Annotated in this window: 58 protein-coding genes and 1 tRNA gene (2 of these 59 running past the window's edge); 48 read left to right on the top strand and 11 right to left on the bottom strand. The window is 60.7% G+C overall.

From position 1 onward, the window contains the following. From ACTJKL_RS04785 to ACTJKL_RS04585, 41 genes are all read left to right on the top strand, one after another. Window positions 1-155 carry the 3' end of a hypothetical protein gene (locus ACTJKL_RS04785; protein WP_440852303.1) on the top strand. It extends 544 nt beyond the left edge of the window, so the window shows 155 of its 699 coding nt (coding positions 545-699); its start codon lies off the left edge, out of view; it ends in the stop codon at window positions 153-155. After that, window positions 152-631: a hypothetical protein gene (locus ACTJKL_RS04780; protein WP_440852302.1), complete on the top strand. Its 480-nt coding sequence runs from the start codon at window positions 152-154 to the stop codon at window positions 629-631. The genes ACTJKL_RS04785 and ACTJKL_RS04780 overlap by 4 nt, the downstream gene beginning before the upstream one ends. A 238-nt stretch (window positions 632-869) precedes the next feature. Further along, window positions 870-1,244, top strand: coding sequence for an HNH endonuclease (locus ACTJKL_RS04775; RefSeq protein ID WP_440852301.1), 375 nt, complete (start codon window positions 870-872; stop codon window positions 1,242-1,244). Further along, entirely contained in the window at window positions 1,237-1,443 is a 207-nt protein-coding gene (locus ACTJKL_RS04770) for a hypothetical protein (protein WP_440852300.1), read from the top strand. Before ACTJKL_RS04775 ends, ACTJKL_RS04770 begins: the two co-directional genes overlap by 8 nt. A 98-nt stretch (window positions 1,444-1,541) precedes the next feature. Further along, window positions 1,542-1,649 (top strand): hypothetical protein, encoded by a 108-nt coding sequence (locus tag ACTJKL_RS04765; RefSeq protein WP_440852299.1) that lies wholly within the window; start codon window positions 1,542-1,544, stop codon window positions 1,647-1,649. Between the two features lie 271 nt (window positions 1,650-1,920). After that, window positions 1,921-2,328: a hypothetical protein gene (locus ACTJKL_RS04760; RefSeq protein ID WP_440852298.1), complete on the top strand. Its 408-nt coding sequence runs from the start codon at window positions 1,921-1,923 to the stop codon at window positions 2,326-2,328. Between the two features lie 32 nt (window positions 2,329-2,360). Then, window positions 2,361-3,134, top strand: coding sequence for a hypothetical protein (locus ACTJKL_RS04755; RefSeq protein WP_440852297.1), 774 nt, complete (start codon window positions 2,361-2,363; stop codon window positions 3,132-3,134). Further along, entirely contained in the window at window positions 3,131-3,313 is a 183-nt protein-coding gene (locus ACTJKL_RS04750) for a hypothetical protein (RefSeq protein ID WP_440852296.1), read from the top strand. Before ACTJKL_RS04755 ends, ACTJKL_RS04750 begins: the two co-directional genes overlap by 4 nt. Then, complete coding sequence (locus ACTJKL_RS04745; protein WP_440852295.1) at window positions 3,310-3,687, top strand: hypothetical protein; 378 nt, start codon at window positions 3,310-3,312, stop codon at window positions 3,685-3,687. The genes ACTJKL_RS04750 and ACTJKL_RS04745 overlap by 4 nt, the downstream gene beginning before the upstream one ends. Further along, window positions 3,687-3,884 carry a hypothetical protein gene (locus ACTJKL_RS04740; protein WP_440852294.1) on the top strand — a complete coding sequence of 66 codons (198 nt, stop codon included), beginning with the start codon at window positions 3,687-3,689 and terminating at the stop codon, window positions 3,882-3,884. The genes ACTJKL_RS04745 and ACTJKL_RS04740 overlap by 1 nt, the downstream gene beginning before the upstream one ends. Continuing rightward, window positions 3,871-4,224, top strand: coding sequence for a RusA family crossover junction endodeoxyribonuclease (locus tag ACTJKL_RS04735; RefSeq protein ID WP_440852293.1), 354 nt, complete (start codon window positions 3,871-3,873; stop codon window positions 4,222-4,224). Before ACTJKL_RS04740 ends, ACTJKL_RS04735 begins: the two co-directional genes overlap by 14 nt. A 1-nt stretch (window position 4,225) precedes the next feature. Next, window positions 4,226-4,606, top strand: a complete 381-nt coding sequence (locus tag ACTJKL_RS04730) for an LvrA C-terminal domain-related protein (protein ID WP_440852292.1) — start codon at window positions 4,226-4,228, stop codon at window positions 4,604-4,606. Continuing rightward, window positions 4,603-4,869, top strand: coding sequence for a hypothetical protein (locus ACTJKL_RS04725; protein WP_440852291.1), 267 nt, complete (start codon window positions 4,603-4,605; stop codon window positions 4,867-4,869). The genes ACTJKL_RS04730 and ACTJKL_RS04725 overlap by 4 nt, the downstream gene beginning before the upstream one ends. A gap of 189 nt (window positions 4,870-5,058) precedes the next feature. Further along, window positions 5,059-5,583 carry a helix-turn-helix domain-containing protein gene (locus tag ACTJKL_RS04720; protein ID WP_440852290.1) on the top strand — a complete coding sequence of 175 codons (525 nt, stop codon included), beginning with the start codon at window positions 5,059-5,061 and terminating at the stop codon, window positions 5,581-5,583. A 5-nt stretch (window positions 5,584-5,588) separates the two neighbouring features. Continuing rightward, window positions 5,589-5,864 carry a hypothetical protein gene (locus ACTJKL_RS04715; protein ID WP_440852289.1) on the top strand — a complete coding sequence of 92 codons (276 nt, stop codon included), beginning with the start codon at window positions 5,589-5,591 and terminating at the stop codon, window positions 5,862-5,864. Further along, window positions 5,861-6,052: a hypothetical protein gene (locus tag ACTJKL_RS04710; RefSeq protein WP_440852288.1), complete on the top strand. Its 192-nt coding sequence runs from the start codon at window positions 5,861-5,863 to the stop codon at window positions 6,050-6,052. The genes ACTJKL_RS04715 and ACTJKL_RS04710 overlap by 4 nt, the downstream gene beginning before the upstream one ends. Further along, window positions 6,049-6,642 (top strand): hypothetical protein, encoded by a 594-nt coding sequence (locus tag ACTJKL_RS04705; RefSeq protein ID WP_440852287.1) that lies wholly within the window; start codon window positions 6,049-6,051, stop codon window positions 6,640-6,642. The genes ACTJKL_RS04710 and ACTJKL_RS04705 overlap by 4 nt, the downstream gene beginning before the upstream one ends. Window positions 6,643-6,739: 97 nt before the next feature. Next, window positions 6,740-6,907 (top strand): DUF4177 domain-containing protein, encoded by a 168-nt coding sequence (locus ACTJKL_RS04700; protein WP_440852286.1) that lies wholly within the window; start codon window positions 6,740-6,742, stop codon window positions 6,905-6,907. Window positions 6,908-7,167: 260 nt separating this feature from the next. Further along, window positions 7,168-7,524, top strand: coding sequence for a helix-turn-helix domain-containing protein (locus ACTJKL_RS04695; RefSeq protein WP_318850178.1), 357 nt, complete (start codon window positions 7,168-7,170; stop codon window positions 7,522-7,524). Beyond that, a complete protein-coding gene (locus ACTJKL_RS04690; protein WP_440852285.1) occupies window positions 7,521-8,924 on the top strand; it encodes a phage terminase large subunit in 1,404 nt (467 codons plus the stop codon). The genes ACTJKL_RS04695 and ACTJKL_RS04690 overlap by 4 nt, the downstream gene beginning before the upstream one ends. Continuing rightward, a complete protein-coding gene (locus ACTJKL_RS04685) occupies window positions 8,921-9,415 on the top strand; it encodes a hypothetical protein (protein WP_440852284.1) in 495 nt (164 codons plus the stop codon). Before ACTJKL_RS04690 ends, ACTJKL_RS04685 begins: the two co-directional genes overlap by 4 nt. 175 nt (window positions 9,416-9,590) lie before the next feature. Next, window positions 9,591-11,192 (top strand): portal protein, encoded by a 1,602-nt coding sequence (locus ACTJKL_RS04680; protein ID WP_440852283.1) that lies wholly within the window; start codon window positions 9,591-9,593, stop codon window positions 11,190-11,192. Then, window positions 11,185-11,451 (top strand): Bbp19 family protein, encoded by a 267-nt coding sequence (locus tag ACTJKL_RS04675; protein WP_440852282.1) that lies wholly within the window; start codon window positions 11,185-11,187, stop codon window positions 11,449-11,451. The genes ACTJKL_RS04680 and ACTJKL_RS04675 overlap by 8 nt, the downstream gene beginning before the upstream one ends. Continuing rightward, a complete protein-coding gene (locus ACTJKL_RS04670; protein ID WP_440852281.1) occupies window positions 11,448-12,347 on the top strand; it encodes a hypothetical protein in 900 nt (299 codons plus the stop codon). Before ACTJKL_RS04675 ends, ACTJKL_RS04670 begins: the two co-directional genes overlap by 4 nt. Window positions 12,348-12,490: 143 nt before the next feature. Then, window positions 12,491-13,402 (top strand): phage capsid protein, encoded by a 912-nt coding sequence (locus tag ACTJKL_RS04665; protein WP_088202170.1) that lies wholly within the window; start codon window positions 12,491-12,493, stop codon window positions 13,400-13,402. A gap of 12 nt (window positions 13,403-13,414) precedes the next feature. Then, window positions 13,415-13,843, top strand: coding sequence for a hypothetical protein (locus ACTJKL_RS04660; protein ID WP_440852280.1), 429 nt, complete (start codon window positions 13,415-13,417; stop codon window positions 13,841-13,843). 52 nt (window positions 13,844-13,895) lie between these two features. After that, on the top strand, window positions 13,896-14,684 hold the full coding sequence (locus tag ACTJKL_RS04655) for a hypothetical protein (protein ID WP_440852279.1): 789 nt from the start codon (window positions 13,896-13,898) through the stop codon (window positions 14,682-14,684). Window positions 14,685-14,729: 45 nt separating this feature from the next. Next, entirely contained in the window at window positions 14,730-17,156 is a 2,427-nt protein-coding gene (locus ACTJKL_RS04650) for a phage tail protein (RefSeq protein WP_440852278.1), read from the top strand. Then, window positions 17,156-17,692, top strand: a complete 537-nt coding sequence (locus ACTJKL_RS04645) for a hypothetical protein (protein WP_440852277.1) — start codon at window positions 17,156-17,158, stop codon at window positions 17,690-17,692. The genes ACTJKL_RS04650 and ACTJKL_RS04645 overlap by 1 nt, the downstream gene beginning before the upstream one ends. Further along, window positions 17,692-20,268: a lysozyme family protein gene (locus tag ACTJKL_RS04640; RefSeq protein ID WP_440852276.1), complete on the top strand. Its 2,577-nt coding sequence runs from the start codon at window positions 17,692-17,694 to the stop codon at window positions 20,266-20,268. Before ACTJKL_RS04645 ends, ACTJKL_RS04640 begins: the two co-directional genes overlap by 1 nt. Then, window positions 20,268-23,300 carry a hypothetical protein gene (locus ACTJKL_RS04635; protein ID WP_440852275.1) on the top strand — a complete coding sequence of 1,011 codons (3,033 nt, stop codon included), beginning with the start codon at window positions 20,268-20,270 and terminating at the stop codon, window positions 23,298-23,300. Before ACTJKL_RS04640 ends, ACTJKL_RS04635 begins: the two co-directional genes overlap by 1 nt. 1 nt (window position 23,301) lies before the next feature. Continuing rightward, on the top strand, window positions 23,302-23,508 hold the full coding sequence (locus ACTJKL_RS04630; RefSeq protein ID WP_440852274.1) for a hypothetical protein: 207 nt from the start codon (window positions 23,302-23,304) through the stop codon (window positions 23,506-23,508). Between the two features lie 81 nt (window positions 23,509-23,589). Further along, window positions 23,590-25,926: a hypothetical protein gene (locus ACTJKL_RS04625; protein WP_440852273.1), complete on the top strand. Its 2,337-nt coding sequence runs from the start codon at window positions 23,590-23,592 to the stop codon at window positions 25,924-25,926. A gap of 119 nt (window positions 25,927-26,045) precedes the next feature. Then, on the top strand, window positions 26,046-27,038 hold the full coding sequence (locus ACTJKL_RS04620; protein WP_440852272.1) for a hypothetical protein: 993 nt from the start codon (window positions 26,046-26,048) through the stop codon (window positions 27,036-27,038). Between the two features lie 88 nt (window positions 27,039-27,126). Beyond that, entirely contained in the window at window positions 27,127-28,161 is a 1,035-nt protein-coding gene (locus ACTJKL_RS04615; protein WP_440852271.1) for a hypothetical protein, read from the top strand. A gap of 1 nt (window position 28,162) precedes the next feature. Then, entirely contained in the window at window positions 28,163-28,327 is a 165-nt protein-coding gene (locus ACTJKL_RS04610) for a hypothetical protein (RefSeq protein ID WP_157738183.1), read from the top strand. Between the two features lie 49 nt (window positions 28,328-28,376). Next, a complete protein-coding gene (locus ACTJKL_RS04605) occupies window positions 28,377-28,991 on the top strand; it encodes a glycoside hydrolase family 108 protein (protein WP_440852270.1) in 615 nt (204 codons plus the stop codon). Continuing rightward, entirely contained in the window at window positions 28,988-29,197 is a 210-nt protein-coding gene (locus ACTJKL_RS04600) for a Pam3-gp28 family putative phage holin (RefSeq protein WP_440852269.1), read from the top strand. The genes ACTJKL_RS04605 and ACTJKL_RS04600 overlap by 4 nt, the downstream gene beginning before the upstream one ends. Further along, on the top strand, window positions 29,197-29,442 hold the full coding sequence (locus tag ACTJKL_RS04595) for a hypothetical protein (RefSeq protein WP_440852268.1): 246 nt from the start codon (window positions 29,197-29,199) through the stop codon (window positions 29,440-29,442). Before ACTJKL_RS04600 ends, ACTJKL_RS04595 begins: the two co-directional genes overlap by 1 nt. Window positions 29,443-29,576: 134 nt before the next feature. Beyond that, on the top strand, window positions 29,577-30,242 hold the full coding sequence (locus ACTJKL_RS04590) for a S1C family serine protease (protein WP_440852267.1): 666 nt from the start codon (window positions 29,577-29,579) through the stop codon (window positions 30,240-30,242). After that, window positions 30,239-30,577: a hypothetical protein gene (locus ACTJKL_RS04585; protein ID WP_440852266.1), complete on the top strand. Its 339-nt coding sequence runs from the start codon at window positions 30,239-30,241 to the stop codon at window positions 30,575-30,577. Before ACTJKL_RS04590 ends, ACTJKL_RS04585 begins: the two co-directional genes overlap by 4 nt. Before the next feature lie 93 nt (window positions 30,578-30,670). On the opposite strand, the gene ACTJKL_RS04580 is transcribed toward ACTJKL_RS04585, so the two are convergent. Both ACTJKL_RS04580 and cpdR1 read right to left on the bottom strand, forming a co-directional pair. Then, window positions 30,671-30,745: transfer RNA gene (locus ACTJKL_RS04580), tRNA-Val, on the bottom strand. A 281-nt stretch (window positions 30,746-31,026) separates the two neighbouring features. Further along, complete coding sequence (cpdR1, locus tag ACTJKL_RS04575; protein ID WP_003531148.1) at window positions 31,027-31,389, bottom strand: response regulator CpdR1; 363 nt, start codon at window positions 31,387-31,389, stop codon at window positions 31,027-31,029. A gap of 190 nt (window positions 31,390-31,579) precedes the next feature. Between cpdR1 and ACTJKL_RS04570 the strand changes: the two genes are divergently transcribed. Together ACTJKL_RS04570 and hisN are read left to right on the top strand one after the other, a co-directional pair. Further along, window positions 31,580-32,461 carry an N-formylglutamate amidohydrolase gene (locus ACTJKL_RS04570; RefSeq protein ID WP_020487499.1) on the top strand — a complete coding sequence of 294 codons (882 nt, stop codon included), beginning with the start codon at window positions 31,580-31,582 and terminating at the stop codon, window positions 32,459-32,461. A gap of 299 nt (window positions 32,462-32,760) precedes the next feature. Beyond that, window positions 32,761-33,540, top strand: a complete 780-nt coding sequence (gene hisN / locus ACTJKL_RS04565) for a histidinol-phosphatase (RefSeq protein WP_100672918.1) — start codon at window positions 32,761-32,763, stop codon at window positions 33,538-33,540. Here the strand turns inward: hisN and ACTJKL_RS04560 are convergent. Then, window positions 33,537-34,520, bottom strand: coding sequence for an alpha/beta fold hydrolase (locus ACTJKL_RS04560; protein ID WP_338277140.1), 984 nt, complete (start codon window positions 34,518-34,520; stop codon window positions 33,537-33,539). The genes hisN and ACTJKL_RS04560 overlap by 4 nt on opposite strands. Window positions 34,521-34,894: 374 nt before the next feature. Here ACTJKL_RS04560 and ACTJKL_RS04555 point away from each other — a divergent pair, with 374 nt between their 5' ends. Continuing rightward, entirely contained in the window at window positions 34,895-35,356 is a 462-nt protein-coding gene (locus ACTJKL_RS04555; protein WP_003531141.1) for an Hsp20 family protein, read from the top strand. A gap of 125 nt (window positions 35,357-35,481) precedes the next feature. Here ACTJKL_RS04555 and ACTJKL_RS04550 read toward each other — a convergent pair whose 3' ends face one another. Genes ACTJKL_RS04550 through ACTJKL_RS04530 form a run of 5 tightly spaced genes read right to left on the bottom strand, consistent with a single transcriptional unit; the run spans window position 35,482 to window position 41,443 of the window. Then, window positions 35,482-36,996, bottom strand: coding sequence for an ABC transporter substrate-binding protein (locus tag ACTJKL_RS04550; RefSeq protein ID WP_440852265.1), 1,515 nt, complete (start codon window positions 36,994-36,996; stop codon window positions 35,482-35,484). A 15-nt stretch (window positions 36,997-37,011) separates the two neighbouring features. Continuing rightward, a complete protein-coding gene (locus tag ACTJKL_RS04545; protein WP_100672921.1) occupies window positions 37,012-38,718 on the bottom strand; it encodes a dipeptide ABC transporter ATP-binding protein in 1,707 nt (568 codons plus the stop codon). After that, on the bottom strand, window positions 38,715-39,566 hold the full coding sequence (locus tag ACTJKL_RS04540; RefSeq protein ID WP_100672922.1) for an ABC transporter permease: 852 nt from the start codon (window positions 39,564-39,566) through the stop codon (window positions 38,715-38,717). The genes ACTJKL_RS04545 and ACTJKL_RS04540 overlap by 4 nt, the downstream gene beginning before the upstream one ends. Then, window positions 39,563-40,501, bottom strand: coding sequence for an ABC transporter permease (locus ACTJKL_RS04535; RefSeq protein WP_100672923.1), 939 nt, complete (start codon window positions 40,499-40,501; stop codon window positions 39,563-39,565). The genes ACTJKL_RS04540 and ACTJKL_RS04535 overlap by 4 nt, the downstream gene beginning before the upstream one ends. Window positions 40,502-40,552: 51 nt before the next feature. Beyond that, window positions 40,553-41,443, bottom strand: coding sequence for a proline iminopeptidase-family hydrolase (locus ACTJKL_RS04530; protein WP_100672924.1), 891 nt, complete (start codon window positions 41,441-41,443; stop codon window positions 40,553-40,555). A 125-nt stretch (window positions 41,444-41,568) separates the two neighbouring features. On the opposite strand from ACTJKL_RS04530, the gene ACTJKL_RS04525 reads away from it, so the two are divergent. Further along, entirely contained in the window at window positions 41,569-42,351 is a 783-nt protein-coding gene (locus ACTJKL_RS04525) for a helix-turn-helix transcriptional regulator (RefSeq protein WP_018096762.1), read from the top strand. A gap of 53 nt (window positions 42,352-42,404) precedes the next feature. After that, window positions 42,405-43,328, top strand: coding sequence for a proline iminopeptidase-family hydrolase (locus ACTJKL_RS04520; protein ID WP_440852264.1), 924 nt, complete (start codon window positions 42,405-42,407; stop codon window positions 43,326-43,328). 30 nt (window positions 43,329-43,358) lie between these two features. Here the strand turns inward: ACTJKL_RS04520 and ACTJKL_RS04515 are convergent, their stop codons facing one another. Next, entirely contained in the window at window positions 43,359-44,354 is a 996-nt protein-coding gene (locus tag ACTJKL_RS04515) for a bile acid:sodium symporter family protein (protein WP_379937969.1), read from the bottom strand. 222 nt (window positions 44,355-44,576) lie between these two features. After that, window positions 44,577-45,623, bottom strand: coding sequence for a threonine aldolase family protein (locus ACTJKL_RS04510; protein WP_324762336.1), 1,047 nt, complete (start codon window positions 45,621-45,623; stop codon window positions 44,577-44,579). A 578-nt stretch (window positions 45,624-46,201) separates the two neighbouring features. On the opposite strand from ACTJKL_RS04510, the gene gltB reads away from it, so the two are divergent. Both gltB and ACTJKL_RS04500 read left to right on the top strand, forming a co-directional pair. Further along, window positions 46,202-50,926 carry a glutamate synthase large subunit gene (gltB, locus tag ACTJKL_RS04505; RefSeq protein ID WP_324762335.1) on the top strand — a complete coding sequence of 1,575 codons (4,725 nt, stop codon included), beginning with the start codon at window positions 46,202-46,204 and terminating at the stop codon, window positions 50,924-50,926. A gap of 97 nt (window positions 50,927-51,023) precedes the next feature. Further along, window positions 51,024-52,481 (top strand): glutamate synthase subunit beta, encoded by a 1,458-nt coding sequence (locus ACTJKL_RS04500; protein ID WP_100672927.1) that lies wholly within the window; start codon window positions 51,024-51,026, stop codon window positions 52,479-52,481. A 74-nt stretch (window positions 52,482-52,555) separates the two neighbouring features. Here ACTJKL_RS04500 and ACTJKL_RS04495 read toward each other — a convergent pair whose 3' ends face one another. After that, window positions 52,556-53,318 carry the 3' portion of an SGNH/GDSL hydrolase family protein gene (locus ACTJKL_RS04495; RefSeq protein WP_100672928.1) on the bottom strand. It continues 500 nt past the right edge of the window, so only the last 763 of its 1,263 coding nucleotides appear in the window; its start codon lies beyond the right edge, outside the window; the stop codon is at window positions 52,556-52,558.

The raw sequence follows: 53,318 nt of genomic DNA, 5'->3' as shown, positions 1-53,318 counted from the left end.
AAGATGCTCGTGATCGAAAGAAGGCGGAAGAGGGAAGGTTCAACCGGTTTTGTCAGGAGCGAGACGTTTTCCTCGTCAGCGCCAAAGACTGGCGCGCTCGGGGTTCCGGACTTGCCGACGACGGGGCTCACAGGAACCTCCGGAGGTCGATATGAGGCTGTTCGTAGATACCGAGTTCAACGGGTTCGGCGGCGAACTCATGTCCATGGCCATCGTCTCCGAGTTTGGCGACGAGTGGTACGAAGTTCTGCCCTTGCCCGATGTAGTAGTGCCGTGGGTTAAAGACAACGTGGTCCCGGTACTGAACGCAGAGCCAGTCAGCGGAGAGGCCTTCCGAGAGAGCTTCCTCGCCTTCATGAGCCGGTTCAGAAACCCGACCATCGTCGCGGACTGGTACACCGACATCGTGCACTTCTTCGCCATGTTCGGCGGCAAGGACCACAATGAGAGCGTCGGATATGCCTGCAAGGCAGAGCTGGTCCTGATCGACCGGTACGACAGCCTCATTCCACACAACGCACTCCACGACGCGCGCGCCATTCGCGACGCGTATCGCTGCCTTCACGGTGTGATTGATCGTGACCACTCCGAATTCGAGCGCCTCTGCGGCAAGGAGGCACGGAATGGATGACATGTTCATTTTATGCTCCGTAGAGGGGTGCGGTAAGAACGCGCATCCTTGCGCCAGCGGGTGCAGAGGTTTCTGCAGTTCTCACTATCAACGCCTTCGCAAACACGGCGACCCTCTCGGAGGCGGTACGCCTGTCGGGTCTCTGCTGAGGTTCGTGCATGAGGTGGCAGTTCCATTCTCCGGAGATGATTGCCTCCTCTGGCCCTACAACAGGGGAAGCCACGGCAGAGGGCAGGTAATGGTCGACCGTAAGCCGATCACACCCCATCGCCTTGTCTGCAAGTTGGTTAAGGGCGAGCCGCCGACTGACAGGCACGAGGCCGCGCACTCCTGCGGTAACGGCCATCTCGGCTGCGTGAACCCGAACCATCTCGAATGGAAGACCCGCTCCGAGAACCAGTTGGACAGGGTTGCTCACGGCACCAGTCTCCGAGGTGAGAGGCACTTGCAAGCAAAACTCACCGAGCGCGAAGCGCGCGAGATCTGGCGCCTCAAGGGGGTGAAACGTCAGACCGAAATCGCGGCTGAATTCGGGGTCACCCGGTACGCGATCTACTGCATTCACAATCAGCGCTCTTGGGCCTGGATCCATGAAGGAGCACAAAATGGGTGAGCAAATCATTCTCGACCTCCCTGCATTTCTTGGCTGGTCATTCCTGGTTCTCGTAAACGGCATGTTCCTCGGCTGCGGCACTTACGCGTTCTGCTGCGAGGTATGGAAGCAGGCAGGTTTCGCGCCCGTCGATCACGAAAAGGCGCAGACCAAGGCAGATGAGCTTTGGGCGCCGGTTAGCGTGAGGGCTGGCAAGTGAGTGAGTGGCAGCCGATAGATACGGCGCCGCGCGATTGGACGGATGTAATCCTGTTCGACCCAGAGTGTGATCCGCCCGTATTCCAAGGATACTACTCGATGGCCGATGGCGGTTCTGATTGCTGGATGGAGAACATGGGCCATCTGTCCGAGCAGGTTTTCCCCACGCATTGGATGCCCCTCCCGGCTCCTCCGAAACAAGAATAGTCGCCGCTCCTCCTCCCCGGTGACTATAGCGAGTCCCCGTCCGTTCCCCTCCCACGTCGATGGGGACTCGCAACCTTAATTCTCGGGAGCTTCACCTGCAGGCGCATCACTACAGCCTGGGAAGCTTCTCCGAGCGAAATGAACGGAACCGCGGCGTCTTCCTGGTTGGCGCCTGAAACGCCCGCCGGTTCCTCAGTGTGAAGTGTGAACGTCCTGTGCATTCGGTTTGTCTCCTTCAACGAGGAGAACAATCGCACAGGGAAGCGACAAGATGCTTGGAACCGACGACACAAGCTTGGGATCTCGTCCCAAGGCTCAGAAGGTCAACAAAGGTAAGTCAATGAGTGACGTTTTTGTAGCACAAGGCTTGTTGAGGGATGCTTTCCCGCTCCGCCGCTACGGCAAGCTCGACAACGTTTTCTTCGAGGCGTGCAAGTTCGTTCAGCGCCTCGTGAACAAGGATTTTACCCAGAGGCGGGCTAGGTCTATCTGGGAAGGCACGGCGCGAAGGATTGACGCCGAGGAAATGGACGCACTGCGGCTTGCAGTAATCGAGGAGACCAAGCGTGAACAACGAGAACTACGTGCCCGTCTGGCTACGCTGGATGCGCAAATTGCCTCTTTCGATGCGGCTAAGGCTGAGACGTCGGTGGCAGCGCGTCGCAGGAGAGCGTCTTGACTGGGCCGAGTACATCGCTCCGGAATTGAAGGATGAAGGAGAAAACGGTGGCTGAACCGAGAACGCTTTGCTGGGTCTCGCAGGGAGCTGCCAGCATCATCGCCGCTAGGATCGAGCTTCGGAATAATCCAGACGCCCTCCTTGTCCGCTGCGAGACGAACAACGAGGACGAGGACAACCACCGCTTTGAAGCCGATTGCGTCCGTTGGCTGAATGCGCCTGTCGTCCTGTTACGCTCAGACGAATACGAGACGGTTGTCGACGTTTGGGAAGATCGCAAATTCATGTCGAGCACGAAAGGCGCGCCGTGCACTACCGAAATGAAGATAGGCCCTAGGCTGGCGTTCCAACGCCCGACAGACATCCACGTCTTCGGGTACACGGCCGACAGGCTCGATATCGAGCGCTTCGCCCGTCTGAAGGCGAACTACCCAGAGCTTCGCGTTAAAGCGCCTTTGATTGAGGCGGGCATCACAAAGGCATCTGCTCTCGGTATGCTGATCCGAGCTGGCATTGAGCCGCCGCGCACCTACGCCATGGGCTTCCCGAATGCCAATTGCTTGCAGACGGGGTGCGTCAAGGCCACGTCTCCGGATTACTGGTCTCTGTTCCGCCTTCGGTTCCCTGATCGCTTCGCGGCGATGGTCGAGCGGTCACGCCGCATAGGTGCGCGCCTCGCTCGCATCAATGACGAGCGGATCTTCATAGACGAAATCCCGGCTGATTGGCCGGTCACGAACCCGATAGCCCCGGCTTGTGACTTCCTATGCGCACTAGCGGAGATGGACATGGAGGACGCAGCGTGACCTTGGAGCAAGCCGCCGACGCCGTGCGGGCGTACATCAAAGAGAAGGGCTATGAGGGCGGGCGCTACCGTTCCGAATGGTTGGACATCGTTGATGAAGCAATGGCCGAACTCCGCAGCGAATTGGCGAGTGGCCCAGTCGTGTTCGGCAACCCACCACTTTGGAGCAGCGAAGAATGAAAATCTACGTAGCAGCACATTGCCGCTGGGCGGCCCATTACGTCGCCTTAGTCCTCGGTTACTCCGGCCACGAAATCACAAGCGGGTGGATATACACCGATTTCAAGCCCACCGATCAGCACGACGAGAGCGAGCGCGCCGGTATCGCTCAGGATGATTTTGACGACGTTGCTCGCAGTGACGCCCTCGTTCTTGTCGCCGGTCCGGATCGGTATCCAGGCGGGAAGTTCGTGGAGACGGGGATCGCGCTCGGTATGGGTAAGCGCGTCGTCGTCATCGGCCGCCGGGAGAACATGCTGATATGGCTTCCCGCAATTCGGCAGGTGGACGACCCCCACGCCGCGGCTGACCTGCTTAATCAAGAGGCCGCCTAATGCCCCTCCGTGTTCCCGAGAAAATCAGTTTCCTCGACGCCGAAATCACCGGTCTCCGCACCCGCATAGGCACGACAGGCAACGCCGTCCAGCGGGAGAAGATGGAGATGCTGTCCGACATACGCTCGGACTATGCGAAATCGCTTGAGGCTGTGATGCGGCGCGAACTCGAAGAGGGACGGAATGACGCGAATTGAATTGCCCTTTCCCGTTCCGCTTCACGCCTGCTTCACGAACGTGCCAGGCCGTGGCCGTGTACCCACCGGCCGCTACAAAGCATGGCAGAACGAAGCCCTATGGATGATCAAGGCGCAGAGAGTGCAGCCGATCAAGGGAGAGGTAAGCATTTCGGTCGGCCTCGTGGCGCCAGACAAGCGCGCTCGGGATGCCGGCAACTGTGACAAGGCCGTTTGCGATGTGCTCGTGAAGGCCGGGATTATCGAAGACGACAGCAACAAATACGTGCGGCGGCTTTCCTATGAGTGGCGTGCAGATGGCCCGCCGTGCGCAGTTCTGATCCAGCGGTATGAGGGATGAGATGACGAAGGAAGAACAATTCGAGGCATTCTGGCGCGGCTATCCCCGCCGAGTAGCCAAGGGCGCTGCCCGCAAGGCCTTCGACAAGGCTATCAAGAAAACCACTCTCGAAAGCATGCTCAAGGCGATAACCGAATACGTCGCCAAGAAGCCCGAGAAGATCGACTTCAAGCACCCGGCTACCTGGCTGAACGGCGAATGCTGGGATGACGAGTGGGAGCCCGCACAGGCTCGCGTACAGCGTCCGACGTATGGCGCGAACTACGGCAGGGCCGAGATCGTATCCCCTCCAGAGCCCATCTCCCCAGAGGAAGCAGAACGCCGCCGCCAGATGGTAGCGAAGCTGAGGGCTGAGGGCGTGATCGGGAGGACGGTGCAATGAATCTGACATGGAACCAAAAGAGAGCAATCGAGCGACTTGTTGAAAGAGGGTTTCAGGGAACCGTACGCGAGATAGCGGAGGGGCCTAATCCATCAGGGAAATACCTGTGCGGCTCGGCCGCGCGTTCCGCTCTTGAATCACTCGTTAAGCTCAAAGGGCTGGCCGTCGTCACTAGGTTTAACCCGAAGGTCTATTTGCTGACCGAGGCGGGGAGGGAGGCTTATTCGGAGATAGTCATGGCTTCTCTGGATAAAGCGCAATGAAGGACTGGCGCGAAATCCAACGCGAAAGAGCCCGCAGAGAACGACGCGCACTCCTCGCAGAAGCAGTGACATTCGAGCGGTTCGCCGAGATGGCAAAGCAGAAGCGGCTCCCTGTTGGCTCTGTCTGGCATTGGAGCACCGGAGAGATTTACGGGCCTATCGGGTCCGCTGAGAATAAGGAGACGAGAAATGCAAGCGCAGCCTGAACTAATGAGACAGCACGAAGCCTACCAATCTGTGCGGGCGCGGCTGCTGAACCCGAAGACCACGGTCAGGCGCGCCGACCTAGAGAAGGAGCGAGACGCTGTTTCGGTTCTGCGAGAGAAGGTCGCCAAGCTCATGTCCGATGTCGCCGAACGTGACAGGCGCATTCGCGAGCTTGAGCTTGATGTTTCGGACAGGGACGCACGGATCATAGCTCAGGCTGAAATGCTCGCTACATTGGATGAAAGCGGGATGTTCGTCGCCCCAAAACGGCCGGTCGCCGTCATCGTCGCGGAGGTGCTGAAGGATTTCCCCGGCGTCACCTGGGACGAAATCGTTGGTATCCGGCGCACGAGAGACCTCATCAAGCCTCGGCATCTCTGCATGGTCGCCGTCTATGAGGAGCGCAGAGACCTTTCAACGCCCGTTATCGGGAAGATCTTCAAGCGCGATCATACGGTGATTTTGCACGCGGTCGACAAGATGGGCGCACGAAGGAGTGCAGCATGAGCACGATGGTAGAGCGCGTGGCGCGGGCGATAGGCGTTGCCGATTTGAACGCCTCCGCGAAATCAATGCCGAATGTCCCAATGGAGACAATGGCAGAATATGCCAAGCATGCGGCAGATGAAGGACATTACGAAGCAATGGCCCGCGCAGCCATAGAGGCGATGAAGCCGACATCGAACGCGATGGATGTCGCGGGTGTCATATATCTTCGAGAAAACCATTCGGACGCGTCTGGGTGTTTCGAGGAAATGATCCAAGCAGCGCTTAAGGAGGCTGAATGAGCGCGCCCTTCCACAAGGAGTCCGAGCGCATAACGGTGCGCTGCTACACGGACGGCTGGCCCTACAGAACCCAGATCATCGTAGGCTCTGTAGACGCCTGCCTTCACGGCATCGAGGAAATCAGCGATCTCCACTACATGCTCGGCAGACTTCTAGAGCACGTCAAAAGCGAACAGGAGCGTAAATGACATCAAAGGCCTCAAAGCTCCGCATCAAGCGCGCAACCAGGGCAGGGAGGCCCCGAAAGGAAAACGTCGATCGCTATCCGGGAGGACAGATCAAGCATTCCGAAACAGAGAAAGAGGTGAAAGCCGTGGCTATCGAGGCACTGAAACGGGTTCACGGCGTTGACTATCACGCAAGCGGGTATTCCGGGTACACGCTGGGCCGCCTCTTCATGGACGGTAAGATCAACAAGCAGCAGCTAGAGGCCGGCGACTATTACGCCGAGCAGATGGCGAGATATTACAGCGCGGTTGGCGTACCGTTCCCGTCCGCTCGGGCTCAGGATCTGTTCAGTATATCTGGTTTCGGGGGCGAAACGACCGCTGAGCAGGCAAGACGCGCCCGCGCCGCTTCGAACAAGATGATGGATCTGGAAGGCGTGTTGCTTCGCTGTCAGGACGGCCCGCGAGTAAAATCAACCGTCTTCAACGTCTGTGTAATGGACTACGAGGGCATGCGTACTATGCCGGAAGCGCAATTGTTGTGGCTAACTCGGGGATTGAACGCCCTGATATGGCACAGGGGACTTGTGGTTGAAGGCAAATCAGCATAATAAGGAAATTACATGATCGGACCTGCGTCCGACAGAGGGCACCAATAACCCCGCACGGTTGCCGCCGTAGCGGGGTTCCCCGTTTGAGGAGATGCGCATGCCCGCATACCTCGTCCTCCCCTACGACTCCGGCCCTCTCGGCCTCCCCGGCATGCAAGCCATCATCAACGAGAAGGCAGCAGAAGGGTATGCGCTCCACCAGGCGATATCTCGCACGACATATCATTGGGTGCTGATCTTCAAGCGCGACCGCCGCAGCAAATGACAGAAGCAGACCTAATCGCGGCCTGCCTCGCATTCGAAGAAGAACACGGCGTGAATGAACTGCTCGTATTGCTGAATGACACGTTGCTAGCTCGGGCTCAGGCGGCAGGGATGAACATCCAATACATCGACGGGGAAGACGAGGAGTTGGTCTTCCATACGGTTCAGTAGAAAATTCATATCGCGAAATGCCAAGGCTTCACCGGCCAGAAGGAATAATTTTGCGTAGTACCTCAGCGACAATCCGGAAGGACCGCTAACATGCCCGCAGGTAGGCCAAGCACATACGACCCAGCATATTGCGAGAGGGTGATAGAACTAGGCGGAGAAGGCAAAAGCCAGGTGCAGATTGCCGTCGCCCTTGGTGTGGCCCGCACGACGATGCTTTCTTGGGCCGAGCAGCACGAAGAATTTTCGACAGCGCTAACACGTGCGAAGGAACGCGAGCAGGATTGGTGGGAGACGACCGGCCAAAGCGGGCTGTTCCTCGACAAGTTCAACGCGGCCGTTTGGAAGAAGTCGATGGAGGCTCGCTTCCGCGACGATTACACGGAGCGCAAGGAGCTTGAGCATTCCGGCCAGGTGGTCACGATCGCGCAGGATGCGGCAGACCTTTGAGCTTCCACCTCACTGACCGGCAAAAAGAGCTGAAACCGCTTCTCAGCTCATCAGCTCGTCAGGTGCTGCTTTATGGCGGCTCACGCTCGGGCAAGACGTTCCTCCTCTGCTACGCCATCGCCACGCGAGCGCTGCGGGCTGAGGGCTCACGGCATGGGATCTTCCGCAAGACCAACGTCGCGGTAAAGCAGTCGATCGGCAAGGACACGTTTCCGAAGGTCATGGAGCTGGCCTATCCCGAGGCGCGGTATAAGTGGCTTGAGCAGGACGGTTATTTCCTGTTTGACAACGGCTCTGAGGTTTGGCTTTCCGGACTGGATGACAAGGACCGCGTCGATAAGGTTCTCGGTAAGGAATTTGCCACGATCTACGAGAACGAGGCGTCCGAGATCAGCTACGACGCTCACACGACGCTTTCCTCTCGTCTGGCGCAGAAGGTAAAGGTCACTGTCGGCGCTGGCGAATATCTCCAGCAGAAAAATTACATCGACCTCAACCCGACGACGCAGAGCCATTGGACTTACAAGATGTTCGTCCAGGGCATCGAGCCTATCGAGAAGCGTCCGCTGCCTCGCGACGATTATGTCTTCGGCGTAGCGAACCCGCAGGACAACGCGGAGAACCTTGACCCGGCATATATTGCTGGCCTTCAGTTGATGCCGAAAGCCAAGCGGGCTCGCTTCTTCGAAGGCAAGTTTTCGGGCGATGCTTCGGATGCTCTGTGGACGCGAGCGGTCATCGACAATTCGCGGCTGTTCGTCCGCAATGAAAGCGATCTCCCTGATTTCAAGCGCGTGGTTGTTTCGATCGATCCGGCAATTAGCAGCGACACGGGCTCAAACGAGACAGGCGTCATTGTTACGGCAATTGACGGGTCAGGGCAGGGATATGTCCTCGCGGATGGTTCCGGCGTCTACAAGCCCGACGAATGGGCGAGATCGGCAATCCATCTCTATCACTACTACAAAGCGGACAGGATCGTAGCGGAGGCCAACCAGGGCGGCGAGATGGTCTCTGAGGTCATCCGTGCTCAGAACCCGGATATTCCGGTTACGCTGGTCAAGGCCAGCCGCGGCAAGTATGTGCGGGCCGAGCCCGTCGCCGCGCTTTATGCTCGTGGGCGCATTCGTCACGTCGGCGAGTTCTCCGAGCTTGAAGATCAGATGTGCGTCTTCACCGCGGACTTTGACAGAAAGCAGGAAGGCTATTCGCCAGACCGCATGGATGCGTTGGTTTGGGGGATTACAGAGCTGTTCCCCAACCTGATCTCGGATCGAGGCCGCAAGCCTTGGGAAGGTCAGGCTGTGGCTCAGGGCGAATACGATGTCTTCAACGCATCCGAGACGACGCGCCGCATGAACCGCCAGGCTGTCGCCGGCATGGAATACGAACCGTTTTGATCCCGATATCTCTGACTGCCGTCGAATATCTCTGCATGAACATGCGCGAGATAGACCAGCGCGAGATCTACGGCATCAGGTTTCACGACAACCCGCTTCTCCTTGCGAGGGAAGTCGTCATCGCCGCGACCTACGGCAAGGCAGCTATCGCCACGCATAACGGCAAGCCGAGCGGCATCATGGGTGTTTCGCCTATGTGGCCCGGTGTCTGGTCTGTCTGGTCCTTCGGGACGGATGACTGGTCGAAGTCTGTCATTGAACTCAGCCGCTACGGCAAGAAGGTCATCGAGCCCTTTGTCAGGGTGAGGGGAGCGCATCGCGTCCAATGCGAAAGCCGTATTGATCATCACGAGGCGCATCGCTGGTTGCAGGCGATGGGCGCGAAGGCAGACGGCATTCTCCAAGGGTACGGCCGAGACGGGTCGGACTACCTCATGTTCTCATGGAGCAAGGATTACAATGTGCTTTTCCAAACCCCCAAAGATGCCTGATCCGAAGCCCTCGCCGGCTCCTCCGAAGCCTGCGGACACATCGCTCGCTGCTGCTGACGAACAGCGCCGGCAGAGCATGGAGCGCTCGGGCGCGGCTCAGAACATCCTGACGCGTCTCAGCGATGCTGACGTTGCAGCGTCTTCCCGCAAGAAGAAGCTAGGCGAAGGCTGATCTATGTACGCTGAAAAGCTCTGCAAGCGCTTCGACCGGTTGAAGTCCGACCGTGGGACATTCGAGTCCCATTGGCAGGAGATCGCCGAGTACATCTTCCCGCGCCGTGCAGACTTCAACACCGAACGTGCGCCTGGCGACAAGCGCATGACCAAGGTGTACGACTCGACCGGTATCCAGGGCCTTGAGCTGCTTGCGGCTGGCCTGCATGGAATGGCGACGAACCCGGCTGCGCGCTGGTTTGCGCTGAAGACCGACGACCAGGAATTGAACAGCAGCGACGCGGTCCGCGAATATCTCGGGCAGGTCGAGGATATTATCTTCTCCCGGCTTCACTCGCCGCTGTCCTCGATCACCACGCATCTGCATGAACTGTATCTCGATTATGCCGCCTTCGGTACGGCGGTCATGTTCATCGGCACGTCCAAGACGGACAATCTGCTGTTTCAGACGCGCTTCCTTGGCGAGTGCGTGATCGATGAGAACGCAGAGGGAATGGTCGATACCGTCATCCGCGCGTTCAAGATGACCGTTCGCCAGGTCGTGCAGCAGTGGGGCGACAAGGTTTCCTCCGATGTGAAGAAGCTGGCCGCCGAAGACAAATGGGACGAGAAGGTCGATCTGCTCCATGCCGTGTTCCCTCGCGAAGAGCGGGACGCGAAGAAGGAGACGCCCGATAATATGCCCTTCGCCTCCGTCTATCTGGAGAAGAAGGAAAAGCACATGCTGCAGGAAGGGGGCTTCGAAGAGTTCCCGTATGCAGTCCCGCGCTGGTACAAGGTTGCCGGCGAGAAATACGGCCGCTCTCCTGCGATGACCGCGCTTGCTGATGTCAAGATGCTTCAGGAGATGGTGAAGACCACGCTGAAGGCCGCGCAGAAGATTGTCGATCCTCCGCTTATGGTTCCTGATGAGGGAGCAATGGGGCCCGTCCGGACTGTTCCTGGCGGGCTTAATTTTTATCGAGACGAGAACCGGCTGATCTATCCGCTTCAGACCGGAGCAAATATCCCAATCTCGCTTGAGATGATGCAGGATCTTCGCAACCGCATCCTCTCCACGTTCTTTGTCGATCAGCTTCAGATGGTCGGCAATGCCGATATGACGGCAACAGAGGTAATGCAGCGCACACAGGAGCGCATGCGCCTCCTTGGCCCCATCCTCGGCCGCATGGAAAGCGAACTGCTCGGCCCCATCATCTCGCGCGTGTTCGGCATCCTGTTGCGTGCTGGCGCGCTTCCCGAGCAGCCTCCCGAGCTGGATGGCGTTGAATGGCGCGTTGAATACGTCAGCCCGATCGCCCTTGCTCAAAGAAGCCAGAAGGTCGACCGCGCATTGAACATGCTGACCGTCGCTGGCCAGATGAGCGCGTTTGATCCGAAGATCATGGCCCGCTTCGACTCCGACAACTTCCTTCCCTGGCTTGCTGTCGAATTGAACGTGGATGCTGAACTGATCCTCGATGACGAGGAGTACGAGGCCAAGCAGCAGCAGATCCAGGCCTCGCAGATGGTCGAGCCCGCGACGCTGGCAGCAGAGGCATTCGCCAAGGCGGGGCAGGGCGCCAAGAGCTTCGCAGAGGCGGGAGCGGTGCAGAATGCGTGATCGTATGCAGGCCGCGCGTGACGCCCGCATTGTCATGGGCACGGAAGAGGGCGAGCGTCTGATCGGCTACCTGCTCGACTACTGCCATGTCTTCAAGGCGTCGATGGGCGCCGACTGTGATCCCAACCGGACGCTCTTCAACGAGGGCCAGCGCTCGGTTGGCAATGAGATCGTGGCCCTGATCGTCAACGATGCTGACCGCTTCAAGCCGCAGACATTGCGCAAGGTCACATCCTTAGCTGAAGGAACTGACATTTGACAGACGCAACCACGTCCGCTGATGCGGGTAACGTGGCACCTGTTACAGCAACAGAGGCCGCAACGGGGCAGACGCCTCCGACGACGACAACCTCACAGGTAGGCACTTCCCCCGCATCATGGCGGGACTCCCTGCCGGAAGACATCAAAACCTCAACCTCGCTTTCCAAGTTTGAAACGCTGGAGGGCTTCGCAAAGTCCTATGTGAACCTCGAACGGATGCTCGGCTCCGAGAAGGTGCCGGTTCCCAAGGAAGGCGACGAGGAGGGCTGGCAACGGTATTACAAGGCGGGCGGGCTCCCCGAAAAGCCTGAGGATTACGGCTTCGCCCAGCCCGAGCAGGTTCCTGACGGCATGGTCTACAGCCAAGAGCTGGATCAGCGCCTTGCGGGCATCATGCACGGCGCAGGCCTGAACAAGAGCCAGGCTGCCAAGGTCCGCGAACAGCTCATGACCATCGTCTCCGAAGGCGGCACGGCGCAGCTTGAAGCAGGCCAGAAGGCGGAAGCCGAACGCAAGGCCGCAATACAGGCCGGCGAAGAGTCGCTCAAACAGGAATGGGGCACAGCATTCGAGCAGCGGGGCAAGGTTGCCGGCGCTGCGATCAACAAATTCCTTTCGCCCGAGACAATCGCGGCGATGGATGCGGCGGGCTTGGCAAACAATCCTGCCATCATCAAGGACATGTACAACCTCGGCGTGAAGCTTGCCGGGGAAAAGGAACTAATCGGCGCATCGGGTGAGATGGCTTCGCCTGCTGACCTCGACGCGCAGATCGCATCGTTCCGCGAGAAGCATGGTTCGGCCCTGTTTGACAGGTCGCACCCTGATCATTCCCAGCGGACGAAGGAACTGACCGCGCTGTTCGAACGGAGATTTCCGGAACAGCGCGTTTAAGCAGACAAGCCGCAAGGCCCTGCCATCACAGCTTTAGAAGGCCGTCCACGGGACGCTAAGCCGAGGCCCAGCCCGGATCATCCGGACAACTGACCGACAAACACACCCCCAAAAATCTCAACCGTTTTGAAGGAGAGGGACAGATGTCCACTCAGATCACTACGGCGTTTGTCGAGCAGTACAAGGCAAACGTCTACCATCTCGTGCAGCAGAAGGGTTCGAAGCTGCGCGGCTCCGTCCGCATCGAGACCGTCACCGGCGAAAACACGTTCTTCGACCAGATCGGTTCTGTTGCGGCCCAGCTCCGCACTTCGCGCCACTCCGACACGCCGCGCATGGACACTCCCCATTCGCGTCGTCGCGTCTCCCTGGCCGACTATGTCTGGTCCGACCTGATCGACAAGCAGGACAAGGTTCGCATGCTCATCGATCCGACCTCGGAATATGCGCAGGCTGCCATGTGGGCACTCGGCCGCGCGATGGATGATGTCATCCTCGCCGCAGTCGATGGCACCGCATATACCGGCGTTGACGGCTCCACCACGACTGCATTCGACAGCGCCATGATTGTCGATGTGCAGACCGTGTGGCCCTCGGTCACCGCGGCAGACACCGGCCTCAACCTCGCAAAGCTCATCGAAGCCCGCAAGCTTCTCGGGCAGAACGACGTTGATCCGGACGAAGAGGTTTTCGTGGGCGTCAATGCCCGCCAGATCTCCTCGCTGCTCAAGGACGAGCGTGTTGTCTCCGGCGACTACAACGCAGCCCTCCCGCTGGTCTCCGGCCAGATCTCCAAGGTCGGCGGCTGCACCCTCATCCCCTGCAACCGCATCGGAACGGACGGCAACGGCGACGACAAGGTGCCGTTCTGGACCCGCTCGGGCCTGCTTCTGGCTACCGGCCAGGACATGGTCGGTCGCATCTCTGAACGTGACGACAAGAACTACGCCACGCAGGTCTACGCCAGCATGAGCATCGGCGCGACCCGCATGGAAGAAAAGCGTGTCGGCTACATCGAGTGCGATCCGGGCGCCTCTCCGACCACTGACCTCTAAGGAGCCTGATCAATGACCACTCTGACCTCCAACTACAAGGACGGCTCCGTATTCGGGGCCCGTCTTCACCGCTTCCGTGCGGTCGTCACGCTCGCATCCCAGGGGACCGGCACTGTCGATCTGGGAATGCGCATTCCTCCGGGCCATGTCTTCGCATACGGCGTGCTGAATTCGGATACGTCCCTCGGCACCTCGACTGTTGCGATCGGCATCTCCGGCTCTACGGCCAAGTACAAGGCGGCTGCCACGTTCACGGCAACCAACACGCCGACGCTGTTCGGCGCGACTGCTGCCGCGTCCTCGACCTCGCACACCTCGTCTGAAGTCGGCTCGTCCCCGCTCGGCGAAGGCACGAACGAAGACATCATTGCGACCGTTGCTGTTGCCGCTCTGCCGGCCAGCGGCACGCTCGTCGTGGATATGTACTTCTCGTGCACCTGATCTAACGAGGGGGCGGTTCCGGCCGCCCCTTCACTCTTCTGCGGGGTGAGTGATGGCAACAGATGTGAACATTTCCAACCTGGCGCTGACCCGCATCGGCCATGAGGGAGTCACCAGCCTTAGCGCGTCTGGCAACAAGGCTTCCCGGTGGCTGGCCTCTAACTACGAATTCATCCGCCAGGCGCTTCTCCGCGAGCATTCGTGGCGGTTTGCGACCAAGCGCACCTATCTCACGCGCGACACCATCAACGAAATCACAGGCGCGACGGCTGCAAACCCTGTCGTCATCACGATTGCTGATGGTCATTCGATCGCCAACGGGACCGAAGTGTTCATTACCGGCGTTGTCGGCATGACCGAGTTGAACAATCGCGCCTATACGACGGCGGGCGCCACGGCTACCACGCTGCAGCTCTCAGGCGTCGATGGCACGAGCTACACTCCCTATTCCTCGGCCGGCTCTCTTACGGAATACGTGGTCTCTGAATACGCCTATCGGTTTGCTCTCCCCGAAGACTGCCTGCGCATCCTGCGCATCAACGGCGCCGAGCGGGATGATTACCGGGTCGAGGCTGGCTATCTGCTTTCCAACGAAGGCGAGATCAACTGCGAATACATCTTCGACAACACGGACGAGGCCACGTTTGACGCGCAGTTCGTTGATCTGCTTGCCTCCCGCCTGTCGGCTGAGATCTGCTTTTACCTGACGGACAACTCCACGCTGACCGAGCAGAGCTGGAACATCTACAACAACAAGCTTCGCATGGCTCGCGGTATGGACTCCCGGCAGGGAACGCCACGCGGCCTTGATGCCGACGCCTGGCTGGACGCGAGGGTGTAAATGCCCAGCGCTACCGCGTTCCAAACAAATTTCTCCGCAGGAGAATTGAGCCCGCGCCTCTATGCCCGCGTCGATGTCGGTAAATACATGAACGGCTGCTCGCTGCTGGAGAACTTCATCGTTCAGCGGTTCGGCGGTATCAGGAAGCGCGGCGGCACTCAGTATATCAACGAGGTCAAGGACTCGTCCAAGGCTGTCCGCCTGATCCCGTTCACGTTCTCTGTGACGCAGGCGTACATCCTTGAGTTTGGCGACCTTTACATCCGCATCTACACGAACGGCGGCATTGTTGAAAGCGGCGGCTCTCCGGTTGAAGTCACCAGCCCGTACAGTCAAAGCGAAATCTTCGACCTCCAGTTCGCGCAGTCGGCCGACGTTCTCTACATCGTTCACCCGAGCCACGCGCCGCGCGAGTTCTCCCGTACCAGTGCCACGACCTTCACGCTGGAGGAGATGGAATTCGAGGACGGCCCTTTCCTTGAAATCAACTCCACGGCCACGAGGCTGACGCCTGCCGACTACGGATCGCTGACGCCGGTCATGACGGGGCTCACCAGCCCGAGTGGTACGGTAGACTCGTCGGGATCCTCTGCAGACGCGTGGAAGGTCTTCGACAAGGACGAGGGTACAGCCAACACCTGGACCGCCACGCCTGCCGGGTACGTCTCCTACCAGCTTCCCAGCGGTTCGGCGATCGTCAATCATTACTTTCTGACGGCCGTAGATAACGCAGAGAACGCTGTTCGCACGCCGACATCGTGGGTGGTCGAGGGTTCTACCAACGGCTCTACATGGGTGGTTCTGCACACGGTTTCGGGCGAGACGGGTTGGTCTGCTGGCGAAACGCGGTTCTTCCGCTTCAACAATTCGACCGCATACCAATACCACCGCTTCCGCTGGAAGAGCATTGACGGATCGGCGACTGATAACGCCTCTTTCGCCGAGCTTGGGCTGAACAAGGACGCGGACAGCCAGACGGCGTTCAACCTCACGGCGTCGTCCACGACCGGCATCAATGACGGCGATGGCTTCAAGACGAGCGATGTTGGCCGCCATATCCGGTTGCTCGGGTCCGATGGCAAATGGCGCTGGGCGAAGATCGTCTCCCGCACGTCCTCGACCGTCGTCACGATCACGATCAACGGCTATCCGCTTCCCGACCTTTCCCCGACCATCAACTGGCGCATGGGCGCATGGTCGGATGAAACGGGCTGGCCGGGGGCGATCGGCTTCTATAACGGCCGCCTCTGCTTTGCCCGTACCGCTCATCAGCCGCAGACAGTATGGATGAGCGTCGTTGACGACTTCACAAACTTCAGCATCTCCGATCCTCTCGCGGATGATGACGCGATTACGGCCACGGTAGCATCTGACAGCCTGAACGAGATCAAATGGATCGCCGAGGGCACCGAACTGTTTCTTGGTACTACGGCCTCGATCCGCACGATCGGCCCGACCACTTCCACCTCTGCTTTCTCCCCGACCAACATCCAGCAGAAGCGCGAGGCCAATTACGGCGCATCCGATGTGGCTCCGGTTCGGGTGGGCAACAACGCCATCTATGCCGGCTACTACCGCAAGGACGTGCGCGAGATCGTCTATTCCTTCGATGTGAACGGCTACATCAGCAACAACCTGTCCCTGCTTTCCGAGCACGTTCCTTCGCCTGGCATCAAGCAGATGGCCTATGCGCAAGACCCGGATGCGATTGTCTGGGCCTGCGATGACAACGGCGTCCTGTTCGGGATGACCTACGAGCGCGATCAGGAGGTCATTGCCTTCCATACCCACCCAATGGGCGGCGACGGCTTTGTCGAGAGCGTTGCAACGATCCCCGGAACCGGCTCGGATGAGGTATGGCTGCTGATCAGACGGACGATCAACGGCGCGACCAAGCGTTATATAGAACGCCTTTCGGACGGCATGTCGGACACGGACGGCCTGAGTGCCGCAACCTTCCTCGATAGCCATCTGAGCTACAGCGGCGCCTCCGCAACGGTCATGACCGGCCTTGCGCACCTCAACGGCGAGTCCGTCTACGCATGGACGAGCGCGGGCGTGCAGGGGCCGTACACGGTTTCGGCAGGGCAGATCACGCTTGGCACTGCCGTTACATGGGCATGCGTCGGTCTACAATACACCTCGATCATGGAGACGCTTTCCCCGGAGGCTGCGGCACGTGGCGGCACGGCGCAAACCCGGCTGGGGCGCATTACCGAAGTGTTCTTGAGGCTTGATCGGTCGATGAACGGCACTGTTGGGCCGGCTGACGGCACAATGGAAACGCTCGATTACACGGCAAGCGTGGATGTGGACGGGGCCTATGGCTCCTCCAGCGCAGTCTTTACCGGCGATGTTCGTGTTGACGTGGCGATGGAATGGGAGCGCGGCAAGCGCCTCCGCGTCCAGCACGACAGCCCGACGCCGTTCCATGTTCTGGGTCTAATCACTGAAATACGGGTGAGCGGCTGATGTGTTTTGATCCTTTCTCCATCGGCGCATCCATCGCGGCCATTGCTGGCGGTGGTGGTGGCGGCGCTGCCTCCGGTATCGGTACGGCTCTTAGCGCGCTCGGAACTGTCGCGGGTGCGGTTGGCGCCGTCCAGGCCGGCAATCAGGCGAATGCGGTTGGGAACTACAACGCGCAGGTAGCGGAGAACAACGCTGCAGCGGAAAGGCAGCGTGCAGCTTACGAGGCTGGCATCACCCGCGATCGGGTGCGGCAGGTTGTCGGTGCCCAGCGCGCGGCCGCCGCAGCGAGTGGCCTTGATGTCCAGAGCGGGACGCCTGTTACCGTCCTCGGTGATACGGCCAAGCAGGGCGAACTTGACGTGCTGGCCCGCCTCTATTCCGGCGAGTCTGCCGCTCGTGCCTCTCAGAATGACGCCACGATGTTCCGCGCGCAAGGCAAGGCACAGAAGCAGGCCGGCTTCATCAATGCCGCGTCTTCGCTGATGTCCGGCTTTTCCAACATGGCGTCCAGCCGCTACAGACCTCTGGGGGCCTGATGCCGAGATTTCCCACATACGACCGTCAGCAGGGCCTCTCTGGTGGCTCTACGGCGTCTTTCCAGTCTGCGGGTGCATTCACTGCTCCAGCGCAGGCGCTTGCCGATCTGGGCGGCTCCATAGCCGATGTGGGGCAGAGGATCGAACTTGCCCAGCAGAAGGTGCAGAACAGCCAGGATGATACTTGGTTTTCGAAAGCCCGCGCTGAAACCGCTCTCGAAATGCAGAGCGCACAGAACGAATTGCGCCAGCAGGCGACCGATGGCGCGCAGGGCTACACCGACAACGTTAAATCTCGCTACGAGCAGGTTCGTCAGAACTATCTAAAGGGTGCCCCTTCCCAGCGCGCGCGGCAGATGTTTGACGAATGGTCGAACTCCTACAGCGCGAATGTCATTGGCGACGCGGCCACGTTCCAGGCCGAGAGCACGCTTACCAAGCGCAACGACGATTTTGCCAAGGCGATGCTCGCGCACAGTCAGGTGGTGCTTTCCGACCCGAGCCAGTATGATGCCGTGGCCAAGCGGGCAATGGACGACCTCGCGGGCGCTGCGCAATGGATGACGCCCGACCAGGAATTGAAGGCTCGCAACGCTGTCATGCAGGAATTGCAGCTTGCCAGGGCAAAGGCTGAGATCCAGCGCGACCCGGCGAAGTTCCTGCAGGAGATCGGTGTTGGAGGCGCAGAGCAGGGCGGCGCGGGCGCTGTCGATGCTGTCGTGTCGAAGATCATCGGTGCTGAAAGCGGCGGCAATGCCTCGGCCAAGAACCCCAATTCCTCGGCATCCGGTCTCGGCCAGTTCATCGACTCCACATGGCTGAAGACGGTCAAGACCTATCGCCCTGACATAGCGGCCGGCAAGTCCGATCGGGAAATCCTCGCGCTCAAGAATGACCCGGCGCTCGGCCGCGAGATGACCGCGAATTATACGAAGGAGAACGCCGCCTCGCTTGCATCTGCCGGCATCCCGGCGACCGCTGGCAATCTCTACCTCGCGCACTTCCTCGGCCCTGGTGGTGCAAAGACCGTGCTCGGCAATGGCGACGATGCTTCTTTGGAAAGCCTTCTCTCCCCCTCCGTCATTAGCGCGAACTCATTCCTGCGCGGAAAGTCTGTCGGTTGGATCAAGAACTGGGCCGCGAAGAAGATGGGCGGCGCCTCTCCAAACGTGGCCGGCAATGAGCGGTTCTCCGGCCTCGATGTCGCGCAGGTCGTAGGCCTTCAGGAACAGGCGGAAAGCCAGATAGCGGCTACTTCTCGCCAGGAGCAGGCGGCGCTGACGGCTCAGCTTGCGCAGATCAAGGGATCGCTCCAGCTTGGCATCGCGACGGGTGACACCAGCATTACACCGCACACGATCCTTTCCAGCCCGTTGCAGGATGACGACAAGGCGCAGCTTATCAAGAGCTACAACGAGGCCAACGAGGCGGGCATTGCTGTCGGTCAGGCTATGCCGCTCCTGCGCGAAGGGAAGCTTGGCAGCGCCGTTGATCCCTATGACGCGAAGGGCAAGAAGCTCGTTGACGATATCTATGACAAGACCTCCTCTGCCGTGGGTGAAGACCAGCGCCAGCCTTTGGCGGAAGAGATCGTACGGCAAGCCGGCGTTGTCCCGAAAACCGTTCTCAACAGCATCCGGCGTGGCCTGACGGACACGAATGTTGCCAACGTCGAGGCCGCCGCTCAGCAGGCAGCCCGCATCGCCGCGATCAACCCGGCCGCACTGGCTCGCCGTGAAGGTGGTGCGGAAGTTCAGAAAAGGGCGGACGATTTCAACTATTTCGTCAACAGCCTTAACATGTCGCCTGAAGATGCGGCAAAGCGCATCGCGGAGATGAACGACCCCGACAAGCAGCGCGACCGCAAGGCACTGGAGCCGGCCGCCAAGGAGTTCCGCAAGCAGCTTGAAGGAGAAGACCTTGGCTCCCTGTTCGATGAAAGCTGGATGCCGTTTAATGATCCGGACATCGGCTTTACCGAGGGGCAGGCGCTTGGCATCCAGGCTGAATATCAGGCCATCGCCGAGGATCAATTCTTCCAGGCAAACGGCAATGCCGAACTTGCGAAGAACCGCGCGCGGGAAGAGATGAAGCGGCTTTACGGCGTCACCAACGTTACCGGCCGCCCTGTTGTCATGAAGTACCCGCCCGAGCGCTACTGGCCGAAGAACACGGCTTCCGAGGGTGGGCTGTTCGGAATAGGCGCCGATCCTCTAGGCTATGCCAAGACGCAGCTCCACGCCGAGATCGCCGGCCGTGATGCGGATTTCGATCCGGAGTCCGTGCAGTTCGTCGCCACGCCGGGAACGGCACAGATGATCAAGCGCGGCGAAATGCCGGGATACGCGGTCCTCTATGCCGACAAGGATGGCAACTTGCAGACGTTCCCAGGCATGTTGTGGCGGCCCGACTTCAAGCCGGCACAGGCGGCCATCGATAATCGCCAGATGCAGCGGGAAGCGGAGGCGGCGCAGGAAGATGAATTCCAGCGCGAGCGCGTCATTTCCGGTCAGGATCGGGAGCAGACGCTTGATAACTTTCTCGACGGCAATCCTTTGACGGGTCAGGTTGAATAATGCCCTTCATTGAAGAACGCCGCGTAGCGCAAAACCTGACGAATATCGCGCCGGTCGATCAGCCCGACGACCCGACCTTGGCCGATACCTTCGCCGCTGCGTTCCGCTCGGAAAACATGATCGGCTCGTTCCTATCGTCTCGCGGCATGCCTGATCCGCATGAAGTCGAGGAAGGTTTCAACGCCATCGACTATGTGAAGGATGATCCGGAATTCTCGCCCTATGTCGATCAGTTCGCCGGGGTGTTCAACAAGCGGGCGGCGGACGCAAAGAAGATCCAGATCAAACGGGAACTAGCCGATCAGCGGACGATAGATGCAGCGGGCGGCATGGGCGTTGTTGCGGCGATGGCGGCTGGCGTCCTCGATATCCCCACGCTGCTGCCTGTCGGGGGTGGAGCGCTCGGGGCTGGTGTCAGAGGAGCAGCGCTTGCCGCTGGCGTCGATGCGGCAGTCTCCGAAGCAGGCCTGCAGCTCACGCAGACGATGCGCTCGGGTGAGCAGACCGCGTTCAACATCGGCGGCTCTATCCTGCTTGGCGGGGCATTGGGAACGCTGGCGGGTCGCTATCTCTCGACCAAGGCCCAAGGCGAATTGGCCCGAAAGATCCAGGCGCAGGAAAAGGGCTTTGAGGAATTCGACACCGCGTTCGCGAAGGCAAGCTCTGCCGGCGCTGCTGCGCGCGATACGGGGCCGCTCACGCTCAAGGACGAGAAGCTCATCAGCCGTATTCCGATCACCAACCAGCAAGATCCGCTGATCCGGCTGCAGCTTTCCGACTTCGACACGGCAAGGCAAACTGTGCGCGGTTTGGCTGAGACGCCGCTGGAGTATGCCGACAACGCTGCGGGTGTGGCTACCGAGGTAGGCGGGTCCACTGAAACCCGCATGAAGATGTGGAATGCGCCTCTCGCCGAGAGCCTGAACGACATAGACACGACCTACGCGAAATACTTCCACAACGCACCGGAGCCGAGCGCCTGGCAGACGCGACTTTCGCCGATCCGTTCCGAGGTCGCTAGACTGTTTGGCGGCCAGAAGCTCACCTATAAGCAGTTCAAGGAGGAGGTCGGCAAGGCTGCATTCTCCGATGGAAAACACCCGATCCCAGAGGTTGCCGAGGCTGCCGCCATTTACCGCCGTATTGACGATGCGATGAAGGAGGCAGCCATAGAGGCGCGCATTTTCCGTGAAGACGTTAAGGTGGCCGGCGACGTGTCGCACCTGTTCAGGATGTACAACAAGAACAAGATCATCGCGGAGCGCGGGAGGTTCGGCCGTCTCCTCAATGACTATTTTACGTCGAAGCGTGACGCCGCAGCCAAGATTGCCGAGGCAGAGACGGTCGCGAAGAACGCAGACGCCAAGGCATCCAAGGCAGCGCAGGAGCTTGAAGAATTCTCCCGCCTGTCTGATGCGGAAATCAAGGACATCGTAGAGGAGACGATAGACACCATTCTCGGTAATGCGGAAGGCCGCATCCCCTATGATGGTATCGTCTCGGGCCCGCGCGGTCCCTTGAAGGAACGCCTGCTGAAGATCGAGAGCGCCAAGATCCAAGACTTTCTTGAACTGGACATCGAGGACGTTCTACACGCGCAGGTCCGCACCATGTCGGCGGATGTGGAGCTTGCCAAGAAATTCGGCTCCGTCGATCTCAAGGAAGAGATACGCAAGATCAACGACGAGGCGAACGCGAAGATCGCCAACGCCACGACGGCAGAAGAACGCACGCGCCTCGACAAGCAGCGCAAGAACGCCATCAGGGATGTTGAGGGCATCCGCGACCGTCTCCGTGGTCAGTACGCGCTCCCGGCCAATCCTGACGGCCTGGTGCTGCGGGCGGGCAGGGTGGCGAGGAACCTGAACTATCTTCGCCTTCTCGGGGGCATGACCGTTTCGGCAATACCGGACATGGGTAAGGTGGTGTTCGCGCATGGCCTGACGAGCACCTTCCGCGACGGGTTCATTCCGATGGTACGGAATTTCCGTGGCTTTCGCCTCGCTGCGAAGGAGGTCAAGCAGGCCGGCACGGCGCTTGATATGATCCTCGATAGCCGCGCGATGGCCCTTGCAGATATTACCGGAGACTTCGGACGCCACTCCAAATTCGAGCGCGGCATCAAGTCCATATCCTCCCGCTTCGGCGTGGCTTCTCTCATGGCGCCGTGGAACGCCTCGATGAAGCAGTTTGCCGGCCTCGTCACCATGACCAACGTGCTCAAGGCTTCGCAGCGTGTCGCAAAGGGCACGGCTTCGGAGAGCGACATCCGTAAGCTCGCGGCGGCCAGCATCAATGAAGACTTGGCGAAGCGGATTGCGGGGCAGTTCGAAAAGCACGGCGACGAGCAGGACGGCATTCTGCTGGCGAAGGCTGCCGACTGGAGCGATCGCAGCGCCAGGGAAGCGTTCAGGGCTGCCGTCGTTCGCGATGTGGACCGCATCATCGTCACGCCGGGGCAGGATAAGCCGCTCTGGATGAGTACGGAACTCGGCAAGACTATCGGCCAGTTCAAGTCATTCGGCATTTCCTCGATGCAGCGCACGGCACTTGCCGGCCTGCAGCAGCGGGATGCCGCGGTATTGAACGGCGTTCTGGTCATGCTCGGGCTCGGCGCTATGACCTATTGGGCCAAGCAGACGCTTTCGGGCCAGCCGCTTTCGGACAACCCCGCACAATGGGCGGTCGAGGCCTTCGACAAGTCCGGCCTGACGGGCTACCTGATGGAAGTGAACAACATGAGCGAAAAGCTCACGCGCGGCCGTGTGGGCCTGTCCGCTCTGACTGGAGAGCAGGTTTCCCGATACGCCAGCAGGAACGTGACCGGCGCGTTTCTCGGGCCGACGCCTGACGCCATCGCTGATATTTTCCAGATTTCCGGGTCTATTTTCGCTGGAGACACCACAAAAGCGGATCTTCGCAAGGCTCGCCAGTTGATACCGGGGCAAAATCTGTTCTATCTTCGTGGATTGTTCAACCAGGTGGAAGACGCAACCGGCGAAGCGCTGGGCCTTCCCGACACAAGGAAATAGCGTGGGGGCTTTCTTCGGTATCTTCGGGCTCGTGGCGGCAATCTTTGCTGTTGGAGCTGTGATGGAAGGAAACGGCCGGAAAGCGCTTATTTCCGCAGCGTTCTTCATCGTCGCGGCTATCGGCGCCTCGGGCTTCCATACGGGCGGCCAGAACGCTTACGACGACGCCTGCAGCAGGTTCAGCAGCTTCGCTAACTCCTGCGACTGACCTGATCTAAACCAACAATCTCTGACCACACCAAAGGCTCCCTTCCCGGGGGCCTTTTTGCATTGCCGAAAAGGATACGAAATGGGTGCGGATCGCAATCAGTGGCAATACCCGAAGAACGTCGGCGGTAAGGTTATCGGCTGGCGCGATGACGGTAAGGGCATGGAAAACAAGGATTGGGTCAGCCCTGCCGATCTGAACGGGAAACAGGATCACTCCGCCAATCTTGACGAGCTTGCGGGAGTAGACCCCGGCTCTTCCGGGAAGTCGATCCTTGCGCTCAACCTTTCGGCAGATGTTCGAAACTATCTCGACGTGGCGCCGTACGTCGAGACGCGCACGGAACTCAAGGCGCTAGACACCGGGAAGGATCTTGTCGCCATTCTCATGGAGAGCGGCAGGGAAGGCATCTTCCATTGGAAGGCGGGTGATTATTCCGCGCAGATAGCCGCTGACACGCAGGAGGGCGTCTATGTCAAGGCGTCGGCCGTTGCGGCTGCGTCGGGCGCATGGGTGCGCCAGATCGAGGACGTACTGAAACTAGAATGGTTCGGCGCGCTCGGCGGCTCCACGGACGACCATACGGCTATTCAGGCGGCGTGGGACATGGGCGCGTTACTCAAGAAGGTCGTTCTGCACTCGCAGTCGCATCGCGCCTCGGAAGAACTGAAGACCTCCAGCGACCTGCATGTTCGCTTCACGGACGGCGCATGGCTTCGGCAGACAGGCGTCTCAACGACGGGCTCATTCATCACCAATCTGCGAAACAGCGCATCCGACGCTGCGACTATCCAGAGCAATATCGTCTTTGAAAATCCGCAGATCGACGGCTCGCTTTATCCGGCCATAGTCACGGGTACGGCGCAGGCCGGGGCGGCTTCGACAATCACACTCGCTTCCGATGCGTCGGCCGTCGATGATTTCTATAACGGGCTATCCATTGTCATTCTCGGGGGCACTGGCGCGGCTCAGTCGCGCACCATTTCCGACTATGTTGGGTCAACGAGGGTTGCGACCGTTTCGGCCGCGTGGACGACCCCTCCGGATAACACCTCCGTCTATCAGATCGGCTACAATGACAACGCCTTTGGCTTTGCGGCAGGCGCGAGCGAGCTGACGTTCCGTGGCGGATACGTCAAAAACTACCCAGCTTCTGCCATGACACCGGCCGCCTCTGGCGGGAAGGGTATCAACCTGGAGCAGGGCGTAACGAACGCCATTGTTGAGGGAACGATTGCCGAGAACTGCGGCACGGGCTTTTTTGTACAAGGACTTGACGGCACGTTCGCCAACGGTTCGAAAAAGCGCGCCGTATCCATCCAGCTTCTGGGCATCATTGCGAAAAACTGCGGCTCTGCCCTCACCATTGCGGGCGTCAACACCTCAGCCGACCCCGATGGCGACAGCGACGACAGCATGATAGTTGTCAACGGCCTCACCTACGAAAACTGCGGTCATTCTCCGCTACGCGTCGTCGGGTCCGGCCAGCAGAAGGCCGGCATCATCAACCTTCTTGAGGCGCAGAACGTCTCAATTGCGAACGTGCGCGGCCGAAACGACACAGGGTACCCGAACACCTCTCCGGGATACCCGACCGACTACAGCGCGCGTGTTGGCTTCGGCCTAACCGGCAACGTCGGCGCGATGATCTGGGGGTGGGGAAGAAACATCAAAGTCAACGGGTTTGTGCACCACGGCAACGTTGACAACCCTGTTGCTATCCGGCGTGGGCGAGCGCTCGGCGATGACGCGAGTTCTTCTGGCGCGCCGGAGAATTGCTTCAACTGGAGTTTGGCGGGTCTAGAGATACACGGCGTTACCAACGAATACGTCATCCGCATCGACCCGACGCTTGCGAACCGTGTCGCGGCGGCTGAGCTTTCGGGCGAGGTCGAGATCGCCGTAAACGGTTCGTTCGTGACCAGCGGTCTAGTCGACACCAATATGTCATCCTTCTCGGGCATCACTTTGACGACGAGGGATCACGTCGGAGGCAAGACCGTCATAGGCACGCCGCAACAGATCAACGCGGCAGGCAATACCTTCGGCTCCTTCGGGGGCGGTCGCAGTGATCTGCGAAAGGTCGACCGCGTCCTGAATTCAATCAGTATCGCAAAAACGTCCGTGATCGCCGATGACGGCGTTTACTCGTGGGCTGTCCCGTCTGGAACCACTGCGTTTGAGTTGATCATCCACCAGGCAGCCGGCTCGGCGCGTGGCCATCTGGCCTACCTCAACGGTTCATGGAATATCATTGTTCAGACATCCACACTGATCGAAACGTCAACCTCTGTCCTCACCGGGACGACCGGCACGGATACGAAGGTTACGGTGTCATTCAACGGCGGCACCATCTACATCGAAAACCGGCTCGGGTCATCGTACACACCTTATGTGATCCCTAAATATTACGGGTGATCGTGGCAACAATGGCACGGTGTACATTTTGAAACGCCTCGCGACCCAGCAACGGGCTTGACGCTCGCGCTCCTCTCTGACAGTCAATCTCGATTGAGACCCGAGAGGAGGCGCACCTTATGAGTTTGACGAACGCTGAAGAGATAACAGGCGAAATTTTTATTCCCTCCGCGAGGGCAAAGCGCAGGCTGGGAACGTTCTTCGATGAATTTTCCCGCGGCATGAACCCGTTCGGACTCATCCCAACGTTCGGCGTCGCAGATGCTAATACCCCTGTCGCAGAGATTGTCCGCCTGTTCGACAAATTCAACATTGTGAAAGTTCGTGGCGTCTATTCGGCCAAGGAAAGCGCAGAACTTCAGAGGCTCTGCATCCTTGCCTCCAAGCTCAAGCCGCTCGACTACCTGAAAATTTTCAAGGGCGAAGGGCGCGGGTTTACCGGCGGCTCCCCTGTTCTGAATAACAAGAACTTTTGGCCTTATGCTGCCAACAAACACGTCCGGGAAATCGTTCAGAAAATCCTCGGCAAAAACGCCACGGAATTCGGCAGCTCCGTCGCAGCACATTACAGCGCACGCGGTATCCATCGCGACTACCGCCAGCTCTGCGAGAAGGCCGGCTCGGCCTACCACGTCAGCAATCCACAAAAGCGGATTGTCCGCGTGCTCCATTACTGCGCATCCGAAAACATGCAAGGCGGCATGCTCGGGGTGATCCCCTTCAGCCACGACGAGCGGCTGTTCGCAGAGCAGAGCAAGCGCGTCGGCAATAAGCGACCGATAGAATGGTTCGATACTCACCGCGACGAACTCGCTAAACTCCGCACCACCAAAGACTTCTCAGTCGTAGACGAGATTGACCGTCACATTGTCTGGGTCGCCACCGATCCAGGCGACGTTCTAATCACCAACTCGGCGATGCTGCATTGCGGCGAACACATGATGTCCCCTCGGTACTTCTTCGTGTCGACCTACACCGACGTGAATTCCGAAACGCTGCCAATGGCGGCGGCTCAGGTGAAGTCTGAGACAGCGAAGGAATACCACCGCCATCTCCTCTCGCTCGGCTTCGGCGGCAGCAAGGCGCTGCTGAAAGAGGTGGAGAAGAAATAGTTCCGCCGCCCATTACCGACAAGACACTCAGCCCCGCCTTCGAGCGGGGTTTTTCTTTGCCCACTCTCCCACAAAACGAGGTGAATTAATGGCCCTCAGCGACGAAGAGTTGCGTGAGGCTGTCGTTGCGTTCAACGCAAGCGGCGGCAACAAACAGAAAGCCGCCGACGCGCTCGGCATAAAACGGGAGACGTTCCGAGACAGATATCGGGCAGCGGAGAAGAAGGGGATGGTGAAACCGGCCCTTGTCGAGTTCCCGGACCTCGCCGACGAGAGCGAACCGATCGAAGAAGTCATTGACCGTATGACGCGTAACTTTGAGAGGGCCAAGAAGGCGCACGACGCTCGGAAGTGGTTCCCGATCAAGATCCGGGACAATAAGCCGATCGGCATTCTATTCGTTGGCGATCCGCACCTCGATGACAACGGTTGCCATTGGCCCTTGCTCCGAGAGCACATCGACATCGCCAAGAGCACGGAGGGAATGTTCGCCGTCAACATCGGCGACGTTGGGAACGATTGGGGAGGCCGGCTCATCAAGAAATATGCCGACCAAGACACATCGGTACACACCGCAAGGCGCCTCGTGGAATGGCTTCTCCTCGAAAGCGGAGTGTCCTGGCTGGTTTGGCTTCACGGCAATCACCAACACATGGGCGACAGTTCAGCGCTTCATGAGCAGATGAATAAGCGCTATGGAACCCAACGAGTTCCGATGTTGGACTGGGAGGCTCGGTTTACCCTCCAATTCGCCAATGGCGTCGAGTTCCGCATCAACGCGGCTCACGACTTCGCAGGCAATTCCATGTGGAACCCAGTTCACGGCGTCGTCAAGGCCGCGAAGTTCGGGAATGACATCGATGTTCTCGTTTGCGGCCATAAGCACAATTGGGCCGTCAGCCAGTGGGAGCAGGCCGAACAGGGAAACGCCCCCCTTATGATCCGCGTCCGCGGGTACAAGCATCTCGACGGCTTTGCAAGACGCATCGGGAAGTACGAGCAGGACGAAGGGCAATCCATCCTGGTCGTGTTCGACCCCAACGCCACGACGCAAGCGGCCCGCTGTCAGGCATTCGTGGACGTGAAAAAGGGTGCCGAATATCTCGAATGGCTGAGGCGATAACATGGAACAAGCAAAGCAGATCAACACCCGTCTTCATATCCGCGTGAGCAAGGACGGCGCGAACACCTATTACGAGCTGATGGACGGCCCCATGAAGCTTAAAGACGTTTCCAAGGCCGACATCGTTGAGATGCTGATGCAGTTCGCATCGAGCCTCCGCCACTGACGCGGCGTTATACCCTTTCCGCAAATCCAGTAATAACCAGGAACATCTCATGGACCGCAATTTCAAGCGGGCGCTTTCGCTCGTCCTGAAGCATGAAGGCGGATGGAGCGACCATCCGAAAGACCCGGGCGGCGCGACCATGAAGGGCGTCACCCTTACGAGCTTCCGCCAGTACGTGAAGCCCACGGCGACCAAGGCCGATCTCCGCAAGATCACGGATGAGCAATTGGCGACGGTTTATCGCCGGCACTACTGGGACGCCGTGCATGGTGCGGAGCTTCCCGATGGCATCGACTACGCGGCGTTCGATTTTGCCGTAAACAGCGGCCCGTCTCGTTCGGCAAAATACCTGCAGGCCGTCGTCGGCGTTACGCAGGACGGACGCATCGGCCCCGCCACGCTGAAGTCCGTCAGATCGAAGCGGCCCGCGGATGTGGTCAACGCCTTGTGCGACAAGCGCATGGCCTTCCTCAAAGACCTGAGCACCTGGAAAACCTTCGGTAAGGGCTGGACCCGCCGTGTCTCCGATGTGCGCGCTGAGGCTATCCGAATGGCCGGATCTTCGGCCCCGTCGCCCAATTCCCCCGCTACGCCAGCCAAGACGAATTGGCTCGTCGCCCTACTGCAAGCGCTCCTTGCTATCTTCCGGAGACCCGCAAAATGACGATCGATCTATTCATTCCGATCCTCCGCCAGTTCCTCCAGGTTGTCGGCGGCATTCTCCTTGCCAAGGGCTATTTCGACTCCGCCACGGTGGATGCTTTCGTTGGGCTCGGCGTCAACGTCCTTGTTCTGGTCTGGTGGCTGTTTGATCGCAGCAAGATCAACCGAAGAAATTTGATCAACAAATATATCGCGGATCGCGAGTGATGCTGGCCGCCCTCTTCGCCCGCATCAAGGGATATGCCGCTGCAGCGATCGGCGCCGCCATCTTCCTAACCTTCGCCTATTTCCGCGCCCGACAGGACGGGAAGAACGCCGCCAGGCTGGAGCACGCCAAGAGGCAGGCAGAAGCAATCAAGCAGAAAAAAGGAACCGACGATGAAGTGGATCGCATGTCTGACGCTCGCCGTCGCGATGAGCTCTCTAAGTGGATGCGCGACCGCAACGGGTGATTTCTGCGATATCGCATCCCCCATTCGCCCCTCCGTCAAGGACTCGCTGACGGACGGAACCCAATCGCAAATCCTCAAGCTGAACCGCTACGGCGAAAAGGCTTGCAAGTGGAAACCGTGAAAGGACTGCGCAGATGAATAAGGAGTTCGCCTTTTATTTCGGCGCCATCGTCGCGCTGTTCCTTCTCCTGCTTGCCTGGCTGTTCTCGACGCCAGAGGCCATCGCCCGTTTCGCCGCTCCTGATTATCTGAAGACGGAAACGACCGTCGTCAAAGTCATCCTGAAGAACGGGCACGGCTCCGGAGTATCGATTGGCAACGGCTACGTGCTCACTGCTGCGCACGTCGTCCAGGACAGCAAGACAGCCACGCTCAAGACGAAAGACGGCCGGAACATGGAAGCCGCCGTTCTCTGGTCGAACAAGGAGTATGATATCGCTCTTCTTCGCTTCGAGGGCGCGCAGATCGACGCCGCAAGCCTCGACTGCCGTGTTGCTCAATTGGGCGACACGATCATCTCTTACGGCAACCCGCTGAACGTCGAGTTCGCTTCCGCCTACGGGCGCATTGCCGGCGAGCCTCGTGCGTTCGGTCCTTGGCAATCGGTATTCGTCACGGACATTACGACGGTGATGGGCCAATCTGGCGGCCCGGTCTTCGATGCTGACGGCCGTCTGATCGGGATAACGGTCGGCGTGATGGGCGCTCCGATGGGCTTCTCTCATTCGCTCGTCGGTTACGGCTTCGTTGTCCCGTCGCGGGCCGTTTGCGATCTGCTTGCCCGAGGGGAACCGGCATGACAACGGCAAGCTACGACAGGGTGATTGGGCGGTTGGAAACGAAGCTAGACATGCTGGTAACCGCATTCGAGAAAAGCTCGGATGACAGCAAGGAATACCGGGACCGAATATATTCCGAGCTGGAACACATGCGGGCAGAGGCAGCGGGCAGCCGTCGCGAGATTGCCGACCTGAAAAAACAGATGGACGAGGCCGGCCCAGTCATCTCCGATATCAAGAAGTGGCGCGAGCGCTTCGTTGGTATGCAGATGCTTCTGGGCGTCATTGCGGCCTCGCTAGGCGGTGGTCTCGTCATCCTCTGGAAGTGGCTTGCCGCCAAGATCGGAATGCCATGAACCTCAGCCGCTAAAGGTTCAGTGAACCTGTAGGGAGATACGCAAAAGGCCCCTTGCGGAGCCTTCAACGTATTGATTTCTAAGGAATTTGGATGGTGGGCGTGACAAGGATCGAACTTGTGACCCCTACGATGTCAACGTAGTGCTCTCCCGCTGAGCTACACGCCCATCCGATGCGGCGCATAGACCACAAAACCGGCGCCCGCGTCAATAGGCTCTTCGAAGGTTTTTTGACAGAAATTGCGCAAGGTCCGCGCGGCATGATTTCAGGGGGACCGGCACTCTTTTTGGACCTCCTGCAGATCCGGCGAGCGCGCTAACGCATTGAAATAACGAAGCCCCCTCGATGCTGGTGATCGAGGGCGGCGTCGAGGCAATGCTTGCGCGGAGCGCGTCTCAGGCTTGGGCGAAGGGGGCGCCGGAAAGCTCGGCGCATATAAGTTCGCTGCTCAGGCCGCCAGCATCTTGTTGACCTCGTTGACGAGGTCGCGCAGGTGGAAGGGCTTGGAAAGGACCTTAGCATCCTTCGGCGCCTTGGAATCCGGGTTCAGCGCAACGGCGGCGAAGCCCGTGATGAACATCACTTTCAGGTCGGGGTCGAGTTCGGTCGCACGGCGGGCGAGCTCGATGCCATCCATCTCCGGCATGACGATATCGGTCAGGAGAAGCGAAAAGGGTTCTTCGCGAAGCCGGTCGTAGGCGCTGGCGCCGTTGTCATAGGAAAGGACCTTGTAGCCAGCCTTTTCCAGCGCCTTCACTAGAAACCGGCGCATGTCGTTGTCGTCTTCGGCAAGGAGGATTTTCGCAGTCATATCTGGCCGTGGCTACTTCTTCTGGATGCTGGTGAATTGCGGCAGCTCAGCAAACCGCAACATGGTAAATATCTGGTGAACGGGCGCGATCAAGTCCCTTGAACCAGCGGGCGGCCACTATGGACACAGAGGCGACCAACTGGCAACATGATCTGAATAGCAAGAACCGGACATGGTAAAAAGGGTTCCGATGGGGGAAGCGGTTAAGTGGGAGTTTTTCGAGGTTCTGGAACCCGCAAGCCAGAGGATACCCTTCGTTTTCAACTCGCCGCATAGCGGCCGGCATTATCCCCAGTTCTTTCTCGACCAGTCGCGCCTTGATCCGCATTCCATCCGCCGCTCCGAAGACCATTTCGTCGATGAACTGTTTCGCAGCGCCACGTTTCTGGGGGCGCCCTTGCTTCGGGCGCATTTCCCGCGCGCCTTCCTGGACGTAAACCGCGAACCCTACGAACTCGACCCGCGCATGTTCGATGGCGCCTTGCCGCCGCACGCCAATATCAGTTCGATGCGTGTTGCCGGCGGCCTTGGCACCGTGCCGCGCCTCGTCGCCGAGAATATGGAAATATATCGTGGCCGTTTTCCGGTCGAGCAGGCGCTCGAGCGCATCGAGACGATCTACAAGCCCTATCATGCGACGCTCAGAAAGCTGATCGCCCGCACCCATGTCGAGTTCGGGATGTCGATCCTCATTGACTGCCACTCGATGCCGGGCAACGTGCATCTGCCGGGAAGCGGCCATCGCCCGGACTTCATTATCGGCGATCGCTACGGAACGAGTGCGGCGGCGGAACTGTCCCGGGTGGCGGTGGAGCTTCTGGAACAGCTCGGCTACGCGGTCGCGCGCAACAAGCCCTATGCCGGCGGCTTCATCACGGAACATTACGGCCGACCGACGCGTGGACTGCATGCGCTGCAGATCGAAATCAACCGCGGCCTCTATGTCGACGAGGCAACCCTGATCAAAAAGCCGGGATTTGCGGCACTCGAGGCCGACCTCGCAACCTTTATCGCGGCGCTCGCGCGGCACGTCGAGGATTTCGCCGCCTATCTGCCGCTTGCCGCGGAATAGCAACGCCAAAGGGCTTTTGTGTGCCCGGCGGCGCAACGCTGCTCAAAAAGAACCGCGCCAGCGGCGCGGTCAAGTCTAGGGAGGAAACACCCAAGGAGGGTATTTGCAGCCACGAGTGACTGCAGAAAAACTGTAATGCTGCGCTGCACAATTGTCAAGATTCGAAGACGCAGACTTTCGTATCGGTACGGAGCGCCGTCTTCCGGCGTGCCTCACTGAAGCGGCAGCCGACGTCGGTCCGTTGCCTTTCGCCGAATTTCGTCTATTCAGGTCGAACCTCCTTCCTCGCAGAGAGCGACATGCTGCCCGACCGTACCTTCTTCGACCGTCTCGCCGACGCCGCCAAGGCCGAAACCATGCCGCGCTTCCGGGTCGGCACGAGTGTTCTCAACAAGCTCGAAGGCGGCTTCGACCCGGTGACGGAAGCCGACAGATCGGCGGAGGCCTCGATCCGCGCTTTGATCGAGAGCAGCTTTCCGGAACACGGCATTCTCGGCGAAGAGCACGGCAATATCGGCCTCGACCGCGAGCTCGTCTGGGTCATCGACCCGATCGACGGGACCCGCGCATTCATCTCCGGCCTGCCGGTGTGGGGCACGCTGATCGGCCTCTACCGGAACGGCAAGGCCGTCATGGGGCTGATGGACCAGCCCTTCACCGGCGAGCGATTTTTCGCCGACGGCGAGAAGGCGCTCTATCGAGGACCCGACGGAGAGAGGGTGCTCGCCACACGGCCCTGCCGTGCGCTTTCGGATGCCGTCCTGTTCACGACATCCCCGCACCTCTACACGGGCGAGCTCAAGGAACGCTTCGAGGCATTGCAGGAGAAGGTGCGGCTCTTCCGCTACGGCTGCGACTGCTATGCCTTCGCGCTGCTCGCAGCCGGCCATGTCGATCTCGTCGTGGAATGCGGCCTGAAGCCCTACGACGTCGGCGGGCTCATTCCGCTGATCGAGCAGGCGGGTGGAATCATCACCGACTGGAAGGGCGGGCCGGCGGAAATGGGCGGCGAAATCATAGCTGCCGGCAGCCGCGAATTGCATGCGCAGGCGCTTGAGGCCCTCAAGGGCCGGGGTTAAGCCTCTTCCAACTGCCGCGGCAGGGACGCGGGATCCTCGGCGTCGGCGCCCGGCAGGAAGGCCAGGATCGCGGCCAGCGCCTGGGCGCGATAGCGGTCGGCCTCCTGCAGGAGCTCGTGCCGCGCGCCGTCGATCGGGATCAGATGCCCCGCACGGAAATTGCTGGCCAGCCGCTCGACCGGTAGATACGGCACGAGCTTATCGGCCGTCGGGGCGAGTATGACGGCGGGTATGGTGATCCTCGTCAGATGTTCGTGCTTGAGGACGCGCCGGATCGTTTTGAAAGCTTCGCTCAGCCAGCGGGCCGTCGGCGGTCCGACCCGCAATTGCGGACGCGCATCGATGAGCGCCAGGTTGCGAGCGTAGCGCCGCTCGTCCGCGGTCAGCACATTGCCCTTGAAAGGGGTACGGTTGCCTTTGTCGGCGCTCAGCGGCAGCCTCCCGAGGCCGATCCAGCGCATGGCCGTCGCGATCGCCCCGATACCCCGTTCGCCGATCGCCTGACCGCCCAGGCCGACGAAGGGGGCAAGCAGCACCATCCGGTCGATCCGGCTCGCGAGCATGGGAGCGAGCGACAGGGCGACGAGCGCTCCCATGGAATGGGCGACGATCGAGAAGGGCAGGCGGGTGTCGGGCAGGACGATCTCGTCGAGGAAAATAGTCAGATCGCGCTCGTAATCGGTGAAATCCTCCACATGGCCGTGGGTCCAGTGCGGCGACAGCCGTTCGGAACCGCCCTGTCCGCGCCAGTCGAAGGTCGCGACCCAGAAACCGGCGGCCACGAGATCGCCGATCGTTTCGAAATATTTCTCGATCGACTCGTTGCGACCCTGCAGCAGGACGATGGTGCCGCGAATGACCGGGGCCTTCGACCTGAACACCGTGTAGCGGATCTTGCGGTTGCCGGCTCCGTCGAAAAAGCCCACCACCGGATCGCCCGGCATCGGATTTTCCGGCATCGAATGAAGGAGCGTGGTCATGGGGAGCGGGCCAGAAGGAACATGCAAATAGGGATAGGCGGCGGCCCGCCACCCGTCAAAGAAAAAAGCCGGAAACGGTGGATGAAATCCGGACGATCACCGTTTCCGGCCGCTGAAGGGAGAAGGGACATGTCACTTCAGCCCTGGGAAGACCCAGTGTCTCCTTTCTAGCCCACGGCGGCTGAACGGCGGCCGAACCCGTCGTTCATCCATTGTTCAGGAAGCGCCGGCGGCATCCCTCTTGAACTCGCGCGCGGGCATTCCCATGTCTTCTCCGCGGGCGCCGAAGAAGGGTCCGTTCACCGGTCGAGCCACAGCCGGAACGGGGTGGCAGGCCAGATATCGCAACCGTTGCTCTTATGGAGGACGACATCATGCGTCACTTTGATTTTTCTCCCCTCTACCGCTCGACTGTCGGCTTCGACCGTCTGTTCACCATGCTGGATAGCCTTGGTCAGCCGGATCAGTCGCAGACTTATCCGCCTTACAACATCGAACGAACCGGCGAAAACGCCTATCGCATCACCATGGCCGTTGCCGGTTTCGACGAAAGCGAGCTTTCGGTCGAAGCGCGTGAAAACACGCTGACGATCAAGGGCGAAAAGAGCGAAGAAAAGGGTGAGGAAACCCAGTTTCTCCATCGCGGCATAGCCAAGCGCGCCTTCGAGCGCCGCTTCCAGCTTGCCGACCACGTGGAGATCAAGTCCGCTTCGCTGAAGAACGGCCTGCTCCACGTCGATCTTCTGCGCAATATCCCGGAAACGGCCAAGCCGCGCCGCATCGAGATCACAGCGGCGGCTTCGCAGCCGAAGCAAATCGAGGCGCAGACCGCCTAGAGCGCTTCCATGTTCATGGAAGCATTGAAAGGCTCTAAAGTCTTTGAAGCTGCGCACTAATGTAAAGACGGCGTCCAAAAGGGCGCCGTCTTCGTTTTGCGGGGATGCCTGTGACGGGCAACCCGTCAGTTCTTCACCGTATCTTCCAGGAAAAATCGGCCGAGCGGGTTCTGGTAGAAATTCTCGATGTTCTTGCGCGAAACGTTGAGGTAGGGGCTGTAGTAAAGGTCGATCCAGTGGACGTCGTCCTTCGCCGTCTTCTGGATCTCGACATACATGGCCTCGCGCTTCGCCGGATCGAGTTCCAGACGTGCCGCTGCGACAAGCTCCTTCACTTTCTCGCTGTTGTAGCGGGTCATGTAGTTCATATTGGTGTCATGGCCGAGCACGAAGGTGGTCTTCTGATCCGGATCGAGGACGTCGTTCGTCCAGTACATCACCGAGATATCGTAGTCCCCGGCGACGAGCATGTCCCAGCTCTGGCTCGCGTCGACTTTCTGCAGATTGACCGTGACGCCCGCCTTTGCAAACTGCTGCTGCAGCAGCACGGCGATCTGCTCGTCGACCTCGTTGCCCGCGTTTACGACATAGTTCAGCGTCAGGTCCGATGCCCCCGCCTCGGCCAGCATCACTTTGGCCTTCTCCGGATCGTAAGGATACTGGTAGTTGGCGTCGTAGTGATAGAGCGAGCCCTTTGGGATGTAGGAATTTGCGACCGTGCCGAGGCCGAACGTGACCGTGTCGACGATCGCCTTCTTGTCGATCGCCATATCCAGGGCCTGGCGCACTTCCTTTTTGGCAAGCATGCCGTGCTCATGGTTGATGAGCAGATGGTCTTCGCGGGTCGAGGTATCGATGTGGACCGTGAGGTTCGGGTCCTTCTTCAATTCCTCGACGCGCGAGAACGGAACGAAGATCGCCGTGTCGAGCTGGCCGGCCTGGACGTTCAGCATGCGCGTGTTGTCGTCCGGAACGGAAATCCATTCGACGCCGTCTAGTTTCACACGATCCGCCTGCCAGAAGTTCGGATTCTTTTCGAGGATGACCCGGTCGCCGCGCCGCCACTCCTTGACGGTGAATGCGCCGGACGATGCCGTTGGCAGTTCGGCGAAGGCGTCCTCGCCAGCCTCGACGGCTTTCTTGGAAAGCACCGAGACGTTCGGAAGGGCAAGCGTCGACAGGAAGGGGGCGGAGGGCGTCTTCAGCTTGACGACCAGTGTCTTCGGATCGGCCGCCTCGGCGGTTTCGACGATCTTGTAGCTGTCGCTCCACAGAGAGCCTTCGTGGTCGCGTATGCGCAGCAAGCTGAAGGCGGCATCCTCGGCCGTTATCGGCGAGCCGTCCGAGAACTTCGCGTCGCGGATCTTGAACGTGTAGGTCAGGCCGTCGTCGGAAAGGGTCCAGCTTTCGGCGAGGCCGGGCTCCAGCTTGGTGCCGGTCTTGTCTACGCGGACAAGCACGTCGAAGACGTTGGAGAACACCCAATTGTCGACGTTCTGGGCCGACTTGATCGGATCGAAAGTCGTCGAATCTTCGCGGCGGCCGATGGAGAGGATACCGGCGGCCTCCGCATAACCGGCACTGAGCATAAGGACGGCTGCGAAAGCGGCCCGGCCGATATTGTTCCACCTTTTGATCATTGTTTGTTCCCTTCGTTATTGTGGCAGGCGTTTGACGGACAGGATCGGTTCCACTGGCGCCGCATCGGTAGGGCCGAGCAACGACCTGTCGGGATCGATGTCGGGGATCGCGGCGATCAATGCGGCGGTGTAGGGATGTTTCGGCCGGGAGAAGACGTCCTCGGAGCGGCCCTCCTCGACGATCTCTCCGCGATGCATCACCACGGTGCGTTCGCACAGATTGCGCACGATCGCGAGGTCGTGGGCGATGAAGATCAGCGTGAGGTTAAGGTCGCGGGCGAGCTTGCGGAAGAGGTCGACGATCTGCGCCTGGATCGTGACATCGAGTGCTGCGACGCATTCGTCGGCGATGATCAGCTTCGGATCGACGGCAAGCGCACGGGCGATGCCCGCCCTCTGGCACTGGCCGCCGCTCATGCTGCGCGGCTTGCGGTGGGCGAATTCGCGCTCGAGGCCGACAAGGTCCAGCAGCTCGCCGATGCGTGCCGGAATGTCGGCTCCGCCGATCTTTTTCTGCACTCTCAGAACTTCAGCAAGAGTCTGGCCGATGGTCAGACGCGGGTTCAGTGCATTGAACGGATCCTGAAAGACCATGGCAGACTCGTGTCGCAGCCTGGCGAGACCCGCACCCCTCTGCTGAGAAAGATCGATACCGTCGAAGCTGACGCGACCGGCGGAAATCGGCGTCAAGCCCAGCATGGCGCGGGCAAGCGTACTCTTGCCGCTGCCGGATTCGCCGACGATACCAACCGTTTCGCCGGGCATGATCTGCAGGTTGATCCCTGAAACGGCGCTGACGGTCCTGGCGTTCTTACCCCAGAAAAGACTGCCGCCCGACGGGAAGCGCACATGCAGGTCATCGATCTCCAGAAGGGGCCTTGTCGTTCCATGCAAGGGCGTTGGGAGACTGATGGCGGGGGGCACCGCATCAGGCATGGATGGATGGCTGTGGATGAGGCGAACCGTGTACGGGTCCTGCGGTGCGGACAGGATCGTCCGTTTAGGACCCTGTTCCAGCAGCTTTCCGCCGCGCATCACGGCAATGCGGTCGCAGGTCTGCGCCACGATGCCGAGATCATGGGTGATGAGAATGATCGACAGGCCGCGTCTGTCGCGGATGTCCATCAGGAGTTTCAGGATCTGCGCCTGGATCGTGACGTCGAGCGCGGTGGTCGGTTCGTCGGCTATGAGGATTTGCGGATTGCAGGACAGGGCCACACCGATCATGGCCCGCTGACGCATGCCGCCGGAAAGCTCGTGCGGGTAGCTGTCGTACTGGCGGGCGGGGTCAGGGAAGCCGACCTGCCCCAGTATCTCGACCGCTGCCGCCCGCGCATCGCGGCCGCTCAGGCCCTGATGGTAGCGGATGCCCTCGGCGATCTGGTCGCCGATGCGCATGACCGGGTCGAGGTGGCTGGTCGGGTTCTGGAAGATCATGCCGATCTCGGCGCCGCGTACCTCCAGCATCTCGGCGTCGGTGACGGCAGTGAGGTCGCGCTCTGCGAGGAGAACCGCACCGCCTTCGATCTTCAGCAAGGATGATGGCAGGAGGCGAATCAGCGCGCGGCAGAGCAGGCTCTTGCCCGATCCGCTTTCGCCGACGAGGCCGAGGATCTCGCCCTTGGCCAGGTCGAGCGAAACGCCATCCAGCAGCGTGCGCGTCTCTCCCTGGAGATGCGCCTTCACGGTCAGGTCGCGGACAGACAGGACCGAGACGCTCATTCGTGCACTCCGAGCAATTCTCCGAGCGCGTCGCCCAGCATGCTGAAGCCGAAGGCAAGGCAGACGATGGAAAGGCCGGGAAACAGCGTGATCCACCAGGCCGTGGTGATGAAGCTCTGGCCCTCCGCGACCATAATGCCCCATTCGGCGACCGGCGGCTGGACGCCGAGACCGAGATAGCTGACGGCCGCCCCGCTCAGCAGCACCAGGACGGCATCCGACATGGCAAAGACGATCGAGCCGGCAATGGCATTGGGCAGCAAGTGCCGGAACATGATGCGGAAGCGGCCGAAACCAAGGCTGACGGCGGCCACCGCATAGTCGCTGTTCTTCAGAACGAGAATCTGTGCCCGGATCAATCGGGCATAGGAAACCCATCCGACCAGCGCCATGGCGATATAGAAGCTGCCGAGGCCCGGGCCCAGAATGGCGATTATCGACAGCATCAATACGAGGAATGGAAAGGCGAGGATAATGTCGACGAGGCGCATGAACAGCGCGTCGACAATGCCGCCGAAGAAGCCGGCGACGGTGCCGACGATCGTTCCTATGACGAAGGGGAAGGCGACGCCGATCAAGGCGATCTGCAGGTCGATGCGTGTGCCCCAGATGACGCGTGAAAGAAGGTCGCGGCCGAAGTTGTCGGTGCCGAACGGATGCAGAAGCGACGGCGGCTGCAAGCGGGCTGCGCCGTTCTGCAGGATCGGGTCATAGGGGGCGAGGACGGGTGCGCCGATCGCCACCAGCAGGAAAAACAGCAGGATTCCCGCGCCAATGACGAGGGCCGGCCTCCGGCCGAAGAGCAACCGCCAGCCGGCCGGCGACGAGGACACCGTACCGGCGCTCACAGTTTCACCCGCGGATCGACGGCGACGGTGATGATGTCGGCGACGAAATTGACGAGCACAGTGGCGCAGGCAAACACCATGGCGACACCCTGCACGACCATGTAATCGCGCGAGAAGATGGCGCGTACCAGCAATTGTCCCATGCCCGGCAGGGCAAAGACGCTTTCGACCACGACCGTGCCGCCGATCAGCCAGCCGATGTTGACCGCCAGAAGGTTGATGGTCGGCACCAGCGAATTCGGAACGACATGCCGCCAGAAGACGATGCGCTCAGGCATGCCGCGCGCGCGGGCGGCTGTCGCCACGTCTGACTTCAGGGACTCGATCATTGCCGCGCGCAGGCTGCGAACCAGCACCGTCGACAGGGAAAGAGCGACCGTCAGGCTCGGCAGGATCAGATGGGCGAGCTTGTCACCGAAGGTCGCCCCGTAGCCGGACACCGGCAGCAGATCCAGCTTGACGCTGAAAAGGATCATCAGCATCAGGCCGAGCCAGAACGGCGGAAAGCCGATGCCGAAAGTGGAAACAATCCGGACGATATGGTCCGGCGCCCTGCCGGAGTTACGCGCTGCAAGCGCCGCCATGGGCACGGCGATGAGAACCGCCAGAACGACGCTCGACAGCACGAGCGCGACGGTCGGCTCGATACGGGTGGCGATAAGCTTCAGGACATCGATCTTGTAGAGGATCGACTTGCCCATCTCGCCATCGGCGAGATTCTTCAAAAAGTAGAAATATTGCTGCCACATAGGCTCGTCGAGGCCGTACTGGGCGCGGATCTTGGCGATGGCCGAAGGGGTGGCGCGGGCTCCGAGCAGATTGCGCGCCGGATCGCCGGGGATGAGCCGCACCAGAATGAAGGTTATGATGCTGATCCCGAAGATGACCGGCAGGAACTGCAACGGCCGAGTGAGGACGAACCTATAGCGATGCATGGCGATGCGCGCGCCTCCGTCTCGTTCGGATGTCTCTCGCCATGTTTTGCATCAATTCGGCCTGTGCCGCGACAGGAAATCGATCAGCGCAGGATAATAGTCCGCCGGGTTCTCGTAAAACGGCATGTGGCTTGCATTGGCGAAAACCCTGAGCTCGGCATCCGGGATGGCGAGCTTCATCTTCAACGCGCAGGCCGGCGTGAGCTCGTCGTGTTCTCCCGTGGTGATCAGCGTCGGAACCTTGATCCCGGGGAGGTCGGGAATGCGGTTCCAGTCCTTGAGATTGCCGATATAGAGAAACTCGTTCGGGCCCTGCATCGTGCCGTAAGGACCCATGTTCCAGTCGTCCAGGGACCGGCGTACCGGTGCGGGCCATTCCGGCAGGCGGCAGACATGGCGATAGTTCAGGATGGTAATGGCAGCCAAATATTCGGGATGATCGTATGTGCCCTGCGCCTCGTGCTTCTGCATCATGGCGACGGTCTCCGGGCCGAGGGCGGCGCGCAGCCGCTCAAGCTCGGTGACGAGGTGCGGCATGTCGGCGACCGTATCCTCCAGGATCAGCGTCTGCAGGTTTTCCGGGTATGTCAGCGCGTAGTCGATCGCCAGCCAGCCGCCCCAGGAATGGCCGAGCATGTGCACCTTGCCGAGCCCCAGCGCCTTGCGAACCGTTTCGGTTTCCTCGACATATCGGCCGATCGTCCAGAGCGAAGGATCGGTCGGGCGGTCGGAGGCGCCGGTGCCGAGCTGATCGAAGGCGACGACGCGATAGCCCTTGTCGATGAGGCACGAATGGGCCTCGCGCAGATAGTCACAGGGTAGTCCCGGCCCGCCATTCAGGCAGAACAAGGTCTCCGGGCCCGAACCGAAGCTGTAGGCCACCACCTTGTAGCCATCGACTTCGATTTCGTGTCGCGCCTCCGGCTCGATATCACGCCACATTGACCGCCCCGGCAAAGAAACTGCTTGCTCAATATTTGAGCACGGCTAAATTTTATCCGAAAGGCCAACCGGCGCCCAGCTATAAGAAGTGATAGGTTGGCGAGTGACCGGGACCGGAGACAAGGATGTTTGACGAACTCGGGACGATCAGGAACCAGTTCACCGCGCACGACACGCTGGATGGCCGTATAGACCAGGTGTTCGAGGCGATGAAGGCGATCGGCTTCGAGGCGCTGATCTACGATTATACGCCGGTGCCCCGCGATCTCGACGGTACCATCATGGTCCCGTCGCTGCTGAAACTTCGCAACATCTCGGAGGATATGCACGACTACTGGTTCGATCGCGGCTATTTCCGCATCGATCCCGTGCAGCAGGTGGCGCTGCGCACGTCAACTCCGTTCTTTTGGAACTATGATCCCGATGCGGACACGCTGATCAGACGCTTCATGAGCGATGATACGGCGCCCGTCGCCCGCTATCTGAGCGAACGGGACATGTCGACCGGCGTCACCGTGCCGGTCCACATGCCGCGCGGCGACTATGCGACGGTCACGGGTGTGCGTTTCGGCGGCAACCGGGCATTCGAGCGGCATGCGCTGCGGTACATCGCCGATTTCAACCTGCTTGCCCATGTGTTTCACGAGGCGGCCTATTCGCTGTTCGACGCGCAGGCCTTCAACGCCGGCACCGCGAGGCTGACGGAGCGGGAGCGCGAATGCCTCCGCCATTCCGCCGAGGGTCACTCGGCCAAGGAAATTTCGCGCATCATCCACCGTTCTGTGCCGACCGTGGTCATGCATCTCAACGCCGCGGCCAAGAAACTCGGCGCTAAGAACCGTACCCAGGCGGTTGTCCGCGCCACGCACTACCGGCTGCTCGAAGAGCGCCCATCCTATAACTTGTGATAGCTGCCACGGCTTGAAGCCCCGCGTTATGTTCCCTCCGTTGTCCGTCAGACATGGAGATGCATGTGGCCGCCGTCGCGTCGAAGGAAGCCTTCCTGCCCTTTCGCGAGTACCAGACCTGGTATCGCATCACCGGTTCGCTCGACAGCGGCAAGCTGCCGCTGGTCGTTGCCCACGGCGGACCGGGCTGCACCCACGACTACGTCGATTCCTTAAAGGGGATCAGCGAGATCGACGGACGCGCCGTCATTCACTACGACCAGCTCGGCAACGGCAACTCCACGCGCCTTCCGGACAAGGGCCCGGATTTCTGGACACCTGACCTGTTCCTCGGGGAACTCGACGCGCTGCTGAAGCATCTGGGCATCCAGGATCGCTATGCCTTTCTCGGACAGTCCTGGGGCGGCATGCTGGGCGCGGAACATGCGGTTCTGAAGCCCCCCGGTCTGAAGGCGCTGGTCATCGCCAATTCGCCGGCCAACATGCATACCTGGGTGGCGGAAGCCAATCGCCTGCGCGGCGAACTGCCGAAGGCGGTTCGGGATACGCTGCTCAGGCATGAGCAGGCCGGGACGATTACCGATCCGGAATACATCGCCGCCTCGCGCGTCTTCTACGACCGCCATGTCTGCCGCGTCACCCCGTGGCCTGCCGAAGTCGCGCGCACCTTCGCGATCATGGACGAGGACAATACGGTCTATCGCAACATGAACGGCCCGACCGAGTTCCACGTAATAGGCACGATGAAGGACTGGACGATCGAGGCCCGGCTGATGCGGATCGAAGCGCCGACCCTTTTGATTTCCGGAAAATACGACGAGGCCACGCCGCTCGTCGTCAAGCCGTATGTGGATCGCGTGAAGGGCTGCGAATGGGTGCTGTTCGAGCATTCCAGCCACATGCCGCATGTGGAGGAGAAGGACTTGTGCCTGGAAACGGTCTCTCGTTTCCTGTCATCCCACGATACCGACGCTTGATAAGACGACGCGCCGTTTCGTTCATGCTCCTCAGGTGGGCGTAGCCGGGACGGCGGTTCCCTCGAGCTCTGCCGCCTTGGCGGCGTAGCGCTGGGCAATGACCGCACAGGCCATCAACTGGATCTGATGAAACAGCATGACCGGCAGGACGATCATGCCGATGTTCTGTCCGGCGAAGATCGCGCTTGCCATCGGAATGCCGCTCGCCAGACTCTTCTTCGATCCGCAGAAGGTGATGGCGATTTCGTCCGCGCGGTCGAAACCGAGGAGCCGGCTGCCGAATGTGGTGGCCGCCAGAATAAGCGCGAGCAGAGCAATCTCGATTACCGTCAAAACCGTGAGGTCCGTCAGGGTGAAGGACTGCCAGAGGCCCGCCGTGACGGCCTGGCTGAAAGCCAGATAGACGACCATCAGGATCGAACCGCGGTCGACCGGTGCGAGCAGTTTCTTGCGGGCGCGAATCCAGCCGCCGATCCAGGGCTGCAGGATCTGGCCTGCGACGAAGGGCGCAAGCAGCTGCAGGAGGATCTGTTCGATCGCGTCGAGCGATACGCCGCCATGTCCGCCGGCCGAGAAGATGACGCCGACGAGAAGCGGCGTCAGGAACACGCCCAGGATGTTGGATGCCGACGCCGCGCAGACGGCTGCCGGAACATTGCCGCCGGCCATCGACGTGAACGCGATCGACGACTGTACCGTCGAAGGCAGAACGCAGAGGAAAAGGATGCCGGTATAGAGCGACGGCGGCAGGATCCATGACGGGACGAAACCGACCAGCAGGCCGATGAGCGGGAAAAGGGCGAAAGTCGAAAACAGAATCGCCAGGTGCAGCCGCCAATGCAGGAAACCGGCAATGACGACCTCGCGCGAAAGCCGTGCGCCGTGGAGAAAGAAGATCAGGCCGACGCCAAGCTTCGTCGCGATGGCGAACCAGGCCGCGGCGGCTCCGTCGATGGGCAAAACCGCTGCGAGAGCGACTGTCAGCATCAGGAGGATGGTAAAGGTGTCGGGGAGATAACGGCGCATGGTGCTTGCCGTGTAAGCCCATCGGGAAGCCGGATGCAAGCACTAGATCACGATGTTTTCAGATCGGGTCGACGAAAAACATGAACGCGATCGCTTCCAAGAAGTTGAGACGCGGGATGCGGGCGGAAAACCGCACGCACTTTTCCTCATCCCGCTCCATCGGTCGCGATGCGCGTCGCATTCAAGCGATTTCATGCGGCGCGCTTCGACATCTGCCATGCATCAGCAGGCGGCGACGAAGCGGTCGACGTCCTCGGCGCGGGTGGCGAAGCTGGTGACCAGGCGATAGAGACCTTCGTCTTCCGCGAGGTTGCCTTCGAGATCGTGCGGCACTTCCCAATCGTAGAAAAGGGCGCCCTGCCGCTGCAGCCGGCCGGCGGCCTCCCGCTTCAGCACGACGAAGACCTCGTTGGCATCGGGCGCCCAGGCGAGCCGGCTCCCGGCCGAAGCGGTGATGCCGTCGGCGAGGCGCTGCGCCATCGCGTTGGCGTGGCGCGCGAGATCGAGCCAGAGATCTCCGGCGAAATAGGCGTCGAACTGGGCGGCGACGAAGCGCGACTTGGAGAAGAGCTGTGCCGAGCGCTTGCGCAGGAAGTGCATCTCCTGCGCCTTCGAAAGGTCGAAGAGCACCAGCGCCTCGGCGCACCAGCAGCCGTTCTTCGTTCCGCCGAAGGAGAGCAGATCGACCCCACGCTTCCAGGTCATCTCGGCCGGTGTCGTCCCAAGGCTGACCAGGGCATTGGCGAAACGAGCGCCATCCATGTGCAGCGGTATTTTATGAGACCGGGCGATCGAGGCGATCGTTTCGATCTGGTCGAGCGAATAGACGGTGCCGCTCTCGGTCGCCTGCGTCACCGTCACCGCCATCGGCTGACCGCCATGGACGTTCTCCTTCGGAAACCGCCGAATTTCGGCCTCGAGCTTCGCCGGCTCCATCTTGCCGCGGGCGCCCTCGACCGGGCACAGCCTCGCGCCGTGCGAAAAGAACTCCGGCGCGCCGCACTCGTCGACGTTCACATGCGCTTCGCGATGGCAGAAAGCGATTCCGCCCGCCCGATTGGCGCTCGAAAGTGCAAGGGAGTTTGCGGCGGTTCCGGTGCCTACGAAGAATACCGCGACCTCCCTCTCGAAAATCTCCGAAAAGCGCTGTTCCACCTTCCGATCGAGCTCGCTCGTGCCGTAGGCGGAAGCATAGCCCTGCGCATTCGTGACCAGACTTTCGGCGATCGCCGGATGGGCGCCGGCCCAGTTGTCGGAGGAGAAGATCATCTGAAGTTTACCCTGTTTACATCGAGCCACGCCGTGCGGAGAGGCGCGCCGGCGCGACCATAGCCGAGTCCCGTCGGCAAGCAAACGGCTGCGCTCGACTGGGCCTGCCTTGTAGTGCCAACCGGAGACCAGTTTGAAACCAAAGTAAAGAAAGTGCGGGATACGGGTAATTAAATTTCAAACCCGGGTAATTTCCGGCAATGTTCGGCAAAATCTCTCGCATTATTTGCGGCCGAGGCCCTTGCGAAGGAGGGCGGTTTCTGGCATAGAGCGCATGAAATAGGACAGGTTTGCTGTCCTATTTCGGTCTAGGGGCCGGAACAATCGCCGGAAGCACCGTGAAAAGCGGCAGCCGGCGTGAAGCGCGAGGGGGTTTCGCCGGATTTCATCCGGTCGTTATTCCTTGGCGTCAGGATGGTCGCGGACATCGGTGCCTGACGCGGCCGCGCTTCATTTGCGACCTGATCAGGATCATGCGACGATAATGCCCGGCTTGCCGCCGTGCGAAAAGCACCATGCGGCAACTGCGTGCGGGCCGCGTTATGCCCGGAATTCCCGGGTTCAACAGGAGGGAAAAGATGACGGATCATTCGCCATCACGACAGATTGGGCTCAACCTCGCACAAGACGCTGCGACGGCTGTGAAAACGCCCGCATTCCCCTCCGGCCTGCCGCGAAAACAGGGGCTGTACGATCCACGGAACGAACATGACGCCTGCGGCGTCGGCTTCGTCGCCCATCTCAAGGGCGAGAAGTCGCATCAGATCGTGCGCGACGGCCTCTTCATGCTCGAAAACCTGACCCATCGCGGAGCGGTCGGTGCCGACCCGCTGATGGGCGACGGCGCGGGCATTCTGGTCCAGATCCCCGACCGCTTCTTCCGCGAGGAGATGGCGAAGCAGGGCGTCACCCTGCCGAAGGCGGGCGAATATGCCGTCGGCTATCTCTTCATGCCGCGCGATGAGAAGCTCATTGCCCATTTCAAGGAGGTGATCAGTGAAGTCGTGGCCGAGGAAGGGCAGATAATGCTCGGCTTCCGCGACGTGCCGGTCGATAATTCGTCTCTCTCCAAGGCGCCCGACATCGCCGCGACCGAGCCGCACCATGTCCAGGTGTTCATCGGCGCTGGCCGGGAGGCCGCGAGCAGCGATGAATTCGAACGGCGGCTGTTCACGCTTCGCAAGGTGATCTCCAACCGCATCTATGCGGAAGCCGATGGTGGCGATCTCGGCTTCTATATCGTGTCGCTGTCGACCACCACCATCGTCTACAAGGGCATGTTCCTCGCCTACCAGGTGGGTGCCTATTACAAGGACCTCGCCGACGAGCGCTTCCAGTCGGCCGTCGCACTCGTGCACCAGCGCTTCTCGACCAACACCTTCCCGTCCTGGAAGCTCGCGCATCCCTATCGGATGGTTGCGCATAACGGCGAGATCAACACGCTGCGCGGCAACGTCAACTGGATGGCCGCACGGCAGGCTTCCGTTTCCTCGCCGCTCTTCGGCGACGACATTTCCAAGCTCTGGCCGATCTCCTATGAAGGGCAGTCGGACACGGCCTGTTTCGACAATGCGCTCGAATTCCTCGTGCGCGGCGGTTATTCGCTCTCGCATGCCGTCATGATGCTGATCCCCGAGGCCTGGGCCGGCAACCAGCTCATGTCGCCTGAGCGCAAGGCCTTCTACGAATATCATGCGGCGCTGATGGAGCCGTGGGACGGACCGGCGGCGGTCGCCTTCACCGACGGCCGCCAGATCGGCGCCACGCTCGACCGCAACGGCCTGCGCCCGGCGCGCTACATCGTCACCAGCGACGACCGCGTCATCATGGCGTCGGAGGCCGGCGTGCTGCCGGTCGCCGAAGACAAGATCGTCAAGAAATGGCGGCTGCAGCCCGGCAAGATGCTGCTGATCGACATGGAAGAGGGGCGCATCATCTCCGACGAGGAGGTGAAGTCGTCGCTCGCCGGCAAGCATCCCTATCGCCAATGGCTCGACAACACCCAGCTGATCCTCGAAGAACTGAAGCCGGTCGAGCCGCGGGCGCTGCGGCGCGACGTGTCGCTGATCGACCGCCAGCAGGCCTTCGGTTACACCCATGAGGACACGAAGCTCCTGATGTCGCCGATGGCGACGACCGGTCAGGAGGCGATCGGATCCATGGGCACCGACACGCCGATCTCGGCCATGTCCGACAAGCCGAAGCTGCTCTACACCTATTTCAAGCAGAACTTCGCGCAGGTCACCAACCCGCCGATCGATCCGATCCGCGAGGAACTGGTGATGAGCCTCGTCTCCTTCATCGGCCCGCGCCCGAACATCCTCGACCACGAGGGCATGGCGCATGCGAAGCGGCTGGAAGTCCGCCAGCCGATCCTGACCAATGGTGACCTCGAGAAGATCCGCTCGATCGGCCACACCGAAGACCGCTTCGACACGAAGACGCTCGATTTCACCTATGACATTTCGCGCGGTGCCGAAGGCATGCTGGAAATGCTCGATCGTCTCTGCGAAAGGGCGGAAGCGGCAGTCAAGGGCGGCTACAACATCATCGTGCTTTCCGACCGGCAGATCGGTCCCGATCGCGTGGCGATCCCGGCGCTGCTCGCGACCGCGGCCGTCCATCACCACCTGATCCGCAAGGGTCTGCGCACGTCGGTCGGCCTCGTCGTCGAGTCGGGCGAACCGCGCGAAATTCATCATTTCTGCCTGCTCGCCGGCTACGGCGCGGAAGCGATCAACCCCTATCTCGCCTTCGACACGCTGGTCGACATGCACAAGCGCGGAGAGTTTCCGAAGGAAGTCGACGAGAAGGAAGTCGTCTACCGCTACATCAAGGCGGTCGGCAAAGGCATCCTCAAGGTCATGTCCAAAATGGGCATTTCCACCTACCAGTCCTATTGCGGCGCGCAGATATTCGACGCCGTCGGCCTTTCGTCCGCGCTGGTCGGCAAGTACTTCTTCGGTACTGCGACGACGATCGAAGGCATCGGCCTCGAGGAGATCGCTGCCGAAACCGTGGCGCGTCACAAGGCGGCCTTCGGAAGCGATCCGGTGCTTGCCAATACGCTCGACATCGGCGGCGAATATGCCTTCCGGATGCGCGGCGAAAGCCATGCCTGGACGCCGGACGCCATCGCCTCGCTGCAGCATGCCGTGCGCGGCAATGCCGAGGACCGCTATCGCGAATTCTCGGCGACGATGAACGAGTCGGCGAGCCGCATGAACACGATCCGTGGGCTCTTCACGATAAAGGGGGCCGAGGCGGCCGGCCGCAAGCCGATCCCGATCGAGGAGGTCGAGCCGGCTGCGGAGATCGTCAAGCGCTTCTCGACGGGCGCCATGTCCTTCGGCTCGATCAGCCGCGAGGCGCATACGACGCTCGCGGTCGCGATGAACCGGATCGGCGGCAAGTCCAACACCGGCGAAGGCGGCGAGGAGAGCGATCGCTACCTGCCGCTGCCGGACGGCTCGACGAACCCCGAGCGGTCGGCGATCAAGCAGATCGCCTCCGGCCGCTTCGGCGTCACCACCGAATATCTGGTCAATGCCGACGTTCTGCAGATCAAGGTGGCGCAGGGCGCAAAACCCGGCGAAGGCGGCCAGCTGCCGGGTCACAAGGTAGATGCGACCGTCGCCAAGACGCGGCATTCGACACCGGGTGTCGGCCTGATCTCGCCGCCGCCGCATCATGACATCTATTCGATCGAGGATCTGGCGCAGCTGATCTACGACCTGAAGAACGTCAACCCGGAAGCCGATGTCTCGGTCAAGCTGGTATCGGAAGTGGGTGTCGGCACCGTTGCGGCCGGCGTTGCCAAGGCACGCGCCGATCACATCACCATTGCCGGCTTCGACGGCGGCACCGGCGCTTCGCCGCTGACCTCGCTGAAGCATGCGGGTAGTCCGTGGGAGATCGGCCTTGCCGAAACGCAGCAGACGCTGGTGCTCAACGGTCTGCGCTCCCGCATCGCGCTGCAGGTCGATGGCGGCCTGAAGACTGGCCGCGACGTCGTTATCGGAGCGCTGCTCGGCGCCGACGAATTCGGCTTCGCGACCGCGCCGCTGATCGCGGCCGGCTGCATCATGATGCGCAAGTGTCACCTGAACACCTGTCCTGTCGGCGTCGCCACCCAGGATCCGGTGCTCCGGAAGCGTTTCAAGGGGACGCCGGAGCATGTCGTCAACTACTTCTTCTTCGTTGCGGAGGAAGTGCGCGAGATCCTCGCATCGCTTGGTGCCAGAAAGCTCGACGACATCATCGGAGCCTCGGATCTGCTCGACCGCGACCGGATGATCGAGCACTGGAAGGCGAGGGGCCTCGACTTCTCGAAGATCTTCCACAAGGTGGAGGCTCCGAAGGAAGCGACCTATTGGACGGAGCGCCAGAACCATCCGATCGACGACATTCTCGACCGCAGGCTGATCGAGAAGGCGAAGCTCGCGCTCGAGACCAAGGTGCCGGTCGCCTTCGAAGCCGGGATCAGGAACGTCGACCGTTCGGCCGGCGCCATGCTTTCGGGCGCGCTTGCCAAGCGCTGGGGCCACAAGGGGCTGAAGGACGATACGATCCACGTGACCCTCAAGGGCACGGCGGGCCAGTCCTTCGGCGCGTTCCTCGCCCGCGGCATCACCTTCGATCTCGTGGGAGACGGCAACGACTATGTCGGCAAGGGCCTCTCGGGCGGGCGCATCATCGTCCGGCCGCCGGAGAACGCTCGGATCGTGCCGCACCAGTCGATCATCGTCGGCAACACCGTGCTTTACGGCGCGATTTCCGGAGAGTGCTACTTCAACGGCGTCGCCGGTGAACGCTTTGCCGTGCGCAATTCCGGTGCGATCGCGGTCGTGGAAGGCGTCGGCGATCACGGCTGCGAATACATGACCGGCGGTGTCGTCGTCGTTCTCGGCGGCACGGGCCGCAACTTCGCGGCCGGCATGTCGGGCGGTGTCGCTTACGTGCTCGACGAGGAGGGCGACTTCGCCCGGCGCTGCAACATGGCCATGGTCGAACTCCAGCCGGTTCCGGAGGAGGACGACATGCTGGAGAAGCTGCATCACCACGGCGGCGACCTCATGCACAAGGGCATGGTGGACGTCTCGGGCGACATGACGCGCCACGACGAGGAGCGCCTCTACCAGCTCATCTCGAACCACCTGCACTATACGGGTTCGGTCCGCGCCAAGGAGATCCTCGATCGCTGGGCGGATTACCGGCCGAAGTTCCGCAAGGTGATGCCGGTAGAGTACCGCCGCGCGCTCGAGGACATGGAGCGCATGAAGATGGCTGAAGCGGCCGAGTAACCGGCCCTCGTGAATACGGCTCCCGGCCCGCCCGGGTCAGGGGCCATCACGCGCGCTCGAGCGCGCCTGTTGAGATTGAAGATGTCAGGATCATAAGATGGGCAAGGTTACTGGGTTTTTGGAGATCGACCGGCAGGTGGCGAAGTACCAGCCGGCATCCGACCGCATCCGCCATTTCCGCGAATTCACCATTCCGATGTCCGATCAGGAAGTGCAGAAGCAGTCCGCTCGCTGCATGGACTGCGGCATTCCCTATTGTCACGGGCCGACGGGGTGCCCGGTGCACAACCAGATCCCGGACTGGAACGACCTCGTCTATAACGGCAATTGGGACGAGGCGATCCGCAACCTGCACTCGACCAACAACTTCCCGGAATTCACCGGCCGCGTCTGCCCGGCTCCCTGCGAGGAGGCCTGCACGCTGAACCTCGAAGACGTGCCGGTGGCGATCAAGACGGTCGAGCAGGCGATTGCCGACAAGGCCTATGAGATGGGCTATATCGTGCCGCAGCCGGCCGTGACCAAGACCGGCAAGAAGGTTGCGGTCATCGGCTCCGGGCCCGCCGGCATGGCGGCTGCCCAGCAACTGGCGCGCGCCGGCCACGAGGTGCATGTCTACGAACGCGAGTCCAAGCCCGGCGGGCTGCTGCGCTACGGCATTCCCGATTTCAAGATGGAGAAGAACTTCATCGACCGTCGTGTCGAGCAGATGCGGGGCGAGGGCGTGACCTTCCATTGCGGCGTCAATGTCGGTGTCGATATCGCGGTGCAAAAGCTCGTCGATGAAAACGACGCCGTGCTCTATTGCGGCGGCTCCGAGACGCCGCGCGACGCCGGCATCCCCGGCGTGGAGTTCGTCGGCGTGCACGACGCCATGCCTTATCTGGTACAGCAGAACCGTCGCGTCGGCCGCGAGAACATCGACAGCGTGGGCTGGCCGTCCGAGCCGATCCTCGCCGGCGGCAAGCACGTCGTCGTCGTCGGCGGCGGCGACACGGCATCCGACTGTGTCGGGACCGCCTTCCGCCAGGGCGCCGTCAAGGTGACACAGCTCGATATTCGTCCGCAACCGCCCGAGAAGGAAGACAAGCTTGCGGTCTGGCCCTTCTGGGCGACGAAGATGCGCACCTCCTCCAGCCAGGCCGAGGGTGCGGTTCGCGAATTCCAGGTCGCGACGCTCGAGTTTGTCGGCGACGAGGACGGCAATCTCACCGGCGTCAAATGCTGTCAGGTCGACGAGCGCCGCAAGCCGATCGCCGGTACCGAGTTCATCATCAAGGCCGATCTCGCCTTCATCGCCATCGGTTTCCGCGGACCCTTCGCAGACAGCGTCCTCAAGGATCTCGGCGACAAGCTGACGGTCAACACCGACCGCCGCGGTTCGACCAATGTCGTCGCCAACGAGCGCGACTACAGGACTTCGGTCGACAAATTGTGGGCGGCGGGCGACATTCGCCGCGGCCAATCGCTCGTCGTATGGGCTATCCGCGAGGGCCGGCAGGCGGCGCGCGCGATCGACGAGGCGCTGATGGGCTCGACGGTGCTGCCGCGGTAGGGCCAGTCCTCGCCCGGCCCGGCAGGCGGATGAGGGGCGAAGGCGGTGTTCCTCCGGAGAGCCGCATTTGCGCATCAACGGGTAGAACTGCCCGGCGGTCCCTGCTTCGTCAGCCGGAAATCGTCGATACGTCCGGCCGGGGCGACGACCACCTCGCCCTTTTCGATGAGCCGGTCGCGCGGGCTCTTGCCCGTGCTCTTGAGGGGCGTGTCGCCGCCGAGAAGGGCGGTCGCTCCATCGAGTTCGGGATCGATCAGGCTGATCGGCTGCGTCTTGATGATATCTTCGTTGGCAAGCGGCTTGCTGACGACCAGGTCCTTCAGGCCTTCCGCACCGGGAACGTCCGTGGTCGCTGCCGCTTCGCCCAATAGCTTGCGAATGTCCTTTTCGACATAGAAGGCCAGTTTGCGCTTGCCGGCCTTCGTCAGGTTGATGCCGTCAGAACCCCTGAGTCGGACCTGCTGCCCGTTGATGTCGGAGCCGGTCAGGACGAACTTTCCCCCTTCATCGACGAAGCCATCCCAGATGTCGATGAACTGGCCGCCGACCTTCTCCACCTCTTCGCGGTAGATTCCGTTGAATGTCACCATGTCGGCGGTCATGGACGTCGATTGGAAGGGCGGCATTCCGACCCAGAGGACCGGAAGATTGTCCTTGCGCGCAAGCGTCGCCAGTGCGTTGACGCGCTTGCGGTATTCTTCCGTCCAGGCGTCGGTCCGGAACTTCTCCTGCACGTCGCCGATCCGCATCATCTGGCGATCATTGGCGCCAAGGCTCACGACGATGACGGCGGGCTTGAGTTCCGCGATGGCGTCCGGCAGCGCCTTGGGCCAGTCG

The sequence above is a fragment of the Sinorhizobium sp. 22678 genome (assembly GCF_052044265.1).
Taxonomy (GTDB): Bacteria; Pseudomonadota; Alphaproteobacteria; order Rhizobiales; family Rhizobiaceae; genus Sinorhizobium; species Sinorhizobium meliloti_A.
Note: the sequence above shows the minus strand (reverse complement) of the source record. Positions and strands in the feature narration are given on the sequence as shown.

What these genes read in the sequence shown, in the direction of transcription:
- ACTJKL_RS04780 (WP_440852302.1), top strand. Translation starts at nt 152, where the DNA reads ATGAGGCTGTTCGTAGATACCGAGTTCAACGGGTTCGGCGGCGAACTC.
- ACTJKL_RS04775 (WP_440852301.1), top strand. Translation starts at nt 870, where the DNA reads ATGGTCGACCGTAAGCCGATCACACCCCATCGCCTTGTCTGCAAGTTG.
- ACTJKL_RS04770 (WP_440852300.1), top strand. Translation starts at nt 1,237, where the DNA reads ATGGGTGAGCAAATCATTCTCGACCTCCCTGCATTTCTTGGCTGGTCA.
- ACTJKL_RS04765 (WP_440852299.1), top strand. Translation starts at nt 1,542, where the DNA reads ATGGCCGATGGCGGTTCTGATTGCTGGATGGAGAACATGGGCCATCTG.
- ACTJKL_RS04760 (WP_440852298.1), top strand. Translation starts at nt 1,921, where the DNA reads ATGCTTGGAACCGACGACACAAGCTTGGGATCTCGTCCCAAGGCTCAG.
- ACTJKL_RS04755 (WP_440852297.1), top strand. Translation starts at nt 2,361, where the DNA reads ATGAAGGAGAAAACGGTGGCTGAACCGAGAACGCTTTGCTGGGTCTCG.
- ACTJKL_RS04745 (WP_440852295.1), top strand. Translation starts at nt 3,310, where the DNA reads ATGAAAATCTACGTAGCAGCACATTGCCGCTGGGCGGCCCATTACGTC.
- ACTJKL_RS04740 (WP_440852294.1), top strand. Translation starts at nt 3,687, where the DNA reads ATGCCCCTCCGTGTTCCCGAGAAAATCAGTTTCCTCGACGCCGAAATC.
- ACTJKL_RS04735 (WP_440852293.1), top strand. Translation starts at nt 3,871, where the DNA reads ATGACGCGAATTGAATTGCCCTTTCCCGTTCCGCTTCACGCCTGCTTC.
- ACTJKL_RS04730 (WP_440852292.1), top strand. Translation starts at nt 4,226, where the DNA reads ATGACGAAGGAAGAACAATTCGAGGCATTCTGGCGCGGCTATCCCCGC.
- ACTJKL_RS04725 (WP_440852291.1), top strand. Translation starts at nt 4,603, where the DNA reads ATGAATCTGACATGGAACCAAAAGAGAGCAATCGAGCGACTTGTTGAA.
- ACTJKL_RS04720 (WP_440852290.1), top strand. Translation starts at nt 5,059, where the DNA reads ATGCAAGCGCAGCCTGAACTAATGAGACAGCACGAAGCCTACCAATCT.
- ACTJKL_RS04715 (WP_440852289.1), top strand. Translation starts at nt 5,589, where the DNA reads ATGGTAGAGCGCGTGGCGCGGGCGATAGGCGTTGCCGATTTGAACGCC.
- ACTJKL_RS04710 (WP_440852288.1), top strand. Translation starts at nt 5,861, where the DNA reads ATGAGCGCGCCCTTCCACAAGGAGTCCGAGCGCATAACGGTGCGCTGC.
- ACTJKL_RS04705 (WP_440852287.1), top strand. Translation starts at nt 6,049, where the DNA reads ATGACATCAAAGGCCTCAAAGCTCCGCATCAAGCGCGCAACCAGGGCA.
- ACTJKL_RS04700 (WP_440852286.1), top strand. Translation starts at nt 6,740, where the DNA reads ATGCCCGCATACCTCGTCCTCCCCTACGACTCCGGCCCTCTCGGCCTC.
- ACTJKL_RS04695 (WP_318850178.1), top strand. Translation starts at nt 7,168, where the DNA reads ATGCCCGCAGGTAGGCCAAGCACATACGACCCAGCATATTGCGAGAGG.
- ACTJKL_RS04680 (WP_440852283.1), top strand. Translation starts at nt 9,591, where the DNA reads ATGTACGCTGAAAAGCTCTGCAAGCGCTTCGACCGGTTGAAGTCCGAC.
- ACTJKL_RS04675 (WP_440852282.1), top strand. Translation starts at nt 11,185, where the DNA reads ATGCGTGATCGTATGCAGGCCGCGCGTGACGCCCGCATTGTCATGGGC.
- ACTJKL_RS04665 (WP_088202170.1), top strand. Translation starts at nt 12,491, where the DNA reads ATGTCCACTCAGATCACTACGGCGTTTGTCGAGCAGTACAAGGCAAAC.
- ACTJKL_RS04660 (WP_440852280.1), top strand. Translation starts at nt 13,415, where the DNA reads ATGACCACTCTGACCTCCAACTACAAGGACGGCTCCGTATTCGGGGCC.
- ACTJKL_RS04655 (WP_440852279.1), top strand. Translation starts at nt 13,896, where the DNA reads ATGGCAACAGATGTGAACATTTCCAACCTGGCGCTGACCCGCATCGGC.
- ACTJKL_RS04645 (WP_440852277.1), top strand. Translation starts at nt 17,156, where the DNA reads ATGTGTTTTGATCCTTTCTCCATCGGCGCATCCATCGCGGCCATTGCT.
- ACTJKL_RS04640 (WP_440852276.1), top strand. Translation starts at nt 17,692, where the DNA reads ATGCCGAGATTTCCCACATACGACCGTCAGCAGGGCCTCTCTGGTGGC.
- ACTJKL_RS04635 (WP_440852275.1), top strand. Translation starts at nt 20,268, where the DNA reads ATGCCCTTCATTGAAGAACGCCGCGTAGCGCAAAACCTGACGAATATC.
- ACTJKL_RS04625 (WP_440852273.1), top strand. Translation starts at nt 23,590, where the DNA reads ATGGGTGCGGATCGCAATCAGTGGCAATACCCGAAGAACGTCGGCGGT.
- ACTJKL_RS04620 (WP_440852272.1), top strand. Translation starts at nt 26,046, where the DNA reads ATGAGTTTGACGAACGCTGAAGAGATAACAGGCGAAATTTTTATTCCC.
- ACTJKL_RS04615 (WP_440852271.1), top strand. Translation starts at nt 27,127, where the DNA reads ATGGCCCTCAGCGACGAAGAGTTGCGTGAGGCTGTCGTTGCGTTCAAC.
- ACTJKL_RS04610 (WP_157738183.1), top strand. Translation starts at nt 28,163, where the DNA reads ATGGAACAAGCAAAGCAGATCAACACCCGTCTTCATATCCGCGTGAGC.
- ACTJKL_RS04605 (WP_440852270.1), top strand. Translation starts at nt 28,377, where the DNA reads ATGGACCGCAATTTCAAGCGGGCGCTTTCGCTCGTCCTGAAGCATGAA.
- ACTJKL_RS04600 (WP_440852269.1), top strand. Translation starts at nt 28,988, where the DNA reads ATGACGATCGATCTATTCATTCCGATCCTCCGCCAGTTCCTCCAGGTT.
- ACTJKL_RS04595 (WP_440852268.1), top strand. Translation starts at nt 29,197, where the DNA reads ATGCTGGCCGCCCTCTTCGCCCGCATCAAGGGATATGCCGCTGCAGCG.
- ACTJKL_RS04590 (WP_440852267.1), top strand. Translation starts at nt 29,577, where the DNA reads ATGAATAAGGAGTTCGCCTTTTATTTCGGCGCCATCGTCGCGCTGTTC.
- ACTJKL_RS04585 (WP_440852266.1), top strand. Translation starts at nt 30,239, where the DNA reads ATGACAACGGCAAGCTACGACAGGGTGATTGGGCGGTTGGAAACGAAG.
- cpdR1 (WP_003531148.1), bottom strand. Translation starts at nt 31,389, where the DNA reads ATGACTGCGAAAATCCTCCTTGCCGAAGACGACAACGACATGCGCCGG.
- ACTJKL_RS04570 (WP_020487499.1), top strand. Translation starts at nt 31,580, where the DNA reads ATGGGGGAAGCGGTTAAGTGGGAGTTTTTCGAGGTTCTGGAACCCGCA.
- hisN (WP_100672918.1), top strand. Translation starts at nt 32,761, where the DNA reads ATGCTGCCCGACCGTACCTTCTTCGACCGTCTCGCCGACGCCGCCAAG.
- ACTJKL_RS04560 (WP_338277140.1), bottom strand. Translation starts at nt 34,520, where the DNA reads ATGACCACGCTCCTTCATTCGATGCCGGAAAATCCGATGCCGGGCGAT.
- ACTJKL_RS04555 (WP_003531141.1), top strand. Translation starts at nt 34,895, where the DNA reads ATGCGTCACTTTGATTTTTCTCCCCTCTACCGCTCGACTGTCGGCTTC.
- ACTJKL_RS04550 (WP_440852265.1), bottom strand. Translation starts at nt 36,996, where the DNA reads ATGATCAAAAGGTGGAACAATATCGGCCGGGCCGCTTTCGCAGCCGTC.
- ACTJKL_RS04545 (WP_100672921.1), bottom strand. Translation starts at nt 38,718, where the DNA reads ATGAGCGTCTCGGTCCTGTCTGTCCGCGACCTGACCGTGAAGGCGCAT.
- ACTJKL_RS04535 (WP_100672923.1), bottom strand. Translation starts at nt 40,501, where the DNA reads ATGCATCGCTATAGGTTCGTCCTCACTCGGCCGTTGCAGTTCCTGCCG.
- ACTJKL_RS04530 (WP_100672924.1), bottom strand. Translation starts at nt 41,443, where the DNA reads ATGTGGCGTGATATCGAGCCGGAGGCGCGACACGAAATCGAAGTCGAT.
- ACTJKL_RS04525 (WP_018096762.1), top strand. Translation starts at nt 41,569, where the DNA reads ATGTTTGACGAACTCGGGACGATCAGGAACCAGTTCACCGCGCACGAC.
- ACTJKL_RS04520 (WP_440852264.1), top strand. Translation starts at nt 42,405, where the DNA reads ATGGAGATGCATGTGGCCGCCGTCGCGTCGAAGGAAGCCTTCCTGCCC.
- ACTJKL_RS04515 (WP_379937969.1), bottom strand. Translation starts at nt 44,354, where the DNA reads ATGCGCCGTTATCTCCCCGACACCTTTACCATCCTCCTGATGCTGACA.
- ACTJKL_RS04510 (WP_324762336.1), bottom strand. Translation starts at nt 45,623, where the DNA reads ATGATCTTCTCCTCCGACAACTGGGCCGGCGCCCATCCGGCGATCGCC.
- gltB (WP_324762335.1), top strand. Translation starts at nt 46,202, where the DNA reads ATGACGGATCATTCGCCATCACGACAGATTGGGCTCAACCTCGCACAA.
- ACTJKL_RS04500 (WP_100672927.1), top strand. Translation starts at nt 51,024, where the DNA reads ATGGGCAAGGTTACTGGGTTTTTGGAGATCGACCGGCAGGTGGCGAAG.